The organism is Rhizobium leguminosarum, assembly GCF_019798305.1.
Taxonomy (GTDB): domain Bacteria; phylum Pseudomonadota; class Alphaproteobacteria; order Rhizobiales; family Rhizobiaceae; genus Rhizobium; species Rhizobium leguminosarum_U.
In genome coordinates, this window is the sequence record NZ_JAAXDD010000017.1 from 55,543 (window position 1) to 113,213 (window position 57,671).

50 protein-coding genes (2 of these 50 only partly in view) are annotated in these 57,671 nt (G+C 60.3%); 33 read left to right on the plus strand and 17 right to left on the minus strand.

Annotated elements, in window-relative coordinates:
• The 3 genes from HFO99_RS27090 to HFO99_RS27100 all read left to right on the plus strand — a co-directional run.
• Positions 1-375, plus strand: partial view of an NAD(P)-dependent alcohol dehydrogenase gene (locus HFO99_RS27090; protein WP_222364835.1) — the 3' end only. It extends 558 nt beyond the left edge of the window; the window shows 375 of its 933 coding nt (coding positions 559-933); its start codon lies off the left edge, out of view; it ends in the stop codon at positions 373-375.
• Positions 372-1,079 carry a helix-turn-helix transcriptional regulator gene (locus tag HFO99_RS27095; RefSeq protein WP_222252917.1) on the plus strand — a complete coding sequence of 236 codons (708 nt, stop codon included), beginning with the start codon at positions 372-374 and terminating at the stop codon, positions 1,077-1,079. The genes HFO99_RS27090 and HFO99_RS27095 overlap by 4 nt, the downstream gene beginning before the upstream one ends.
• Before the next feature lie 90 nt (positions 1,080-1,169).
• A complete protein-coding gene (locus HFO99_RS27100) occupies positions 1,170-1,796 on the plus strand; it encodes a methyltransferase family protein (protein ID WP_222364727.1) in 627 nt (208 codons plus the stop codon).
• 214 nt (positions 1,797-2,010) lie between these two features.
• Here HFO99_RS27100 and HFO99_RS27105 read toward each other — a convergent pair whose 3' ends face one another.
• Entirely contained in the window at positions 2,011-2,193 is a 183-nt protein-coding gene (locus HFO99_RS27105; RefSeq protein WP_222335247.1) for a hypothetical protein, read from the minus strand.
• A 377-nt stretch (positions 2,194-2,570) separates the two neighbouring features.
• Here HFO99_RS27105 and HFO99_RS27110 point away from each other — a divergent pair, with 377 nt between their 5' ends.
• From HFO99_RS27110 to HFO99_RS27130, 5 genes are all read left to right on the plus strand, one after another.
• Positions 2,571-2,780: a hypothetical protein gene (locus tag HFO99_RS27110; RefSeq protein ID WP_003539563.1), complete on the plus strand. Its 210-nt coding sequence runs from the start codon at positions 2,571-2,573 to the stop codon at positions 2,778-2,780.
• A gap of 9 nt (positions 2,781-2,789) precedes the next feature.
• Entirely contained in the window at positions 2,790-3,164 is a 375-nt protein-coding gene (locus HFO99_RS27115; protein ID WP_222364729.1) for a GFA family protein, read from the plus strand.
• Positions 3,165-3,347: 183 nt separating this feature from the next.
• Positions 3,348-4,640: an efflux RND transporter periplasmic adaptor subunit gene (locus tag HFO99_RS27120; protein ID WP_222364731.1), complete on the plus strand. Its 1,293-nt coding sequence runs from the start codon at positions 3,348-3,350 to the stop codon at positions 4,638-4,640.
• A gap of 12 nt (positions 4,641-4,652) precedes the next feature.
• Positions 4,653-5,369, plus strand: a complete 717-nt coding sequence (locus HFO99_RS27125) for an ABC transporter ATP-binding protein (RefSeq protein ID WP_170262556.1) — start codon at positions 4,653-4,655, stop codon at positions 5,367-5,369.
• On the plus strand, positions 5,359-6,561 hold the full coding sequence (locus HFO99_RS27130) for an ABC transporter permease (RefSeq protein WP_222364733.1): 1,203 nt from the start codon (positions 5,359-5,361) through the stop codon (positions 6,559-6,561). The genes HFO99_RS27125 and HFO99_RS27130 overlap by 11 nt, the downstream gene beginning before the upstream one ends.
• Positions 6,562-6,576: 15 nt before the next feature.
• Here HFO99_RS27130 and HFO99_RS27135 read toward each other — a convergent pair whose 3' ends face one another.
• From HFO99_RS27135 to HFO99_RS27155, 5 genes are all read right to left on the minus strand, one after another.
• Complete coding sequence (locus HFO99_RS27135; protein ID WP_222364742.1) at positions 6,577-7,803, minus strand: MalY/PatB family protein; 1,227 nt, start codon at positions 7,801-7,803, stop codon at positions 6,577-6,579.
• A 143-nt stretch (positions 7,804-7,946) separates the two neighbouring features.
• Positions 7,947-9,086 (minus strand): amino acid ABC transporter permease, encoded by a 1,140-nt coding sequence (locus HFO99_RS27140; protein ID WP_222364743.1) that lies wholly within the window; start codon positions 9,084-9,086, stop codon positions 7,947-7,949.
• Between the two features lies 1 nt (position 9,087).
• A complete protein-coding gene (locus HFO99_RS27145) occupies positions 9,088-10,275 on the minus strand; it encodes an amino acid ABC transporter permease (RefSeq protein WP_222364744.1) in 1,188 nt (395 codons plus the stop codon).
• 51 nt (positions 10,276-10,326) lie between these two features.
• Entirely contained in the window at positions 10,327-11,340 is a 1,014-nt protein-coding gene (locus tag HFO99_RS27150; protein WP_222364837.1) for an amino acid ABC transporter substrate-binding protein, read from the minus strand.
• A gap of 164 nt (positions 11,341-11,504) precedes the next feature.
• Positions 11,505-12,458, minus strand: a complete 954-nt coding sequence (locus HFO99_RS27155; RefSeq protein WP_026154144.1) for a LysR family transcriptional regulator — start codon at positions 12,456-12,458, stop codon at positions 11,505-11,507.
• 266 nt (positions 12,459-12,724) lie between these two features.
• Here HFO99_RS27155 and HFO99_RS27160 point away from each other — a divergent pair, with 266 nt between their 5' ends.
• Positions 12,725-13,339 carry a GntR family transcriptional regulator gene (locus tag HFO99_RS27160; RefSeq protein ID WP_222364747.1) on the plus strand — a complete coding sequence of 205 codons (615 nt, stop codon included), beginning with the start codon at positions 12,725-12,727 and terminating at the stop codon, positions 13,337-13,339.
• A 48-nt stretch (positions 13,340-13,387) separates the two neighbouring features.
• Here HFO99_RS27160 and HFO99_RS27165 read toward each other — a convergent pair whose 3' ends face one another.
• A complete protein-coding gene (locus tag HFO99_RS27165; protein WP_018069601.1) occupies positions 13,388-14,200 on the minus strand; it encodes a ferredoxin--NADP reductase in 813 nt (270 codons plus the stop codon).
• 356 nt (positions 14,201-14,556) lie between these two features.
• Here HFO99_RS27165 and pcsA point away from each other — a divergent pair, with 356 nt between their 5' ends.
• The 14 genes from pcsA to HFO99_RS27235 all read left to right on the plus strand — a co-directional run bounded on the left by pcsA (position 14,557) and on the right by HFO99_RS27235 (position 30,942).
• Positions 14,557-15,285: a phosphatidylcholine synthase gene (gene pcsA / locus HFO99_RS27170; protein ID WP_222253024.1), complete on the plus strand. Its 729-nt coding sequence runs from the start codon at positions 14,557-14,559 to the stop codon at positions 15,283-15,285.
• Between the two features lie 10 nt (positions 15,286-15,295).
• Positions 15,296-16,276: a quinone oxidoreductase family protein gene (locus HFO99_RS27175; protein WP_222364749.1), complete on the plus strand. Its 981-nt coding sequence runs from the start codon at positions 15,296-15,298 to the stop codon at positions 16,274-16,276.
• Between the two features lie 39 nt (positions 16,277-16,315).
• Positions 16,316-17,884, plus strand: coding sequence for an ABC transporter ATP-binding protein (locus HFO99_RS27180; protein WP_222364751.1), 1,569 nt, complete (start codon positions 16,316-16,318; stop codon positions 17,882-17,884).
• On the plus strand, positions 17,874-18,959 hold the full coding sequence (locus tag HFO99_RS27185) for an ABC transporter permease (protein ID WP_222364752.1): 1,086 nt from the start codon (positions 17,874-17,876) through the stop codon (positions 18,957-18,959). The genes HFO99_RS27180 and HFO99_RS27185 overlap by 11 nt, the downstream gene beginning before the upstream one ends.
• On the plus strand, positions 18,956-19,876 hold the full coding sequence (locus tag HFO99_RS27190; RefSeq protein WP_222253028.1) for an ABC transporter permease: 921 nt from the start codon (positions 18,956-18,958) through the stop codon (positions 19,874-19,876). The genes HFO99_RS27185 and HFO99_RS27190 overlap by 4 nt, the downstream gene beginning before the upstream one ends.
• A gap of 52 nt (positions 19,877-19,928) precedes the next feature.
• Positions 19,929-21,005, plus strand: a complete 1,077-nt coding sequence (locus HFO99_RS27195) for a BMP family ABC transporter substrate-binding protein (RefSeq protein ID WP_222364754.1) — start codon at positions 19,929-19,931, stop codon at positions 21,003-21,005.
• Between the two features lie 146 nt (positions 21,006-21,151).
• Positions 21,152-22,114, plus strand: a complete 963-nt coding sequence (gene ytfQ / locus HFO99_RS27200) for a galactofuranose ABC transporter, galactofuranose-binding protein YtfQ (protein WP_017964262.1) — start codon at positions 21,152-21,154, stop codon at positions 22,112-22,114.
• Between the two features lie 223 nt (positions 22,115-22,337).
• Positions 22,338-23,861, plus strand: a complete 1,524-nt coding sequence (gene ytfR, locus HFO99_RS27205; protein WP_222364756.1) for a galactofuranose ABC transporter, ATP-binding protein YtfR — start codon at positions 22,338-22,340, stop codon at positions 23,859-23,861.
• Positions 23,858-24,871, plus strand: coding sequence for an ABC transporter permease (locus HFO99_RS27210; protein ID WP_222364758.1), 1,014 nt, complete (start codon positions 23,858-23,860; stop codon positions 24,869-24,871). The genes ytfR and HFO99_RS27210 overlap by 4 nt, the downstream gene beginning before the upstream one ends.
• Positions 24,868-25,836 (plus strand): galactofuranose ABC transporter, permease protein YjfF, encoded by a 969-nt coding sequence (gene yjfF, locus HFO99_RS27215; protein WP_222335221.1) that lies wholly within the window; start codon positions 24,868-24,870, stop codon positions 25,834-25,836. The genes HFO99_RS27210 and yjfF overlap by 4 nt, the downstream gene beginning before the upstream one ends.
• Before the next feature lie 16 nt (positions 25,837-25,852).
• Entirely contained in the window at positions 25,853-26,638 is a 786-nt protein-coding gene (locus HFO99_RS27220; protein ID WP_222253034.1) for a FadR/GntR family transcriptional regulator, read from the plus strand.
• Between the two features lie 164 nt (positions 26,639-26,802).
• Positions 26,803-28,164, plus strand: a complete 1,362-nt coding sequence (gene glmU / locus HFO99_RS27225; RefSeq protein ID WP_222364760.1) for a bifunctional UDP-N-acetylglucosamine diphosphorylase/glucosamine-1-phosphate N-acetyltransferase GlmU — start codon at positions 26,803-26,805, stop codon at positions 28,162-28,164.
• Positions 28,165-28,272: 108 nt separating this feature from the next.
• Entirely contained in the window at positions 28,273-30,099 is a 1,827-nt protein-coding gene (glmS, locus tag HFO99_RS27230) for a glutamine--fructose-6-phosphate transaminase (isomerizing) (protein ID WP_222364762.1), read from the plus strand.
• Between the two features lie 135 nt (positions 30,100-30,234).
• Complete coding sequence (locus tag HFO99_RS27235; RefSeq protein ID WP_162118616.1) at positions 30,235-30,942, plus strand: DUF502 domain-containing protein; 708 nt, start codon at positions 30,235-30,237, stop codon at positions 30,940-30,942.
• 80 nt (positions 30,943-31,022) lie between these two features.
• Here HFO99_RS27235 and recG read toward each other — a convergent pair whose 3' ends face one another.
• Positions 31,023-33,128 carry an ATP-dependent DNA helicase RecG gene (gene recG / locus HFO99_RS27240; RefSeq protein WP_222364839.1) on the minus strand — a complete coding sequence of 702 codons (2,106 nt, stop codon included), beginning with the start codon at positions 33,126-33,128 and terminating at the stop codon, positions 31,023-31,025.
• A gap of 92 nt (positions 33,129-33,220) precedes the next feature.
• Between recG and HFO99_RS27245 the strand changes: the two genes are divergently transcribed.
• The 3 genes from HFO99_RS27245 (at position 33,221) to HFO99_RS27255 (ending at position 37,556) form a co-directional block, all read left to right on the plus strand.
• The gene (locus HFO99_RS27245; RefSeq protein ID WP_017960426.1) at positions 33,221-33,526 is read left to right on the plus strand and encodes a succinate dehydrogenase assembly factor 2; all 306 of its coding nucleotides are present in this window, start codon (positions 33,221-33,223) and stop codon (positions 33,524-33,526) included.
• Positions 33,523-37,023 (plus strand): transcription-repair coupling factor, encoded by a 3,501-nt coding sequence (mfd, locus tag HFO99_RS27250; protein WP_222364764.1) that lies wholly within the window; start codon positions 33,523-33,525, stop codon positions 37,021-37,023. The genes HFO99_RS27245 and mfd overlap by 4 nt, the downstream gene beginning before the upstream one ends.
• A gap of 65 nt (positions 37,024-37,088) precedes the next feature.
• Positions 37,089-37,556 (plus strand): OsmC family protein, encoded by a 468-nt coding sequence (locus tag HFO99_RS27255; RefSeq protein WP_222364766.1) that lies wholly within the window; start codon positions 37,089-37,091, stop codon positions 37,554-37,556.
• Between the two features lie 13 nt (positions 37,557-37,569).
• On the opposite strand, the gene HFO99_RS27260 is transcribed toward HFO99_RS27255, so the two are convergent.
• Both HFO99_RS27260 and HFO99_RS27265 read right to left on the minus strand, forming a co-directional pair.
• Positions 37,570-38,241 carry a DsbA family oxidoreductase gene (locus HFO99_RS27260; RefSeq protein WP_222364768.1) on the minus strand — a complete coding sequence of 224 codons (672 nt, stop codon included), beginning with the start codon at positions 38,239-38,241 and terminating at the stop codon, positions 37,570-37,572.
• Between the two features lie 65 nt (positions 38,242-38,306).
• Positions 38,307-40,109, minus strand: a complete 1,803-nt coding sequence (locus HFO99_RS27265) for an extracellular solute-binding protein (RefSeq protein ID WP_222364770.1) — start codon at positions 40,107-40,109, stop codon at positions 38,307-38,309.
• A 284-nt stretch (positions 40,110-40,393) separates the two neighbouring features.
• Between HFO99_RS27265 and HFO99_RS27270 the strand changes: the two genes are divergently transcribed.
• Complete coding sequence (locus HFO99_RS27270; RefSeq protein WP_222335214.1) at positions 40,394-41,056, plus strand: invasion associated locus B family protein; 663 nt, start codon at positions 40,394-40,396, stop codon at positions 41,054-41,056.
• A 114-nt stretch (positions 41,057-41,170) separates the two neighbouring features.
• On the opposite strand, the gene hspQ is transcribed toward HFO99_RS27270, so the two are convergent.
• The 3 genes from hspQ to HFO99_RS27285 all read right to left on the minus strand — a co-directional run bounded on the left by hspQ (position 41,171) and on the right by HFO99_RS27285 (position 43,587).
• Entirely contained in the window at positions 41,171-41,500 is a 330-nt protein-coding gene (gene hspQ / locus HFO99_RS27275) for a heat shock protein HspQ (protein ID WP_003559363.1), read from the minus strand.
• 260 nt (positions 41,501-41,760) lie between these two features.
• Positions 41,761-43,170: a type I glutamate--ammonia ligase gene (glnA, locus tag HFO99_RS27280; RefSeq protein ID WP_017964276.1), complete on the minus strand. Its 1,410-nt coding sequence runs from the start codon at positions 43,168-43,170 to the stop codon at positions 41,761-41,763.
• Positions 43,171-43,248: 78 nt separating this feature from the next.
• The gene (locus HFO99_RS27285; protein ID WP_015339877.1) at positions 43,249-43,587 is read right to left on the minus strand and encodes a P-II family nitrogen regulator; all 339 of its coding nucleotides are present in this window, start codon (positions 43,585-43,587) and stop codon (positions 43,249-43,251) included.
• Positions 43,588-43,930: 343 nt separating this feature from the next.
• Between HFO99_RS27285 and HFO99_RS27290 the strand changes: the two genes are divergently transcribed.
• Complete coding sequence (locus HFO99_RS27290) at positions 43,931-45,403, plus strand: NAD(P)H-hydrate dehydratase (protein WP_222364772.1); 1,473 nt, start codon at positions 43,931-43,933, stop codon at positions 45,401-45,403.
• Between the two features lie 292 nt (positions 45,404-45,695).
• Positions 45,696-46,718 carry a DUF808 domain-containing protein gene (locus HFO99_RS27295; protein WP_222364774.1) on the plus strand — a complete coding sequence of 341 codons (1,023 nt, stop codon included), beginning with the start codon at positions 45,696-45,698 and terminating at the stop codon, positions 46,716-46,718.
• 42 nt (positions 46,719-46,760) lie between these two features.
• Here the strand turns inward: HFO99_RS27295 and HFO99_RS27300 are convergent, their stop codons facing one another.
• From HFO99_RS27300 to uvrA, 3 genes are read right to left on the minus strand one after another with little or no spacing between them, the layout of a single operon-like run.
• Complete coding sequence (locus HFO99_RS27300; protein WP_222308454.1) at positions 46,761-47,567, minus strand: DUF72 domain-containing protein; 807 nt, start codon at positions 47,565-47,567, stop codon at positions 46,761-46,763.
• 24 nt (positions 47,568-47,591) lie between these two features.
• Positions 47,592-48,053 carry a GNAT family N-acetyltransferase gene (locus HFO99_RS27305; RefSeq protein WP_222335211.1) on the minus strand — a complete coding sequence of 154 codons (462 nt, stop codon included), beginning with the start codon at positions 48,051-48,053 and terminating at the stop codon, positions 47,592-47,594.
• Positions 48,050-50,971 (minus strand): excinuclease ABC subunit UvrA, encoded by a 2,922-nt coding sequence (gene uvrA, locus HFO99_RS27310; protein WP_222308456.1) that lies wholly within the window; start codon positions 50,969-50,971, stop codon positions 48,050-48,052. The genes HFO99_RS27305 and uvrA overlap by 4 nt, the downstream gene beginning before the upstream one ends.
• A 283-nt stretch (positions 50,972-51,254) precedes the next feature.
• On the opposite strand from uvrA, the gene HFO99_RS27315 reads away from it, so the two are divergent.
• From HFO99_RS27315 to HFO99_RS27330, 4 genes are all read left to right on the plus strand, one after another.
• A complete protein-coding gene (locus HFO99_RS27315; protein WP_222364776.1) occupies positions 51,255-51,758 on the plus strand; it encodes a single-stranded DNA-binding protein in 504 nt (167 codons plus the stop codon).
• A 369-nt stretch (positions 51,759-52,127) separates the two neighbouring features.
• Positions 52,128-54,101: a hypothetical protein gene (locus HFO99_RS27320; RefSeq protein ID WP_222364778.1), complete on the plus strand. Its 1,974-nt coding sequence runs from the start codon at positions 52,128-52,130 to the stop codon at positions 54,099-54,101.
• The gene (locus HFO99_RS27325) at positions 54,102-54,458 is read left to right on the plus strand and encodes a hypothetical protein (protein WP_222335207.1); all 357 of its coding nucleotides are present in this window, start codon (positions 54,102-54,104) and stop codon (positions 54,456-54,458) included.
• A 17-nt stretch (positions 54,459-54,475) separates the two neighbouring features.
• The gene (locus HFO99_RS27330) at positions 54,476-56,992 is read left to right on the plus strand and encodes an Hsp70 family protein (RefSeq protein WP_222364779.1); all 2,517 of its coding nucleotides are present in this window, start codon (positions 54,476-54,478) and stop codon (positions 56,990-56,992) included.
• Between the two features lie 134 nt (positions 56,993-57,126).
• Here the strand turns inward: HFO99_RS27330 and HFO99_RS27335 are convergent, their stop codons facing one another.
• Positions 57,127-57,671, minus strand: the 3' portion of a protein-coding gene (locus HFO99_RS27335) for a MarC family protein (RefSeq protein WP_222364780.1). Its footprint extends 103 nt past the window's final position; only the last 545 of its 648 coding nucleotides appear in the window; its start codon lies beyond the right edge, outside the window; its stop codon occupies positions 57,127-57,129.

The following is a 57,671-nucleotide window of genomic DNA, read 5'->3' on the forward strand; positions in this document are numbered from 1 at the left end:
CTCGGCGTTCAAACCGTATTTGACTATCGGACAACTGATTTGTCGACGGTTCGCGAGCGTTTCGATGTGGTCTACGACACGGCTGCGACGATGACGGACGCAGTGGGGCTTGGGCTATTGCGTCAGAATGGCCGGTTCGTCGACCTCAATCCCACGCCGGGAAAATTCATTCGGTCAATGTTCAACCGAAAACTGAAGGTTGTGGTGTGCACGCCGAGGGCCGAGATCCTCGATAGAATCGCTCGTGCCGCCAAGGACGAAAATCTTCGCCTTCCGATCGCCGAGATCGTGCCCCTCAGCGAAGCGATTCCACTCATCACGGCTCTTGAGTCCGGACGGAAGCTCGCCGGAAAAGCCGTCGTCATGATGGCGTGAGCGTGTCACGAAGCTATCGATTATTTGACCTGATTCAAGTTCTTCGTCGTCACCGCGGAACAGTGGCCGGCTTGACGCTTGCGCGCGAGCTCGGCGTTTCGTTGCGGACTATCCGTCGTGACATCGTGACGCTGCAGGCCATGGGCGCCGATATCGATGGAGAGCCCGGGGTCGGCTACATACTGCAGCCGGGTTTCCTTTTGCCGCCTCTGTCTTTCACGGAAGAAGAGATCCAGGCGCTTGTCGCTGGCGCACAGTGGGTCAGTCGGCACACGGACGATGCTTTGGCGCACGCTGTTCAAAACGCGCTCGCAAAAATCGGCGGTGTGCTTCCGCCCGACCTGCGACGGGGCTTGGACGACAACACGTTCTTTGTTGGTCGTTCTGAAAAAGGTTCATCGGTTGTTGATCTGGCGCAGGTCAGGCGAGCGATGCGCGAGCAGCGAAAGATAAGGATCACGCACAAAGATCGAAGCGGGGCCGTGTCCGAAAGGACCGTATGGCCAATCATGCTGGGATTTATTGATTCACAGCGGTTTATCGCGGGTTGGTGCGAACTGCAGGGCGACTTTCGCATCTTCCAAGCTGACCACGTCATGACCGTCAGTTTCCTGGACGATCATTATCCCGGAAACCGCCGCCAACTCGTCAAGGAGTGGCGCGCTCAGGAAAAGCATCCCTGCAAAAAGAGGGATTGCGGATAGCTGATTGTTGCCTCGACCCCCGAATTCAACCTCGCTCTGAGGCACAGCCTGCAGAGCGTTTCGAAGATTTTATAGAGATCGGAAATATTGATGGTTTATACGACTTCCTCCGACCGCCCCTTTAAGCAGAAGCGGCGAATTTTGGCTTTTTGGGTGCTGACCGTTGCTTTCGTCACCTTCCAGCTCATCGCGCATCCGGGCCTTGGATCTGAAAGCCTTTTTCTGACCCTGCTCGCTCAGTTCGGTACATTGTTGATCGCCTTTGGCGTAATCGGACGGATCTGGTCGACCATCTATATTGGAGGTCGAAAGAATTCCGCGCTTGTGACCGAGGGACCTTATTCGATCACGCGCAACCCTCTTTATCTCTTTTCGCTCTGCATGATCAGCGGTGTCTGCCTGGTGTTTGGTAGTCTGCTTTTCACGGGAATTTTCACGCTGCTCGCCTATCTTGTGTTCAGATATACGGCGAAGCGGGAGGCCATATATTTGTCTCGTCTCTTCGCCGAGCCATATGCGGAATACGCTGGGCGTACACCGTTGTTCTGGCCAAATTTCTCCAATTTTGAGTGGGGGCAGGCTCCGGTGATTTCCGGCCGGGCGCTGCTGGTGACATCAAGAGATTCTCTCTTCACCATAGCCATGATCCCATTTTCCGAACTGGTCGAATACCTTCGAGAAAGCGGCCTTCTAACGATGGCAATCGTTGTTCCTTGATCGCGAGCTCTTGGAGCAAGCCCGGCGCCGACGGGGACGCGCTCACGTTTGTCGCCGGCGTGCTCAGGCAGTCCCTTGTATCCGCACGTTAGAGTTTTTGTTCGGCACGCAGCACGGGCTGGATATTCGTTGAGGAAAGGGCTGCGGCGGCAAGAGCGCCGCAGAGAAAAGCCCGCGCCGAAGCGCGAGCCTAATTTCATATTAGAACAGAGCTTTAGTGGCTGTTCTTATGGCTTTGTTGGCCAGCCTTGACATGCTGTTCATGGCTGCCGCCGCGGGTTCCGGTGGACTGCGCGTCGCGGCCGCCTGAAGAGGCGCTGCGGGTATTGGAGTCGTTCTTGTGACTCTGTTGCCCAGCCTTGACGTGCTGTTCGTGGGTTCCACCTTGGTTTGCCATTTGGTTTCTCCTTGGTTTTGAACTGAGGCCACGTCGACCTCGTGTTGACAACCTCGCTCCGGCGCGTGCGTTCCGTATTTTAACATTTCGTGATCTGGCCGGAAAAAGGGGATGAGGCGGCGGGCCGGGCGGGCAGGGAGCTCGCCTGCCATTTCGTTGGCCATCGGGAGAAAGCGGAAAAATCCCGATGTTCTCCAGCACCGCCGCGTCCGCTTGGCGCGGCCCGCAACCTCGATTTGAAAATGCGCATATCGGCGAAAAGATTCCAGGAAAACAACCGCATCCACCCGAGCCGGAAGCTTCGATGCGGCTCGCCGGCTCTTTTCAAATCGACAGCTCGCTCTACCTTAAAAGGGACGTGACGAAAGGAGAAAACCATGACCGACGCACCGAATACGGCGACCCCGGCGCGAAGAGTGTTGCGTGGCCGCCCTTACAGCATCGGCGAATTTGCCAGGAAATACCGGTTGGATGATAAGGAGGCAAAGCGCCTCTACGACAAGTTCGGCCCGTCGGCTACCGAACTCGACCTGTTGATGGCAGCAAAGCGGCGCCCGCCGGGCCTGCCGACCAATCTCGACGCCTGAAGGCGCTCTATGAAGATCCGAACCGGAAGTTGCCTTTGCGGGGCGGTGGCCTACAGAGTGGAAGGCGAACCGCTTCGCATGGGCCTCTGCCACTGCGCCGATTGCCGCAAATCGAGCGGCTCCGCCTTCACCTTCTTCGCGGTCTGGCCACGCCAGGCTTTTTCCCACAGCGGCGAGGTCGCCACTTTCTCCGGCCGCAGCTTCTGCCCCGTCTGCGGCAGCAGGCTTTTCTGCCTTAGGGATGACGAGGCGGAAATCCGTCTGGGCTCGCTTGACAGCCCGCCGACGGATCTTGCGCCTGGCTATGAAGTCTGGATCAAGCGGCGCGAACTGTGGCTGCATCCCTTGCCCGGCGCGGGCCAATTTGCCGAGGATGCGAACTGACGGGCGCTAAACGCGTCGCCATCGAGATCAAACGCACCGAAACTTGACTTTCCTTACCAATATTTCATTTCACCCATCCGCAATTCCGTGCCAGTTCGGCGGCAACGCTAATCGCCGGTTCATCTGCGTTGTGATTATTTCGCCGCAGAGGCTGCAGGCGGCCACTGACGGATTGAGGACGACATGAACAAAATCGTAAGCGGCAGCGAGACCGGAGCAAAGACAGGCGCAGCATCCGATCTCGCAGCGGTCCTTGCCGCATCGGGACGGCAGGGCAAGCGTGGCCGCTGGCGCGGACGCCTGCTCATCCTGCTGATTCTCATCGTTGCCGCCGCAGCCGCCGCCTATGTCTACATGGGCCGTGGGCAAAGTGAAGTGAGCTATGCCACCCAGCCGGTAAAACGCGGCGACCTGACGGTGCTCGTCACCGCCACCGGCTCGGTACAGCCGACCGAGCAGGTGGATATATCGAGCGAGCTGTCCGGCACGGTCCGCGACGTCAACGTCGATTACAACAGCACGGTCAAGTCAGGCGAAGTGCTCGCTCTCCTCGATACCAACAAGCTCGAGGCGGATGTGAAAAGCTCGCGGGCCAAGCTCAACTCTGCCAAGGCGAACGTCGTCAAGGCCAATGCCGATATGCAATCGGCAAGCACCTCGCTCGAGCGGTTGAAGAGCCTGGTCAGGAGTAACGTCTCCACCCAGCAGAGCCTCGACGACGCCAGCTACAAATATGATTCTGCCGTTGCCGCCAAACAGATCAACGAAGCCGAGGTCCTGGCCGCGGAAGCCGACCTGCAGCTTGCCGAAGTCAATCTCGCCAAGGCGAAGATCATCTCGCCGATCAACGGCGTCATCCTCACCCGCTCTGTCAATCCCGGCGCCACGGTCGCGGCCTCGCTTTCGGCGCCGATCCTTTTCACCATCGCCGGCGACCTGAAGAAGATGGAGCTGCAGGTCGATGTCGACGAGGCCGATGTCGGCCAGATCGCCGTCGGCCAGAAGGCGAAGTTCACGGTCGACGCCTATCCCGACCGGACCTTTCCAGCCGAGATCGAGCAGATCCGCTTCGCCTCCGAAGTGGTCAACAATGTCGTGACCTATAAAGCGGTTCTATCCGTCGACAATGCCGACCTGCTGCTGCGCCCCGGCATGACGGCGACGGCCGACGTCACCGTCGAGGCCGTCAGGGACACGATGATGGTGCCGAATGCCGCGTTGCGCTACGCCCCGGCGCAGGCGGAAAGGCGCGGCCGCGGCATTTTCGGCATTTTCGGCCCGCCGCGCCAGCGCAACAACAATGCCGGTTCGGCGCTGAAGGGCGCTGAGCGCCGCGTCTGGGTGCTGCGCAACGGCCGCCCGGTGCCTGTTGTCATCCAGGTCGGCTCATCCGACGGCCAGTTCACCCAGGTCGTCTCCGGCGACATCAAGCAAGACGATGCACTGGTGATCGACGCCACGGCGCGTGCGAACTAGGCGGAGAGACGGATGGCAAGCCCGCCGCTCATCGAATTCAGACAGGTCTCGAAAGTCTATGGCGAGGGCGAGGCGGCGATCCGCGCGCTCGACCACGTCGATCTCGCGATCAACGCCCATGAATTCGTCGCGATCATGGGGCCGTCTGGCTCCGGCAAGTCGACGGCGATGAACATTCTCGGCTGTCTCGACGTGCCGAGCGCCGGCGACTACATCTTCGAGGGCATTCCGACCAGCGGCTTCGACCGCAGTCAGTTGACGCTGCTGCGCCGCCATATGCTCGGCTTCGTCTTCCAGGGCTTCAACCTCCTGTCGCGCACCTCGGCCGTCGAGAACGTCGAACTGCCGCTGATCTATCGCGGCATGGCGGTGCGCGAGCGGCGCGAAAGGGCCCGCGAAGCCCTGGCGCTGGTCGGGTTGTCCGGTCGCGAACATCACAAGACACAGGAACTGTCAGGCGGCCAGCAGCAGCGCGTCGCCATCGCCCGCGCCATCGTCACCGAGCCAGCACTACTCTTGGCCGATGAGCCCACCGGCAATCTCGACACGAAGACCAGCGTCGAGATCATGGATCTGATGACGCGGCTGAACCGCGAGCAAGGCATCACCATCGTCATGGTCACCCACGAGCCCGATATTGCCGCCTATGCGCAGCGGCTGTTGCGCTTCGTCGACGGCAAGCTGGAGACGGAAGTCGAGCATCGGAGGAGGGCGGATCATGTTCTTTGAGACGCTGAAGCTGGCGCTGCGGGCCATCAGCCGCAACATGCTGCGCTCGTTCCTGACCGTGCTCGGCGTCGTCATCGGCGTTGCCGCCGTCATCGCGCTGGTGACGATCGGCAACGGCACGACCGCGCAGGTCTCGACCGAGCTGTCGCGGCTCGGCACCAACATGCTGTTCGTCCGCCCCGGCCAGTTCGGCCCCGGCCGGGCGAGTTCCGAGGCCAAGCGCTTCAGCATCAAGGACGTCGCGGCCATCCGTGACCAGATCACCGGCCTCAGGGCGGTGGCGCCGCTCAACCAGTCCACCGCGACCGTGATTTTCGGCGGCCAGAATCATTCCACCAGCGTCTCCGGCACCACCAACGATTATTTCATCGCACAGGACTGGAACCTGGCGCTCGGCCGCAATTTCACCCCCGCCGAGGAACGCGGCCAGGCGCGCTGCATCATCGGCGAGACGGTGCGCTCGCAGCTCTTCGGCAGCGCCGACCCCACAGGCCAGCAGATCCGCGTCGGCAAGGTCTCATGCCCTGTCATCGGCGTGCTTGCCAAGCGCGGCCAGTCCGGCATGGGCAACGACCAGGACGATGTCGTCATCATGCCGGTCAAGGTGTTCCAGCGACGCATCAGCGGCAACAGCAACGTACCGCAGATCATTATTTCGGCGCGCGACGGCGTCTCCACAGCCAAGGTGCAGTCCGATGTCGAAAATCTCCTGCGCGAGCGCCGCAAGATCATGCCCGGCCGCCAGGACGATTTCAACGTCAACGACATGACCCAGATCGCCGCGGCGATGACCGGCACGACGACGCTGCTGACCGGCCTGCTCGGCGCCGTCGCTGCGATCAGCCTGCTCGTCGGCGGCATCGGCATCATGAACATCATGCTGGTCTCCGTCACCGAGCGCACCCGCGAAATCGGCATCCGTCTGGCGATCGGCGCGCTCGAAAACCAGGTGCTGACCCAGTTCCTGGTGGAAGCGGTGGCGCTATCACTCTTCGGCGGCATCACCGGCATCATACTGGGCCTGAGCCTCGGTTTCGGCGCTGTGACGCTGCTGAAGGTGCCCTTCGTCTTCAGCCCGCTGATGGTCGCCGTCGCTTTCCTCTTCTCCGCGGCGATCGGCATGATCTTCGGCTATTTCCCCGCGAGAAGGGCCGCGCAGCTGAATCCCATCGAGGCCCTGCGGCACGAGTGAGAGACGTCGCAAGCGCTATAGCGATCCGAGGGCGCGTGCCATGCGTCCGAGCGCTTCCTTGAGGATGGAGCGCGGACAACCGACGTTTAGGCGGATGAATCCTTCTCCACCCGGCCCATAGACGCGCCCGTCGTAAAGGTTGACGCCGGCCCGTTCGACGAAGAACCGATGGATCCCTTCCACCTTTGCGTCCAACTCTCGCGCGTCGAGCCAGACCAGATATGACGCGTCAGGTCGCATCGGTGTGATACCCGGAAGATTGCTGCCCGCTACGCTCAAGACGAGATCGACGTTCTCGCGAACATAAGATGTAAGGCTGTCTAGCCATTGATCGCCCGAGCTATATGCGACTTCAAGAGCGAGCCGCCCGAAATAATGAGCGTTCAGCATGAACGATGCTTGCATGACCTGGAACAGCTCCTCGCGACGTTTCCGGTCAGCGACGGAAACTGTAGCCGCAGGTACACCGGCCAAATTAAATGTCTTGGTCGGTGCTGTGCAGATGAAGGATTTTGCCGCCGCGGCGTCACCGAGAGAGGAGAATACGATATGAGGACGATCGCTTAGTCGAATGTCGCAGTGAATGTCGTCGGAGATGACCAGGATGCCGTAGTGCTCACATATGGCGTCAAGGCTCTTCAGCTCCTCACGTGTCCAGGCCTTTCCGGCAGGGTTGTGCGGATTGCACAATAAAAACGCGCGGGCGCCGTTCGCAGCTTGCCGTTCGAAATCCTCCAGATCAAGCTCGTAGGCGCCGTTCGCAAGTCTCAGGCGGTTGATCAGGAGCTTCCTGCCATTCTCGCGGACGACTTGGAAATATGGAGAATAGACTGGTGCCTGGACGATGACGCCGTCACCAGCTTGCGTAAAGGTCCGCAAGATAGCTGCGACGGAGGGCATGATTGCCGGAGCAGGAACCAGCGTCTCGACATCCACATTCCAGCCGTGGCGGCGCTCGAACCAGGACTTTATGATTTCGTAATGGTGCGGATCGCGCTTGGTATAGCCATAGATGCCGTGATCAACGGCCTCACGCAAGCGTGCAATCACCGGTTCCGGCGCACGAAAATCCATGTCGGCCGTCCAGAGCGATATCAATCCGTCGCCCTGGACGCGGGGAGAGAATTCGTCCCACTGATTGGCCCATTTCGCCGAACCGAATTTGCTGCGGTCATGAACAACGTCAAAATTCGTCTCCTCGGCGCCCAGTTTCCTGGTCGCCGGTGCATGGGACTGTGTCATCGTTTGAGTCCTAGTATTTGTGTGCGTAAGCCGCGCATTGAAAGAGGGGGACAATCACCTCAGGATTTGTCGCAGGAACTGCCCATTGGCGGCCGTGATGTCGCCAGCGGCGTTTACTTCAGATTGTTCAACATCCGCACTTCCTATGATTTGTGAGCGCGCGCGAGATGACTTTCCACGGACATGGAATAGCGAGACATCCCGAAACAGAAGATCCAGTAGATAACCGCCGCAAAAAGATAACCGGTTGACGAGATAGTCGGTCCCGCCCAGTTCGGATCGATACGGGCGGTTTCGACTGCTCGCAGAAAGTCTGCTATGCCGACGATTGCGACGAGCGTCGTGTCCTTGAAAAGTCCAATGAACGTCGAAACGATGCCGGGAATGACGATCGCGAGCGCTTGAGGCAGGATGACGAGCCTCATGCTCGTGAAGTACCCGACGCCCAGGGCCTGAGCCCCTTCATATTGGCCGTTGGGGATAGCCTGCAGCCCGGCACGAATTACTTCCGCCATGTAAGCCGCCGAGAAGAGGGCAGTGCCGATCATTGGGCGCAAAAGTCTATCGGGCGTTAGTGCCTCAGGCACAAACAGAGGCATCATGAAGTTCGCCATGAAGAGCACGGTGATAAAGGGTACGCCTCGGACAATCTCGATATAGAAGACACAGACGGCCTTGACGATTGGAAGCTCAGAACGTCTGCCGAGTGCGAGGATGATCCCAAGCGGCAGCGAAAACACGATCCCTACAACGGACATCAAGAGCGTGATCATTATTCCGCCCCATAGCGTTGTGTCTATGACCGGCAGACCAATCGTTTCCACACCACGAAGCAGCGCAAACGCCACAATGGGATAAATTCCGAAGAACAGCAGTGCTGCGATGTTGCGACATGGGGCGCTCCGCCATAGGAGCCACCCGACCAAGGCAGCACCAATCAGCTGCGTTACGTCGACTCGCCAGCGCTCGGTTGCCGGATATGCGCCGTACCGTAGATAGTTCAGTTTAGCGGCGACAAACGACCAGCATGCGCCGTCTGGATTGGCACGGCAGGCTTCGCTGTCACCGCTCCACACGGCATTTATCAAGGCAAAGCTCAGGAATTGCCAAACGAGCCAAACCGCCAGCCCGGTGAAACACACGGTTAAAAGGCATGAGAAGGGACTGGAGAACAGGTTCTTCTGCGCCCAAGTCATAGGGCCGGGCTGGATTCCGGGCGGCGGAGCGACAGCAGGAATGTATTCATGTCGATATGCAGCCGGCACATGAAGAGTTTCATTCATCTTATCGCTCCACGAGCGCAAAACGCTGGTTGAAGCCGTTCATGGCGGCCGATGTGCTCAAGGAGATGACGAGATAGACCCCGAGCGTTATGGCCATCACCTGCACCGCCGCCCCCGTTTGGTTGAGTACGGAGCCGGCAAAGACCTGAACGAGATCGGGATAACCAATGAAGACGGCAAGCGACGAGTTTTTGATCAAGTTCAGATATTGACTGGTCAAAGGCGGGATGATGATCCGCAAAGCCTGCGGGATGACAATCAGTCGCAATGTTTTGCCCTGTTGGAGACCGAGCGCGTGGGCCGCTTCTGTCTGCCCTTTGGAAACGGCTTGAATGCCACCGCGAACGATTTCCGCGATAAATGACGCCGTGTAGACAGAAAGGCCGATGAGTAGGGCCGCGAACTCAGGGTAGATCTGCTGGCCCCCACGGAAGTTGAAACCCCTCAGCTCCGGATAGGTGAAGGTCCAGGGGCTGCCCACGGCTACACAAGCAAGCAGTGGCGGCCCGACGAGAGCGAGTATCGTGACAAGGAGGACCGGAAGCTGCTTGCCTGTTCGCTTCTGGAGTGTCAGCGCGTAGGCTCCGAACGCAATAGCGACAGCCACCCCGGCGACGATTGCCACACCTACCCAGCCGGCGCCCGCCTGAAGCTCAACCGTGGGCATTATGATCCCGCGATTGTTGAGGTAGATTCCTCCGGGTAGGGAGATCGATGCCTTTGGCGCAGGCAGCGGCTTCAGGACTGCGTTGTACCAGAACAGAAGCTGAAGCAGCAGCGGGATATTTCGAATGACTTCGACATAGGAGGTCGCGACCTTGGCTGCTATCCAATTTCTGGAAAGGCGTGAAATGCCGATCAGGAAACCAATGACTGTGGCAAGTACGATTCCCACTACGCTGACCAGGAGTGTGTTTGCCACGCCAACCCAAAAGGCCTGTCCATAGGTGGACAGGGTGTCGTAGGGGATCAGCGTCTGATTGATCTGGAAGCCTGCAGTCTGTTTCCAGAAGTCGAAGCTAAGAGGAATGCCGCGCCGTTTCATGTTCGAAACAGTTTGGGTTGTAACCGCCGCGAGGACCACCGCCAGGCTAACAGCCAAAGCAGCTTGATAGACGATCCCGCGAACCTTTTTGTCATAGATCGAGAAGGTGCTACGCACATGCATAGGCAGAGAAATGTCAACCATTTGGTTCCTCCCAACTAGGAAGAGGCCGCCGATTCTCCTGGCGGCCTCGTATCAACGGATGGGAGGTGCGTATTGAAGGCCGCCGGCATTCCAGAGCGCATTCACACCACGTTCTATCTTCAAGGGAGATTCCTTGCCGATCGAACGCTCGAAAACGTCGGAATAATTGCCAACCTGCTTGATGATGTCCTGAGACCAGCTCTCTCCGAGCCCGACGTCTTTGCCGAAGCTACCTTCGACGCCCAGGAGGCGGCGAATATTCGGATCGGCGGAATTTTTCATCTCGTCGACGTTTTTCGAGGTGATGCCGAACTCTTCTGCGGCGAGCATGACATTGAGAGTCCACTTGGCGATGTTCAGCCACTGATCGTCACCTTGGCGGACGGCGGGGCCCAGCGGCTCCTTCGAAATGATTTCCGGGAGCACGACGTTCTTGTCGGGCTTCGCCATACGGATCCGCGCAGCGTTCAGGCTCGAAGTGTCTGCGGAGAAAACGTCACAACGTCCTTCCTCATAAGCCTTGATGACAGCCTCTTCATCAGCAAAACCGACGGCACTATAGGTCATGCCGTTGATGCGGAAATAGTCGGCCAGATTCAATTCGGCGGTAGTCCCCTGCGAAACGCAAATTGATGCGCCGTCCAGACCCTTGGCGGACTGAATATTCTCCGACTTGCGAACCATGAAGCCCTGGCCATCATAAAAATAAGTGCCAGCGAAGATGATGCCGAGGGAAGTGTCTCGCGAGGACGTCCACGTCGCATTATGAGCCAGGATGTCGATCTCGCCGGATTGGAGCGCGGTAAATCGATCCTTGGCGTTGAGCGGGATAAACTTGACCTTCGTTGCATCGCCGAGAACGCCAGCGGCCACGGCGCGGCAGTAGTCGACGACGAAGCCTGTCCACTTCCCATCGTTGTCAGGAACGCTGAAACCCGCCGTTGCCGGATTCGTTCCGCATGTGAGGAAGCCCTTTGCTTTGACATCGTCCAAGGTTCCCGCCCAAACGGGATATGCAGAGGCGGCAATTGCCGCGCCGAGAATACCGGCGATTAAATTTCGCATTGAAGGATCCCCTTTTTTGAATTCTACCAAAGAGAGTGGCCTGCTGAAGGCCAATCTGTCAAATTGATTGTCGACATCCAATTTATGAATGAAATTCATACAATATCAGAGCACTGGAACCCGGATGAATGCGTCAAAACTGACCGCCTAGTTGGCATTCCTCCTCACGCGATTACGTTGGTTGCCAATATGGCTTCATTTTTGCTGATTTGAGCCGCGTGATACAGTTCAGTTATAAGGCGACGCAACCAAAGGATTCCCTGATCGGCAGCCATCTGCCGGTGAACCACGAGACTTGCGCTGACGGAAGGAATGGGTATGGGCGGCGAGAGAAGTGTAATCTCGTTTGCTTCATCAAGAATCTGAAAAATGCCGTCGCCACAATGCGTGATCAGGTCCGTCCCCCTGAGCGCCAACGGCATCACTAAGTAGTTTGAAATGGTTGCGACGACCTTTCGCCTAAGCCCACGCTCTTTAAGTGCACCATCTGCCAAACCCTCAGACAGACCATCGGCGGAAATTTGAAGGTGAGATGCCGAAAGATACTGCTCCAAACCTAATGGAGACCTGGCGATCTGGCTGCCACTCCAAACAGCGCACAGGATTCTGTCCTGACCGAGCTCGGTTTTAGTCAGGTTGGGGTCGTCCTTCAGACTCGCGCCCGTCAAAGTGCAGTCGACCTGGCGGAAGTAGTCTGCGCTTTCAGCTTCAGCTCGGTTGGCGGGTATGACATTCAGGGTCGCATATGGCGCCTGTCTGGAGAATTCTCGAATAAGGCCCGGGATGAAGATCATCGCATGATAGTCAGTGAGCCCCACGCGAAACTTTCGTTCTGTCGTTGCAGGGTCGAAGACATTATACCGCCCAATCAAACCGCGAATTTTTCCGAGAGAGTCAGATAGGTCCCCGATAAGCTCTAATGCGCGAGGCGTGGGCCTCATCAATCCGCCGTCGCGTGTGAACAGCTCGTCCTTAAATATGATGCGCAACTTCGAGAGCGAGTGACTGACCGCTGATTGGGTCCGGCCCAATTGATCGGCAGCGCGCGTAACGCTCCTTTCCCGCATCAGCACATCTAAGACGCGCAGGAGATTAAGGTCAACGTTGTCGGGAGACATTGCGAGCTCCATGAAACCGGTTCATGAGGAGCATCGAAGCATTTCGCCAGGCGCATGACAACTGTAAGGTGACAAGGGGTCAAATACTGTTCGAGATTCATGGCGCGGACCGCCGGTCCGCGCTGCCACGAAGAACACCCTTCCTCGGAGCACTCAATCTTGAGACCCTCCATTCATTTTTCTCCGTGGGGATATACCAGTACGGCTTGCCGTGCGGTTTCCAGCATGCCAGGATTTGATATATCAGTGGGGAGCGGTTGTTTTGCATGCAGACGTCACAGAGCCGTCTTGCCTATCTGGCGCTGGAGCATCTGATCGTGACGCTGGCGTTGAAGCCCGGCGCGCTGGTCACTGAAAAGCAGCTGATCGGTATGGCGGGCCATGGGCGTACGCCGGTGCGCGAGGCGATCCAAAAGCTCGCTTGGCAGGGGCTGATCCTGGTCAAGCCGCGCGTCGGGCTGCAGGTGGCCGAGATCGCGCCTGAGGATCATCGCAATGTCATGCAGGTGCGCCGCGAGTTGGAGCCGATCGCGGCAAGACTCGTCGCCGAACATGCGAGCGACGAGCACCGCGCGCGCCTCATCAACTGCGCCCGCGCCATGGAGGAATGCGCCGTCACCGGCGATCTCGCCGGCTTCTTCGCTGCCGACAAGGCCTTCGACGAAATCCTTGAAGATGCCTGCCCGAACGGCTTCATCACGGCAGCACTCGGCCCGGTGCAGACGCATTCGCGCCGCCTCTGGTACTCCAAGGCAAGCCCGGAGCGCATGGACCGCGCCATTGCGCTGCACGTCGCCGTCATTCGTGCCATCCATCAGGGCAGGCCGGATGAAGCGCGCGCCGCCATGGCGCTGCTGATCGATTATCTCAGCCACGCATAGAAACGGCTCCTTTCCGGAGCCGTTCACTGATCGATTGTAAGAAATGCTTTAGCCGACGAAAGCGCGCTCGATGACGAATTCGGCAGGCTTGCTGTTGGCGCCTTCATCGAGGCCGGCCTTCTCGAGCAGTTCCTTGGTATCCTTCAGCATGGCCGAGGAACCGCAGATCATGCCGCGGTCGATTGCCGGATCGAGCGGCGGCACGCCGAGATCGGTGAACAGCTTGCCGGAGGAGATCAGGTCGGTGATGCGGCCGCGATATTCGAAATCCTCGCGCGTGACTGTCGGATAGTGGCGCAGCTTGTCGCCGACGACTTCCTTCAGCAGCTCGTCATTCTGGATCTCATGTACGAGGTCGAAGCCGTATTTCAGTTCGGCGACATCACGCGTCGTATGGGTGAGGATGACTTCCTCGAACTTCTCATATGTCTCGGGATCGCGGATCAGGCTGGCGAAGGGCGCAATGCCCGTTCCCGTCGAGAACATGTAGAGACGACGGCCGGGCGTCAGCGCATCGAGCACCAGCGTGCCCGTCGGCTTCTTGCGCATCAGCACCTGGTCGCCCGGCTTGATCGCCTGCAGATGCGAGGTGAGCGGACCGTCCGGCACCTTGATCGAAAAGAATTCAAGCTCTTCGGCCCAGGCGGGGCTGGCGATCGAATAGGCGCGGAACACCGGCTTGCCTTCGACCATCAGGCCGATCATCGCGAATTCGCCAGAACGGAAACGGAAGCCCTGCGGCCGGGTCATAGTAAATCGGAAGAGCCGGTCGGTATAGTGCGTGACATCGAGCACCGTCTCGGCATAGACGCCGGCGGGGATGGACAAGGCGAAGTCTTCGGTCTTTGCAGGCGCGTTCATTTCGGTAGCGGATCCCGTTTCGTCGGATGAACAGTCGGATGCGAGCGAGATATTACAAATCCGGCCGGAATTAAAGGCATTCCATTCCACGCGACGCTTCTAAAGGGAAATATGCATGTCATGGTCAGGATTCAATGGCCGACCGGAGGCGGGCGGAGAATGTCGTATTTCCCGCTGGCGAAGCCCGGCAAAGGATGCATATTAGAGCAGCACGCCGGAAACGGATGCCAGTTTTCGGCAAAAATGGTGCGACAACAAAGACCTACGACGTCGAACCCGATTCAGCAACAGGGTCCGGCGATGGTGGTGAAAAAAAGATGCTTGCCGGGGCGAGCGCGATAGGGCGGTCGGGGAATATGAAGATTTTCAACTACAAGCGTGTTCCTTATGCGGAGATGCGCGCCTTTTCCGTCCATATTCTGACGGCCTCCGGCTCCTTCCTTGCCTTTCTCGGCGTCGTTGCCGCCGCCGAGCACCGCTTCATCGACATGTTCTGGTGGCTGGGTCTCGCCCTTCTCGTCGACGGCATAGACGGGCCGATCGCCCGCAAGGTGCGTGTCAAGGAAGTGTTGCCCAACTGGTCGGGCGATACGCTCGACAATATCATCGATTACGTCACCTATGTGCTTCTGCCGGCCTTCGCGCTCTATCAGAGCGGCATGATCGGCGAGCCCTGGTCCTTCGTCGCCGCCGGCATGATCGTCGTCTCCAGCGCCATCTACTATGCCGATATGGGCATGAAGACGGACGAGTATTTCTTCTCCGGCTTCCCCGTCGTCTGGAACATGATCGTTTTCACGCTGTTCGTCATCGATGCCAGTGCCACAACGGCGCTCACTGTTGTCATCGTCTCGGTGGTGCTGACCTTCCTGCCGATCAATTTCCTCCACCCGGTTCGGGTCAAAAGGCTGCGCCCGCTCAACCTCGGCGTCTTTTTCCTGTGGTCGTCGCTCGGCATTTTTTCACTGCTGATGCATTTCGACACGCCCGAATGGGCGCTCATTCTCTTCATCGTGACCGGAATCTATCTTTACGTCATCGGCGCGGTGCTGCAATTCTTCCCCGCCCTTGGACGCGAAGCATAGGACAGGCAAGATGATCAAAACGCAGGCTGTTTCATTTTCGAAGACGGGCGGGCCGGAGGTTTTCGACTATGTCGAGATCGATCTTCCGCCGCCGTCGACGGGCGAAGTGCAGATCAGGCAGGCGGCGGTCGGGCTTAATTTCATCGACGTCTATTTCCGCAACGGCACCTACAAGACCCCGCATCTGCCCTTCGTCACCGGCAAGGAGGGCGCCGGCACCGTGACATCGGTCGGCCGCGGCGTCGAGGATTTCAAGGTCGGCGACCGTGTTGCCTATGCCAGCTCCGACGGTGCCTATAGCGCTGAACGCAATATCGAGGCGCGGCATCTGGTGCATGTGCCTGACGGCATAGCAATCGAAACGGCGGCGGCGATGATGCTGAAGGGCATGACTGCCGAATATCTCTTGAACCGCACCTTCAAGGTCGGCCCTGAGACCGTCCTGCTGTTCCACGCCGCTGCCGGCGGCGTCGGCCTGATCGCCGGCCAATGGGCAAAGGCGCTCGGCGCCACCGTCATCGGCACGGCGGGCTCTGAAGACAAGATCGAGCTGGCGCTCGCCCATGGCTACGACCATGTGATCAACTACAAGAGCGACAGCTTCGTCGACCGTGTTCGTGAGATCACCGGCGGCAAGGGCGTCGATGTCGTCTACGATTCGATCGGACGGGATACTTTTCCACAATCGCTCGATTGTCTGAAGCCGCGCGGCCTTTTTGCCTCCTTCGGCCAGTCTTCCGGTCCGATCGAGAATTTCACCCTGGCGACGCTGGCGCAGAGGGGTTCGCTCTTTGCGACGCGGCCGACGCTCTTCACCTACATCGCCGCGCGCCAGGAACTGATCGACAGTGCGAAAGCGCTATTTGATATTGTGCAAAGCAACAAAGTGCGTATCAATATCAATCAAACCTATCCGCTGCGTGAGGTTGGGCAGGCTCACACGGATCTGGAAACAAGAAAAACAACAGGAACGACGCTGCTGATTCCATGAGATCCAAACGGACCGGTTGGCAGAAGAAATGAGGGGAACGTGTCGCCATTGAATGTGCCGGATTCCGGTGCGTTATTATCGGTTCAGAAGCTGACGAAGTTCTTCGGTGGCTTTGCTGCCTGCAATGAAATCGATCTCGATATAGCGCCGGGTGAAATTCACGCGCTTCTCGGCGAAAATGGTGCGGGCAAATCCACCCTGGTGAAGATGGTGTTCGGCGTTCTCGAGCCGACGGACGGGCATATCCTCTGGCAGGGCCAGCCGGTTGCGATCACGTCGCCTGGGGAAGCCCGCAAGCTCGGCATCGGCATGGTCTTCCAGCATTTCTCGCTGTTTGAGGCGCTGACGGTTGCCGAAAACATCGCCCTGTCGCTCGATGACGCCATCCCGATCGACAAAATCGCCGAGGAGGCGAGGGCGCTGTCGGTCGCCTACGGCCTGCCGCTCGATCCGCATGCCCATGTCGCCGATCTCTCGGTCGGCGAGCGCCAGCGTATCGAGATCGTCCGTGCGCTGCTGCAGAACCCGAAGCTCATCATTCTCGACGAGCCGACCTCGGTGCTGACGCCGCAGGAGGCCGACAAGCTGTTCGAGACGTTGTTCAAGCTGCGCGCCGAGGGACGCTCGGTTCTTTATATCAGCCACCGCCTGGAGGAAGTACAGCGCATCTGCGATCGCGCCACCGTGCTGCGCCATGGCCGTGTGACCGGCGCCTGTGATCCGAAGCGGGAAACGCCGGCCTCGCTCGCTCGCATGATGGTCGGCAGCGAAGTGGCGACCGTGACGCATCCGGAGCGCAGCGACAAGGGCGAGGTGCAGCTTGCCGTTGCGAACCTTTCCGTCGCGGCGCGCACCCCCTTCGCCATGCCGTTGCGTGATGTCTCGATGGCGGTGCGCTCCGGCGAAATCCTCGCCATCGCCGGTGTCGCGGGCAACGGGCAAAGCGAGCTTTTCGACGCATTGTCCGGCGAATATCCGGTCGCCTCGGCCGAGTCGATCGTGGTCCGCAAGAAGCACGTGGGCAATCAGGGTATTACTGCCCGCCGTCTGCTCGGAGCCGGCTTCGTGCCGGAGGAGCGCCACGGGCATGCCGCCGTCTCCGCCATGAAACTGTCGGACAATCTCGTCCTTGCCCGCAACCAGTCGGACCGCAAGGCGTTTCTGGGCCTGCTCGGCATCATCCGCCACGCTGCGGTGAAGTCCGCCGCAAGGCGCATTTCCGAGGCGATGGATGTCCGCAAGAGCGGCGATGATCCGGCCGCCGGCTCCCTGTCCGGCGGGAATCTGCAGAAGTTCATCGTCGGCCGCGAGCTCGACCGCCAGCCGGCGGTGCTCGTCGTCAACCAGCCGACCTGGGGCGTCGATGCCGGGGCCGCGAGCCGCATCCGCCAGGCGCTCGTCGATCTCGCAAGAGCTGGTTCGGCCGTCGTCGTCATCAGCCAGGATCTCGACGAGATCTTCGAAGTGGCGACCGATATTGCCGTCATCTGCGAAGGCCGTCTTTCCCGCCCGTTCCCAGCGGGCGAACTGACGCGGGAAAGGATCGGCTTGCTGATGGGCGGACTGCACGAGAGCAGCTCTCCCCCGGAGGCGCCCCATGCGCATTGAACTCGAAAAACGGCCCGACGTCTCGAAGCTCTTCGCCTTCGTCTCGCCGCTCTTGGCCCTTGTCCTGACGCTGGTATTCGGCGCCATCATGTTCGCCATGCTCGGCAAGGACCCAGTGGAGGCACTCGACGCCTTCTTCATCGAGCCGCTGCTCGAGGTCTGGTCGCTGCACGAGCTGGCGATCAAGGCCGCGCCGCTGATCCTGATCGCCGTCGGCCTGGCTGTCTGTTATCGCTCGAACAACTGGAATATCGGCGCCGAAGGCCAGTTCACCATCGGCGCCATCACCGGCTCCTATCTGCCGATCGTCTTCTACGACTGGCATTCGCCGCTCGTGCTGCCGCTGATGCTGATCCTGGGCGCGCTTGGCGGTGCACTTTTCGCCGCCATTCCGGCGCTGCTGAAGGCGCATTTCAACACCAACGAGATACTCACGTCGCTGATGCTGGTCTATATCGCCCAGCTCTTCCTCGATTGGCTGATCCGCGGCGCCTGGCGCGATCCGAAGGGCTTCAACTTTCCGGTTTCCCGTGATTTCGCACCGGAGGCCGTGCTGCCGGCGATCTGGGAAGAGTCCGGCCGCGCCCATTGGGCCTTCATCTTCTCCATTGTCGCCGCATTCGGCGTCTGGTTCATGCTGCGCTATACGCTGAAAGGCTTCGAGATCGTCGTGCTCGGCCAATCGGAGCGGGCAGGGCGCTTTGCCGGTTTCTCCTCGAAGAAGATGATCTGGTTCAGCTTTCTCTTCTCGGGCGCTCTTGCCGGCCTCGCCGGGATAGCCGAGGTCTCCGGCTCGATTGGCCATTTGCAGCCGGCGATCTCGCCGGGCTACGGCTTCACCGCCATCATCGTCGCCTTCCTCGGCCGCCTCAATCCGCTCGGCATCATCGCATCAGGCCTGGTGCTGGCGCTGACCTATCTCGGTGGTGAGGCAGCGCAGCTTTCGATCGGCGTTTCCGACAAGGTCACCCGCGTCTTCCAGGGCCTGCTGCTCTTCTTCGTGCTCTCCTGCGATACGCTGATCTATTACAAAATCCGCATTGTCTGGTCGCGGGTCAGGGGCAGGGCGGCATGAGCATCTTCGAAGCCATTCTGCTAACGGTCATCACCGCCTCGACGCCGCTCGTCATCGCCGCACTCGGTGAACTGGTTACCGAGCGCTCGGGCGTTCTCAATCTCGGTGTCGAAGGTATGATGATCATGGGCGCGGTTGCCGCCTTTGCCGGCGCGCAGATGTCGGGCTCGCCCTATGTCGGCATTGTCTGCGGCATTGCGGCAGGCGCGCTTTTCTCTCTTCTGTTTGCCTTCCTGACGCTGACCCTGGTGGCGAACCAGGTGGCGACCGGTCTGGCGCTCACCCTTCTCGGCCTCGGCGCCTCAGGCATGCTTGGCGAAGCCTATGTCGGCATGCCCGGCATCCGGCTGGGAGAGATCGTCATTCCGATCCTGTCGGATCTTCCGGTCGTTGGCCATGTTCTCTTCAGGCAGGACCTGATCTTCTACCTGTCGATCGCGCTCGTGGTCGGCGTCAGCCGGTTTCTGTTTCGCAGCCGGACCGGGCTGAAGCTCAGGGCGATCGGCGACAATCACGGTTCGGCCCACGCACTCGGCATTCATGTCATCCGCACGCGCTATCTCGCCGTCATGTTCGGCGGTGCCTGCGCCGGTCTTGCCGGCGCGCAGCTTTCGCTCGTCTACACGCCGCAATGGGCCGAGAACATGTCGGCCGGCCGCGGCTGGATCACGCTGGCGCTGGTGGTCTTCGCCTCCTGGCGGCCGTGGCGGGTCTTTGCCGGCGGCTATCTCTTCGGCGCAGTCACCATCCTGCAGCTTCACGCGCAGGCCTTCGGTCTCGGCATTCCCTCGCAGTTTCTTTCGATGCTGCCCTACGCCGCGACTATTGTGGTTCTCATCATCATTTCCCATAATCGGCGCACGACGTTGATCAACACGCCCGCGTCGCTCGGAAAAGCATTCGTGCCGGAGCGATAAAGCAACAACAAAGACGGGTTTCCGCAATAACTTCAAACCAATAGGGGTCCCCATGAAGAAGTTAGCATTCACACTTGCCGCCTCGGCTGCCGCCATGATCGGCATCTCTTCCGCTGCTCACGCCGCGGACAAGACGAAGGTCTGCTTCGTCTACGTCGGTTCGCATACTGACGGCGGTTATTCGCAGGCCCACGATCTCGGCCGCCAGCAGGTCCAGGCCGAGTTCGGCGACAAGATCGACACGCCTTACCTCGAAAACGTGCCGGAAGGCCCGGATGCCGAGCGCGCCATCGTGCGCCTTGCCCGTTCCGGCTGCAAGCTGATCTTCACGACGTCCTTCGGCTTCATGGATGCGACGGTCAAGGTCGCCGCCAAGTTCCCGAAGGTCAAGTTCGAGCATGGCACCGGTTACAAGATCGGCCCCAACCTCGCGACCTACAATTCCCGCTTCTATGAAGGCCGCTACATCCTCGGCCAGATCGCCGCGAAAACCTCGAAGAATCACGGGGCAGCCTATATCGCCTCCTTCCCGATTCCCGAAGTCGTCATGGGCATCAACTCCTTTGAGCAGGGCGCCAAGTCGGTCGATCCGAGCTTCAAGCTGAAGGTCATCTGGGTCAACACCTGGTTCGACCCCGGCAAGGAAGCCGACGCCGCCAAGGCGATGGTCGACCAGGGCGTCGACGTCTTGACGCAGCACACCGACACGACCGCGCCGATGCAGGTTGCCGAAGAACGCGGCATCCACGCCTTCGGGCAGGCCTCCGACATGATCGCAGCAGGCCCGAAGGCTCAGCTGACGGCAGTCATCGACACCTGGGGGACCTACTACTCCAAACGCGTTCACGCTCTTCTGGACGGCACCTGGAAGTCCGAGCAGAGCTGGGACGGCCTGAAGGACGGCATCCTGAAGATGGCGCCCTATACCAACATGCCCGATGACGTGAAGAAGATGGCCGAGGAAACCGAAGCCAAGATCAAGTCAGGCGAACTGCATCCCTTCACCGGACCGATCAACAAGCAGGACGGAACGCCCTGGCTGAAGGCCGGCGAGAAGGCCGATGACGGCACCCTGCTCGGCATGAACTTCTATGTTGAAGGCGTCGACGATAAGCTGCCGGGTAAATAATCCCGTAGCCATCTCGCAGATGCGAAGAGCGCCCCTAATGGGCGCTCTTTTTTTTGCTGCAGTGCATCCCAAGATTCCGATTTACAAAAGTAATACTATATGATTTTTTGACCCTGCGCCGCGAGATGCGGCATTGGGAGGAAATCATGAAATTGAAGACTGCACTTTTGAGTGCCACGATTCTGGCTGCCTGCATGTTCGGTTCGGCTTCAGCCGCCGGCCTCACCGTCGGCTTCTCGCAGATCGGCTCGGAATCGGGCTGGCGTGCGGCTGAAACGACCGTGACCAAGGAGCAGGCCAAGAAGCGCGGCATCGATCTGAAGTTTGCCGATGCGCAGCAGAAGCAGGAAAACCAGATCAAGGCTTTGCGCTCCTTCATTGCTCAGGGCGTCGATGCCATTCTCATTGCTCCGGTCGTCGAAACCGGCTGGGACGACGTTCTCAAGGAAGCCAAGGAAGCCAAGATTCCGGTGATCCTTCTCGACCGCACCATCAAGGCTCCCGACGATCTCTACCTGACGGCTGTTACCTCAGATCTGGTCCATGAAGGCAAGGTCGCTGGCGACTTCCTGGTCAAGACCGTCGGCGACAAGAAGTGCAATGTCGTTGAACTTCAGGGCACCACCGGTTCGTCGCCGGCCATCGCCCGCAAGAAGGGCTTCGAAGAGGCCCTTGCCGGCCATGACAACCTCAAGATCGTTCGCAGCCAGACCGGTGACTTCACCCGCACCAAGGGCAAGGAAGTCATGGAAAGCTTCCTGAAGGCCGAGAATGGCGGCAAGGATATCTGCGCTCTCTACGCCCATAACGACGACATGGCCGTCGGCGCCATCCAGGCGATCAAGGAAGCTGGCCTGAAGCCCGGCAAGGATATCCTCGTCGTCTCCATCGACGCCGTGCCCGATATCTTCAAGGCCATGTCCGAAGGCGAATCCAATGCCACGGTCGAGCTGACGCCGAATATGGCAGGTCCGGCCTTCGATGCGCTCGAAGCCTACCTGAAGGACAAGAAGGCGCCGGCCAAGTGGATCCAGACTGAGTCCAAGCTCTACACGCCTGCCGACGACCCGATGAAGGTCTACGAAGAGAAGAAGGGCCAGGGCTACTGATCTGATTTGACACTGCATAATTCCTGAGGTCTGAATCGATTTCGGGATAAATCATGCAGCAATTCAAAGCGCTACAGCGTCGATTGTGCGTCTGAAAAGACGAGGGGCGCTGTAGAACCGCACCGGCCTGTCATGGACCGGTGCGGAACTGCCTCGCCGCCTTGGGACATCATGTCCGGCCGCGGCGCGGCTTTTGCCGTCAATATCAGGAAAACAGACCCTTATGACTCACGATTTCGAGAACGTTCTCGCGGCCTCCGGAATATCGAAATTCTTTCCTGGCGCGGTGGCGCTGGATAAGGTCGATTTCACGCTCCGCAGAGGCGAGGTGCACGCATTGCTGGGCGAGAACGGCGCCGGCAAGTCGACGCTGATCAAGTGCATCACCGGCGCCTATCATCGTGACGAAGGCAGCCTGGCGCTCGACGGCCAGGAAATCAATCCGGCCAATACGCTCGCCGCCCAGAAGCTCGGCATCGGCACGGTCTACCAGGAGGTCAACCTGCTGGCCAATCTAAGCGTCGCCGAAAACCTCTTTCTCGGACGCCAGCCAAGACGGTTCGGCATGACCGACGTGCGCGCGATGAACCGCGAGGCGCGCGATCTGCTCACCGGCTACGGCATCGATATCGACGTTACCGCCGAACTTGGCCGTTTTTCCGTCGCCGTCCAGCAGGTGGTTGCCATCGCCCGCGCCGTCGATCTCTCAGGCAAGGTGCTGATCCTCGACGAGCCCACGGCAAGTCTCGACAACCAGGAGGTCGCGCTGCTCTTCCGCATCATCGAAGACCTGAAGAAGCGCGGCCTGGGCATCGTCTTCATCACCCATTTTCTCGAGCAGGTCTATGCGATCAGCGACCGCATCACCGTGCTGCGCAACGGCAAGCTCGTCGGCACCCGCGACGCCGCCGATCTGCCGCGCCAAGGGCTTATCGCCATGATGCTCGGCCGGGAACTTGCGCATGTCGAGGAGACTGTGCGCGAACATAGCCTTGCCGCCGGTGAGGTCCGGTACCGCTTCGCAGGCTACGGTAAGCGTGGCAAGGTCAAGCCCTTCGATCTCGATGTACGCGCCGGCGAGGTAGTCGGCATTGCCGGACTGCTCGGCTCCGGCCGTACCGAAACCGCCGAACTGCTCTTCGGTGTTGAACACGCCGACAGCGGCAGCGCCACGATCAACGGCCAGCCGGTGACGCTCTCCAGCCCGCGCGCCGCAATCGAAAAGGGTTTCGGCTTCTGCCCCGAAGATCGCAAGACCGACGGCATCGTCGGTGATCTGTCGATCAGGGAAAACATCGCGCTTGCGCTGCAGGCGCGCCGCGGCTGGACCCGGCCGCTGTCGCGCGCCGAGCAGAATGCGCTCGCCGACCGCTACATCAAGGCGCTCGATATCCGCACCACCGACCGGGAAAAGCCGATCCGGCTGCTCTCCGGCGGCAACCAGCAGAAGGCGATCCTTGCCCGCTGGCTGGCGACCAATCCCAAGTTTCTCATCCTCGACGAGCCGACCCGTGGCATCGATGTCGGCGCCCATGCCGAGATCATCCGGCTCATCGAACAGCTCTGCGCCGAAGGCATGTCATTGATCGTAATTTCATCGGAACTTGAAGAGCTTGTCGCCTATAGCTCACGTGTCATCGTGCTTCGCGACCGGCAGCATATCGCCGAATTGACGGGCGAACGTATCACCGCCGCCGGCATCGTCGATGCCATCGCTGCCGCCGAGCACAAGACGGAGGAAGCATGAAGTCCTCCCGAAATGCGTTGGCCTATCGCCTGGCGCCGCAATTGATCGCGCTCGTTGTCATTCTTTTGTTAAATTTCATAACGTCGCCGCAGTTTTTTAATGTCGTTGTTCAAAACGGGCGCCTCTATGGCAGCCTCATCGACGTGCTGAATCGTGGCGCGCCGGTGGCGCTGCTAGCGATCGGCATGACGCTGGTCATTGCCACAAAGGGCATCGACCTGTCTGTCGGGGCGGTCGTGGCTATCTGCGGCGCCGTCGCTGCTTCGTCGATTGTTTCAGGAAATTCAGTGGTCTACACTATTTTCCTGACATTGGTGATCGGCATCGCCTGCGGCGTCTGGAACGGTTTCCTGGTGGCTGTGCTCAATATCCAGCCGATCATCGCCACGCTGGTGCTGATGGTCGCCGGTCGCGGTATCGCCCAGCTGATCACCGAGGGCGCCATCCTGACCTTCAACGATGATGGGTTGACCTTCTTCGGCAGCGGTTCCATGGCCCTGCTGCCGATGCCTGTCGTCATCTGGTTTCTCGTCGGCCTGCTCGTCATCCTGCTCGTCCGCCGCACCGCACTCGGCATGCTGATCGAGGCCGTCGGCATCAATCGCCGCGCCAGCACACTATCCGGCATTCAAACACCGGTGCTGTTGATGGCCGTCTACATGCTGAGCGGTCTCTGCGCCTCGATCGCGGGCATCATCGTCGCCGCCGACATCAAGGGCGCCGATGCCAACAATGCCGGTCTCTGGCTGGAACTCGACGCCATCCTCGCCGTCGTCGTCGGCGGCAATTCGCTGCTCGGCGGCCGCTTCAGCATTCTCGGATCGCTGATCGGCGCAATGATCATCCAGGCTGTGAATACCGGCATCCTGTCTTCCGGCTTCCCGCCTGAATTCAACCTGATCATCAAGGCTGTCATCATTATCGTCATCCTCGTCATCCAGTCGCCGGCGGTGCAATCGCTCGCCATCTTCGCCAGCCGCCGGCAGAGCGGAAGGGAGCAGCCGAAATGAACTCCAAATACCTGCCGCTGCTGGCGACCGTCGTCATCTTCGTGCTCGCCTATGCCGGCTGCACGCTGCAATATCCGAACATGCTGTCGACCCGCGTCATCGGCAATCTTCTGACCGACAATGCCTTTCTCGGCATCGCCGCCGTCGGCATGACCTTCGTCATCATCTCCGGCGGTATCGATCTGTCGATCGGATCGGTCATTGCCTTCACCGGCGTCTTCCTGGCGATCATCCTGCAGAACACCTCGATCCATCCGCTGCTTGCCTTTACAATCGTGCTCGTCATCACCACCGCCTTCGGCGCCATCATGGGCGCAATCATTCACTATCTCGAAATGCCGGCCTTCATCGTCACGCTCGCCGGCATGTTCCTGGCGCGCGGCATGGCTTTCGTGCTCTCGATCGACAGCATCCCGATCGATCACGAATACTATTCGACGTTGACGAGCCTCTATTGGCGTCTGCCCGGCGGCGGGCGGCTGACGCTGATCGGCGGTGTCATGCTTCTGGTCTTTGCTGTCGGCATCTTCATCGCCCAGCGCACCCGCTTCGGCACCAACGTCTATGCACTCGGCGGCGGCGCGCAGACCGCGCGGCTGATGGGCGTGCCGGTTGGCCGCACGACAATCCAGATCTATGCGCTGTCCGGATTTCTTGCAGGCCTATCCGGGATCGTTTTTTCGCTGTACACCTCTGCCGGATATTCTCTTGCAGCAGTCGGCGTCGAACTCGATGCTATCGCGGCGGTCGTCATCGGAGGGACGCTGCTGACCGGAGGAGCGGGATTCGTGGCGGGAACCTTGATCGGTATCCTGATCCAGGGGCTCATTCAGACCTACATCACCTTTGACGGCACGCTGTCGAGCTGGTGGACCAAGATCCTGATTGGCCTTCTGCTGTTTGCATTCATCCTGATGCAGAAAGCCATCCTGTTCGTTTCCAGTCTGAACAAGAGGTACGCCTGAGGGGGAGACGGATCGCTTGCGCTACAAATTGGACGAGACACGCAAGACGGGGCGCAGAACCCGGACGAGCCACGCCCAGGTCGTCGACGAGCTTGGCAAGGCGATCGTCGCCGGCACCTATCCCGTTGGATCGATCCTGCCGGGCGATACGGAACTGGCGCAGCGTTTCAAAGTGTCCCGCACCGTCTTGCGTGAGACGATGAAGACGCTTGCCGCCAAGGGCATGGTCGTCGCCAAGGCGCGGGTCGGCACGCGTGTGACCGAGAAGAATCTCTGGAACATGTTCGACAGCGAGATCATCGCCTGGCACTTCGACAACGGCGTGACGGAAGAGTTTCTGCTGCAGCTCTACGATATTCGTCTCGCCTTCGAACCCTTCGCCGCTGGTCTCGTCGCCGAGCGGGCGAATGCCGAGGATATCGAGATGCTGCGCGGGCTGGCGCTGGAGATGGCGGCGCCTGGTCATACGGCCGACAGCCTGGCACTCGCCGACCTTCGTTTTCACTTGGCGATCGCCGAAGCCTCGCATAATCCCTTCATGCGGACACTGGGCAGCCTCATCGAAGCAGCCCTCGTCGGCATGTTCCGGATGAGCACGCCGCCAACCGAAAACGGCTTCGCCAATATCGCCGACACCCATATGCGCATCGTCGATGCGATCGTGTCCGGCGATAGCAGTGCTGCGCGCCGCGCGATGGAGGACGTCATCCTGGACGGCCGCCATCATGTGCACGAAGCCTTCGTGGCCCGCGGTTCCGACGCCGTCACAGGGCCGATTTCGGCTGCAATTTCACCTTCGTGAAGGCTTTGCCTATCTGCAGCGCCGCGCGTCTTTTCGGGAGCCGCGAAGGACGCTGCAGCACTTTGAATGGCAGCATAATTTATCCTCAAATCGATTCCGATTTAGGGAATTATGCAGTATGAGGCGATAAAGCCGCCTCGTGGCGCGGATTCGCGGAGCAAATCATGGAACGCACTTGTCTTGCCGTCATCCTTGCCGCCGGTGACAGCACGCGGATGAAATCCTCGAAATCAAAGGTGCTGCATCCGGTCGCCGGACGGCCGATGATCGCCCACGTGGTCGAGGCGGTCGCCTCCGCCGGCATCTCGTCCGTCGCCCTGGTTGTCGGCCGTGACGCCGAGGACGTGGCAAAGGCGGCAAGCGTCGCCGGCGTCGGCATCGAGTCCTGCCTGCAGAAGGAACGCCGCGGCACCGGCCATGCGGTGCTGGCAGCGCGCGAAGCGATCGCCAAGGGTTACGACGATATCCTCATCACCTATGGCGATGTGCCGCTGCAGACCGACGCACCGCTCAAGGCCGCCCGCCAGGGCCTTGCCGATGGCAGCGATGTCGTCGTCATCGGCTTCCACACCGACCGCCCGACCGGCTACGGCCGCCTGCTCGTCAAGGATGGCGAACTCATCGCCATCCGCGAGGAGAAGGATGCGACCGATGCCGAGCGCACCGTCACCTGGTGCAACAGCGGGCTGATGGCGATCAATGGCAGCAAGGCGCTCGATCTGCTCACGCGTATCGGCAATGCCAATGCCAAGGGAGAATTCTATCTGACCGATCTCGTCGAGATCGCCCGTTCGCTCGGCGGACGCGTCACCGCTGTCGATGCGCCCGAGATCGAGATGACCGGCTGCAACACCCGTGCCGAACTCGCCGTCATCGAGCGCTTCTGGCAGGAGCGCCGCCGCCACCAGATGATGCTTTCAGGCGTCACCATGATCGCGCCGGAAACGGTCTTTCTCTCCTACGATACCGTCATCGGTCAGGATGCGCTGATCGAGCCGAACGTCGTCTTCGGTCCAGGTGCTGTGATCGACAGCGGCGCCGTCATTCATGCTTTCTCACATATCGAAGGCGCCCATGTCAGCCAGGGCGCGACCGTCGGTCCCTTCGCGCGGCTGCGGCCGGGTGCCGATCTCGCCAGCGGCGCCAAAGTCGGCAATTTCTGCGAAGTCAAGAACGGCCGGCTGGGCGAGGGCGCCAAGGTCAACCACCTCACCTATATCGGCGATGCCGTCATCGGTGCCGGCAGCAATATCGGCGCCGGCACGATCACCTGCAACTATGACGGCGTCAACAAGAGCGAGACGGTGATCGGCAAAAACGCCTTCATCGGTTCCAATTCCTCGCTGGTCGCGCCGGTGACGATCGGCGACGGCGCCTATATCGCCTCCGGCAGCGTCATCACCATCAATGTGCCGGCCGACGCGCTGGCGCTCGGCCGCGCCCGGCAGGAGATCAAGCCCGGCCGTGCGACGCTGCTGCGTGAGCGTGCGCTCGCCATCAAGGCGGCGAAGAAGGCGAAAGCCTGACCGGCCTTGCGTAACCGGCGGAAATTGAAAGTGACCGCCGAGGTGATTGAGAAATAAGCAGGAATCGTTAGGACTGGCCTCATTGTTGAGGTCTAGTGGGGATGTTGCATGTGTGGGATTGTGGGGATCGTCGGAACTGCGCCTGTTGCCGGGCGCCTGGTCGATGCGCTGAAGCGTCTCGAATATCGCGGTTACGATTCCGCCGGTGTCGCCACCATTCATGACGGCGTGATGGATCGCCGCCGCGCCGAGGGCAAGCTGTTCAATCTGGAAAAGTGCCTCGACAGCGAACCGCTGCCCGGCACCGTCGGCATCGCCCACACGCGCTGGGCGACCCACGGCGTTCCGAACGAAACCAATGCCCATCCGCATTTCGTCGAAGGCGTCGCCGTCGTCCATAACGGCATCATCGAGAATTTCTCCGAGCTTCGCGACGAACTGACTGAAGAGGGGTCGGCTTTCCAAACCCAGACCGACACCGAGGTGGTCGCCCATCTGATGGCGAAATACCTGCGCGAAGGCCTGGAGCCGCGCGCCGCCATGCTGAAGATGCTGAACCGGGTAACCGGCGCCTATGCGTTGGCCATCATGCTCAAGGCCGATCCCGGCACGATCATGGCCGCCCGTTCCGGCCCGCCGCTTGCCGTCGGCTACGGCCGCGGCGAGATGTTCCTCGGCTCGGATGCGATCGCGCTCTCGCCCTTCACCAACGAGATCACCTATCTGGTCGACGGTGATTGCGCTGTCCTCACCCGCGACGGTGTCTCGGTGCTGGATTTCGCCGGCAAGCCGGTCAACCGCGCCCGGCAGATCTCGCAGGCGACCGCCTATGTTGTCGACAAGGGCAACCACCGCCACTTCATGGAGAAGGAAATCTACGAGCAGCCGGAGGTGATCTCTCACGCGCTCAGCCACTATGTCGATTTCGCCGAGAACACGATTGGCGCCAACGCCGCCGCGATCGACTTCAAGGCGGCGACCGGCCTTGCCATCTCTGCCTGCGGCACTGCCTATCTCGCCGGCCTCGTCGGCAAATACTGGTTTGAGCGTTATGCCCGCCTGCCGGTCGAGATCGACGTCGCTTCCGAATTCCGCTACCGCGAAATGCCGCTGTCGCCGTCGCAGGCTGCGCTCTTCATCTCGCAGTCCGGCGAGACCGCCGATACGCTGGCATGCTTGCGCTATTGCCGCGACAACGGCTTGAAGATCGGCGCAGTCGTCAATGTCCGCGAATCGACGATCGCGCGTGAATCCGACGCTGTCTTCCCGATCATGGCCGGCCCCGAAATCGGCGTTGCCTCGACCAAGGCCTTCACCTGCCAGCTTGCCGTGCTGGCGGCGCTGGCGATCGGCGCCGGCAAGGCGCGCGGCACGGTGAGTGCCGACGAGGAGAGGGCACTGGTGCGCCATCTCGCCGAAATGCCGCGCATCATGAGCCGCGTGCTGAACCTCATCCAGCCGCAGATGGAAAGCTTGTCGCGCGAATTGTCGAAGTGCAAGGACGTGCTCTATCTCGGCCGCGGCACCAGCTTCCCGCTCGCCATGGAAGGCGCGCTGAAGCTCAAGGAAATTTCCTATATCCACGCCGAAGGTTACGCCGCCGGTGAATTGAAGCATGGGCCGATCGCGCTAATCGACGAGAACATGCCTGTCATCGTCATCGCCCCCTACGACCGCTTCTTCGAAAAAACCGTCTCGAACATGCAGGAGGTTGCAGCCCGCGGCGGCCGCATCATCTTCATCACCGACGAGGCCGGTGCGGCTGCCTCGAAACTGCCGACCATGGCGACAATCACCCTGCCTGTCGTCGACGAAATCATCGCTCCGATGATCTTCTCGCTGCCGATCCAATTGCTCGCCTATCACACCGCCGTCTTCATGGGCACCGATGTCGACCAGCCGCGCAACCTGGCGAAATCCGTGACCGTGGAATAAGCCTGTAACACCGGGACCGTGCCGCCGAAACATATTGTGCGACGCCCCGAATTCTGGCAGTTTTGGTCTGCGGACAAGGGGGAAGGACCGGCGTACCGGCCCGTCCAGGACTGAGATGGAGTTCATCAGAAAACGATGGCCGACAACGCCCCCAGAATGCCGGTCGCGACCCGGCTGAGGAATAATTTTCTCGCAGGTTTGATCATCTGCGCTCCGATCGCGATCACCATCTGGCTGACCTGGACCTTCATCCACTGGTCGGACAGCTGGGTCAGGCCCTATATTCCGGCGCGCTGGAATCCGGAAAGCTATCTCAATTTTGCCATTCCCGGTTTCGGCCTGCTGACCGCCGTTATCCTGATCACCGTCGTCGGCTTCCTCGGCAAGAACCTCATCGGCCAGAGCATCGTCGGTTTCGGCGAATCCGTCGTCCAGCGCATGCCGCTGGTACGGACGATCTACAGAAGCGTGAAGCAGATTTTCGAAACCGTGCTGAAGGAGCAGTCGAACTCCTTCAAGAAAGTCGGACTCATCGAATATCCAAGTCCCGGACTCTGGGCCCTGGTTTTCGTCGCCACCGACGCCAAGGGCGAAATCGCTTCGAAGTTCAATGCGATGGGCCAGGATATGGTCGCGGTCTTCCTGCCGCCAACGCCGGTGCCGACGGCTGGTTTCCTCGTCTTCGTTCCGCGTGAGAAGATCGTCGTGCTCGACATGTCGCCGGAGGATGCCGCCAAGTTCCTGATTTCGGGCGGTCTCGTGGCTCCCGAAATCCCCCAGCCGGAGCCGAAGCAGAAGCACTTGCCGCGGCCGAAGCCGGTGGCAGTTTCCAAGGCCGAATGATGCATGTCGCCCAAAAGTCTTCAGCGGTTTTGGGATAACGATATGCATGGAGGGAAACTTAAAGCGCGCCGCGGCGCGCTTTATCCCGCTCTAAGAAAACGGATCGCCTCGTCGCGGCGGAAAAGATAGAGCAGGGTGCGGATCGCCGTGCCTCTCTCGGTGGTCAATTCCGGATCGCGCTCGATGAGGTAAGCCGCATCCTTGCGGGCGATCTCCAGCAGGTCGGCATGCGCCTCGAGGCTGGCGATGCGGAAACCCGGCGTGCCGGATTGCCGTGTGCCGAGCAATTCGCCTTCACCGCGCAGCTTCAGGTCCTCCTCGGCGATGCGGAAGCCGTCCTCCGTCTCTCGCATGATCGAAAGCCTGGCATGGCCGGTTTCGCCGAGCGGTCCTTTATAGAGCAGGATGCAGGTCGAAGCCTCGTCGCCGCGCCCGACGCGGCCGCGCAGCTGATGCAATTGCGCCAGGCCGAAGCGTTCGGCATGTTCGATCACCATGATCGTCGCATCCGGCACGTCGACACCGACCTCGACGACGGTGGTGGCGACGAGCAGCCGGGTCTCGCCGTTCTTGAACGCGATCATCGCCGCGTCCTTCTCCGGTCCGCTCATGCGGCCGTGGATGAGGCCGACATCAGGGCCAAGCGCTGAGACCAGCGTCGCATGCCGCTCCTCGGCCGACATCAGGTCGAGCTCTTCGGACTCCTCGACCAGCGGGCAGATCCAGTAGGCCTTCTTGCCCTCCGCAATCGCGCTTTGCAGCCGGCCGACGATTTCGCCGGTCCGCTCCATCGGCACGGTGATCGTCTGGATCGGCTTGCGGCCGGCCGGTTTTTCGGTCAGCTTGGAGACGTCCATGTCGCCGAAGGCGGCGAGCACCAGCGTGCGCGGGATCGGCGTCGCCGTCATGACCAGCATGTGCGGCGAGAGGCCCTTGGCGGTCAGCCGCAGGCGCTGATGCACGCCGAAACGGTGCTGCTCGTCGACGACGGCAAGCATCAGATTGGCGTAGGCGACGCTGTCCTGGAACAGCGCATGCGTGCCGATGATGATCTGGGCAGCACCCGAGGCGATGCGCTCCAGGATCTCCTCCCTCTCGCGTCCCTTGGTGCGCCCGGTCAACACCTCGATGCCGAGCCCGGCAGAGGCGGCGAATTTCGAGATCGTTGCGTGGTGCTGGCGCGCCAGAATTTCGGTCGGCGCCATCAGCACGGCCTGGCCGCCGCTCTCGATCACCGCCGCCATCGCCATCAGCGCCACCAGCGTCTTGCCGGAACCGACATCGCCCTGCAACAGCCGCAGCATGCGTTCGCTGCCGGCCATATCCTTCAAAACTTCGGCGATCGCCTCGTTCTGGCTTGATGTGAGCGAGAAGGGCAAGGTCTTCAGGATCTTGCTGCTGATGGCGCCGGTGGCATGCACCGGCTGGCCCGCCACCTTGCGCAGTCTCTGCCGCACCAGGCTCAGCGACAGCTGGCCGGCGAGGAACTCGTCATAGGCAAGCCGCCGCCGGGCAGGGGCCTGCGGGTCGATATCCCCAGGATCACGCGGCTCGTGCAGCATGTGGAAGCTGTCGCGGATCGACGGCAGGGCCTGTTTCTCAGTCAGCGCCAGGTCGATCCATTCCGGCAGCTCGGGAAAACGCGGCAGGCCGGCGTCGATGATCTTGCGCAGCGTCTTCGGTGAAAGTCCTGCCGTCAGCGGGTAGATCGGCTCGACGAGCGGCAGGCTCTCCGTCTCGTCGGCCCTGACGATATAGTCGGGATGCACCATCGAGGCGCGGCCGTTGAACCAGTCGATCTTGCCGCTGACGGTCACCTCCGCGTCAACGGGCAGCTGCTTTTCCAACCACGCCGCCTGTCCGCGGAAGAAGACCAGCGTCAGCTCGCCGGTCTCGTCATGCAGGAAAACGCGGTAGGGGATATTGCTTTTGCCGCGCGGCGGCACCTGGTGCCGGTCGACGCGCGCCGTGATCGTTACGATCGCACCCTGCGGCGCGCGGGCGATGCCCGGCTGGTTGCGCCGGTCGATCAGCGAGAACGGCGCGTGGAAGAGCAGATCGATGACCCGGCAATCGTCCAGCGTCTCGCGCCCGAGCAGCTTGACCAGCAGGTCGGCGATCTTCGGTCCGACGCCCGGAAGGCCCGAAATAGGGGAAAACAGAGGATCGAGAATGGCGGGGCGCATGCGGGCAAAATGCGATGAACAATGCGGCCTTGGCAAGGCTGACAAGCCGCTTTCCAGGGTCTATAGAGGCGCATCAACAGGAAGGTAATGCCATGACAGGTGTCACGCTCACCAGTGCCGGTCTCGACCCGCGCCGCCGCCGGATCCTTTTCCGCTGCTGGCACCGCGGCATCCGCGAGATGGATCTGGTCTTCGGCCAGTTCGCCGAAGCCGAAGTCGCGACACTGTCGGAAGCCGAGCTCGACGAGTTCGAGACGATCATGGCGGAAGAGGACAATGATCTCGTCCGCTGGATCATGGGAACATGGCCCGTGCCAGAGCGTTTCCAGACACCGATGTTTGCCCGCATCGCCGCCTACAAGCCCGATTTTGACAAGCCCCTCAGGACGCCGGAATGATCCCTGGTTTCGATGCGAAGAAGCTTGCGGCCATTGCCGAGCCGCTGACGATCGGCAATGTGCCGGCAGGTCTTGAAACGCTGCTGCTCGCCGAGCTCGCCCGAACGGGAGAGCCGGTCGCCTATGTCATGTCCGACGGCCATCGCATGGCCGATCTCGAACAGATGCTGGGCTTCGTCGCCCCCGACATTCCGGTCCTCACCCTGCCCGCCTGGGACTGTCTGCCCTATGACCGCGTCTCGCCGAGCGCCGATACCTCGGCGCGCCGGCTGGCTGCGCTCGGCGGCCTCATCGCCCATCGCAAGAAGCCGCATGCGGCAATCGTGCTCGTCACCGCCAATGCCATGCTGCAGAAGGTAGCGCCGCAGGATGTCATCGAAAGCCTGAGCTTTTCGGCCCGTCCAGGCAACCAGCTGCGCATGGACGATCTCGCCGGTCGTCTGGAACGCAATGGCTTCGAGCGGGTCGCCACCGTTCGCGAAGTCGGCGAATTTGCCGTGCGCGGCGGTATTCTCGACGTCTTCGTGCCGGGTTCCGAAGAGCCGGTCCGCCTGGATTTCTTCGGTGATACGCTGGAGAGCATCCGCAGCTTCGATCCGGCCAGCCAGCGCACGATCGGGCAGGTGCGCTCCCTCGATCTCAATCCGATGAGCGAAGTGACGCTGACGCCCGATACGATCAGCCGCTTCCGCAAGAATTACCTCTCCGCATTCGGCGCGACCACACGCGACGACGCGCTCTATCTCGCCGTCTCCGAAGGCCGCCGTTATCCCGGCATGGAGCACTGGCTGCCGCTCTTCTACGAGAAGCTCGATACCGTGTTTGATTATCTCAGCGGCTTCCGGATCGTCATCGACCATACGGTGCGTGAAGCAGCCGAAGAGCGCTCCAAGCTCGTTTTGGACTATTACGACGCCCGCCTGAACTCCGGCCAGCCAGCCAAGGGGATGACGCAGGGCACGCCTTACAAGCCGGTGACGCCGGGCCAGCTCTATCTCGACAGCAAGCTTTTCGTCAAAACCCTCGACGCGCTGGGCGCGATCCGCATCAGCCCCTTCAACGAGCATGAGGGCGAGGCGCGGCGGGTCGTCAATGTCGACGCCCGCCAGGGCCAGCGCTGGGCCCGTTCAAATGCTGAGGGCGGCGGCGATGCCGAACGCATCAACATCTTCGACGTCGTCGTCAAGCATATTGCCGACCGCCGCGCTGCCGGCGCGAAAGTGCTGGTCACCGCCTGGACCGAAGGCTCGCTGGAACGCCTGCTGCAGGTGCTGAACGAGCATGGCCTGGAAAAGGTCAAGCCGGTCGAGGCGCTGAAGGATGTCGGCTCGATGGCGAGAGGTGAGGCGGCCGCTGCCGTGCTCAGTCTCGAAGCCGGCTTTGAGGCCGGCGACCTCGTCGTCATCGGTGAGCAGGATATATTAGGCGACCGCATGGTGCGCCGCTCCAAGCGCCGCAAGCGCGCCGCCGATTTCATCTCGGAAGTCGCGGGCCTCGACGAAGGCTCGATCGTCGTCCACGCCGAACACGGTATCGGCCGCTTCATCGGGCTGAGGACCATCGAGGCCGCTGGCGCTCCGCATGCCTGCCTTGAACTGCAATATGCCGACGAGGCCAAGCTCTTCCTGCCAGTCGAAAACATCGATCTTCTCTCGCGTTACGGCGGCGAGGGCACCGAAGCCCAGCTCGACAAGCTCGGCGGCGGCGCCTGGCAGATGCGCAAGGCCAAGCTCAAGAAGCGCCTGCTCGATATGGCCGATGCGCTGATCCGCATCGCCGCCGAGCGCCTGACGCGCCATGCGCCGATGCTGACGACGCCGGAAGGCCTTTACGACGAATTCGCCGCCCGCTTCCCCTATGACGAGACCGAGGACCAGGAAAACGCCATCGAGGCGGTGCGCTCCGATCTCGGCGCCGGCCGGCCGATGGATCGCCTGGTCTGCGGCGACGTCGGTTTCGGCAAGACCGAAGTAGCGCTGCGCGCCGCCTTCGTCGCAGCGATGAACGGTGCCCAGGTCGCCATCGTCGTGCCGACGACGCTGCTGTCCCGCCAGCATTTCAAGACCTTTTCCGAGCGTTTCCGCGGTCTGCCGGTGCGTATCCAGCAGGCCTCGCGCCTGGTCGGCGCCAAGGAGCTGGCGCTGACCAAGAAGGAAGTGGCGGAAGGCAAGACCGATATCGTTGTCGGCACTCATGCGCTGCTCGGCGCCGGCATCAAATTCGCCAATCTCGGCCTGCTCGTCATCGACGAGGAGCAGCATTTCGGCGTCAAGCACAAGGAGCGGCTGAAGGAGCTGAAAAGCGACGTGCACGTGCTGACGCTGTCGGCAACGCCGATCCCGCGCACCCTGCAGCTTGCCATGACCGGCGTGCGCGAACTGTCGCTGATCACCACCCCGCCGGTCGACCGCATGGCAGTGCGCACCTTCATCTCGCCCTTCGACAGCCTGGTTATCCGCGAGACGCTGATGCGCGAGCATTATCGCGGCGGCCAGAGCTTCTATGTCTGCCCCAGGCTTGCCGACCTCGAGGACGTGCATGCCTTCCTGCAATCGGATGTGCCGGAGCTGAAGGTCGCCATCGCCCATGGCCAGATGCCGGCCGGCGAACTCGAAGACATCATGAACGCCTTTTATGAAGGCCGATACGACGTGCTGTTGTCCACAACTATCGTCGAATCCGGTCTCGATGTGCCCACAGCCAACACGCTGATCGTTCATCGCGCCGATATGTTCGGCCTCGCCCAGCTCTATCAGCTGCGCGGCCGCGTCGGTCGCTCGAAGGTTCGCGCTTTCGCGCTCTTCACTCTGCCGGTCAACAAGGTGCTGACGGCCACCGCCGAACGCCGTCTCAAGGTGCTGCAGTCGCTGGATACGCTCGGCGCCGGCTTCCAGCTGGCAAGCCACGACCTCGATATCCGCGGCGCCGGCAATCTGCTCGGCGAGGAGCAGTCCGGCCACATCAAGGAGGTCGGTTTCGAGCTCTACCAGCAGATGCTGGAAGAGGCGGTCGCCGAGGTCAAGGGCGTCGACGAGATCCACGATACCGGCTGGTCGCCGCAGATATCGGTCGGCACGACCGTAATGATCCCGGAAGGCTACGTGCCCGACCTGCATCTGCGCATGGCGCTCTACCGACGTCTCGGCGAAATCACTGAACTCAAGGAGATCGACGGCTTCGGCGCTGAGATGATCGACCGCTTCGGGCCAATGCCGATCGAAGTCCAGCATCTCTTGAAGATCGTCTACATCAAGTCGCTCTGCCGCACCGCCAACGTCGAAAAGCTCGATGCCGGCCCGAAGGGCGTCGTCGTGCAGTTCCGCAACAAGGAATTCCCCAACCCGGCCAACCTCGTCGGTTATATCGGTAAGCAGGGCACGATGGCGAAGATCCGCCCCGATCACAGCCTGTTCCTCACCCGCGACCTGCCCACCCCGGAAAAACGCCTGCAGGGCGCTGCTGTTATCATGACGCAACTGGCCGAGCTTGCGAAATAGAGCAATTCCAGCAAAAGTGTGCCGCGGTTTTGCGTCCGGAATTGCGCGGAAAAGGGAGATTGAGAATGGGAACATACGGCGCAACGATCGCCTGGCAGCGCAACGGCGAGACCTTCAACGACAACCGCTACAGCCGTGTCCACCGCTGGAGCTTCGACGGCGGCATCGAGGTGAGGGCGTCCTCTTCCGCGCTTGTCGTCCCGCTGCCCTATTCCGCCGAAGACGCCGTCGATCCGGAAGAGGCTTTCGTCGCTTCGCTCTCCAGCTGCCACATGCTCTGGTTCCTTTCGATCGCAGCAAAACAGCGCTTTTGCGTCGACAGCTACACCGATGCCGCTGAGGGCGTCATGGAAAAGAATGCCGAGGGCCGCCTTGCCATGACCGTCGTGACGCTCCGTCCGCATGTCGTCTTCAGCGGCGAAAAGCAGCCTTCATTGAGCGAGCTCGAAGCCCTGCACCATCGCGCGCACGATGAGTGCTTCATCGCCAATTCGGTGAAGACCGACGTGCGCTGCGTTCCGGTTCTGGGATGAGCGGGCGTCGACGTCAGTTGAGCCCCGACCGCGCCTCGGCCTTCGCCTTGGCAATGTCGCGCAGCGCGTTCGCCAACACGTCGGGCGTTTGCGCTCCGCTGACGGCATATTGCTGATCAAAGATGAAGAAGGGCACGCCGTTGACGCCCATCTCCTGGGCCGCCTTGATCTCGGCGACGATCAGATCGCGGTCGGCATCGGAGGCAAGCAGCGAGGCGATGACCGAGCGGTCGAGGCCTGATTTTTCGGCGATATCGAGCAGCACAGCATGGTCGCCGACATTGCGGCCTTCCTCGAAATTCGCCTTGAACAGCGCAGCAACGACCTTGTCCTGCTTCTCGCGGCCTTCGATCATCGCCCAGTGGATCAGCCGATGTGCGTCGAGCGTGTTCGGGCCGATCTTGATCGCCTCGAAATCGAAGGCAATGCCGACCTCGCGGCCATAATCGGTGAGCATCTTGTGCGCCTGCGCCACGCGCTCCTCGCCGCCGAGCTTCTCCGCCAGCGCCTTCTTCTGGTCGACGCCTTCCTTGGGATAGTCGGGATTGAGCCGGTACGGCCGCCAGTTGATGTCGACGCCGATTTGGTCCTGCACCTCGGCGATGGCGAGTTCCAGCCGCGCCTTGCCGAGATAGCACCAAGGGCAGACGACATCGGAGACGACGTCGATGGTGATACGCTCCATGATGATTTTCCTTATTTTCATGCGTCTCCAAGGGAGACATTCAAGCCGGGCGGTTCGGCTGCTTTTTATTGGGCGCTCGTATCCCACCATAGCGGTAGCTGGTAGCCGTAGAGCGGTACCGTGTCGGGATGGCCGATGCGTTTGCTGCGCGCCACCCATTGCTGGCCCATATGATAGAGCGGCAGCACGTAATGGCTAGACAGGAGCAGCCGATCGTAGGAGCGGACCGCCGCAGTGAAATCCTCGGCCGAGCGCGCCCGGAGCAGGTGATCGATCAAGGCATCAAGATCCGGGTCGGCGGCGCCTGCAAAGCTGTCGCTGCCCTCGCGGGTCTTCGCGGCTGAAGACCAGCGGCCGAGCTGTTCGTTTCCAGGCGATAGCGACGACGTGTAGGACTTCATGATCATGTCGTAGTCGAAGCTGTTCGTCCGGCTCTGATACTGCGAATCGTCGACCGTGCGAATCGAAGCGGCGATGCCGATCGTCTGCAGCGAACGCTGGTAGGCGACGGCGAGCTTCTCCTGGTCGGCATTCTGCGTCATGATCTCGAAGGCGAGCTGGCGCCCGGAGGCATCGAGCATCTTGCCGCCCTGGATCGTATAGCCGCCCTGTTTCAGCAGCTCGACGGCCTGTTTCAGCACATTGCGGTCGCGGCCGGAACCATCGGTGACTGGCAGCTTGTAGGTGCCGTTGAGAATCTCCGGGGCAATTTTGTCCTTGATCGGCCCGAGCAGGGCAAGCTCGGCTGCATTGGCGGGGACGCCAAAACTCGACAGCTCGGAATTCTGCCAGAAGCTCTGCGTGCGCTTGTAGGCGCCGGAATAGAGGTTCTTGTTCGCCCATTCGAAATCGAACACCATCGACAGGCCTTCGCGGACCTTGAGATCGGCAAAGATCGGCCGGCGCGTGTTGAACACGAAGCCAAGCATGCCGCTTGGCAGCTTCGGTGTGAACACATCCTTGACCACGGCCCCCGAGGTGGCGGCGGGGAAATTATAGGCATTGGCCCAATGACCGGGATTGCCGTCCGGATAGATGTCGACATCGCCCTTCTTGAAGGCCTCGAACAGCGTCGTATCCTGCAGGAAATACTGGACGGTGATCTGGTCATAATTGTCGGTGCCGACCTTGGCGGGAATGTCCTTGCCCCAGTAGTTGGGGTCGCGCTCATAGGTGATGCTCTCGCCGGGCTTCACCGTCTTGACCTTGTAGGGACCGGAGCCTACCGGCGGCGTCAGCGATGAACGGTCGAAGGTTGCCGGATCGATCGCATGTTTCGGCAGCACCGGAAACAGACCGAAAATCAGCGGCGTCTCGCGGTCGGCCTTGTCGTTGAAGGTGAAGCGCACGCTGTGCTCGCCGACCTTCTCCATCTTGGCGACGACGTTGAGGCGGTTCGCGAAGGGCACGCGACCCTTGTCGCGCATCAGCTCGAAGGTGAACATCACATCCTCAGGCGTCACCGGCTGGCCATCGGCCCATTTCGCCTTCGGATTGAGATTGAACTGGATGAAGCTCCTGTCGTCGTCCCATTCGACCGTCTCGGCAAGCAGGCCGTAGAGGGTGAAAGGCTCGTCCCTGGAACGCTGCATCAGCGATTCGTAGACGAGATTGCCATAATCCGGATCCCACATGCCGCGCGCCGTCGTGCGCATGCTCTTCAGGATGAACGGGTTGAGGCTGTCGAAGGTGCCGACTACGCCATAGGTGATCTTGCCACCCTTTTTCACGTCGGGATTGACGTAAGGGAAGTGCTTGTAATCAGCCGGCAGGGCAGGCTCCCCGTGCATCGCGATGCCGTGCAGCGGCTCGGCGGCGACAGTGCCGCACAGCAGCGAGAGGACGAGAGGGACGACGATACGGAGCATTCGGCAATCCTTGATCCGTGAAAACGGGGCATGATTCACGCCAAGATTATCATGGGGTCGACCGATTCCAACACGGAGCGGCGATTTCTTTGGCATCGCGACGAAATGCGCGTCAAATTGCCAAAGAAGTGCTGGATATCTTGCACGCTGCGATGTAACAGGTGAACCCGAAGTTTAGGGGTCATGCATTTGCCTTATTTTTTTAAGAGGTGGAGTGCCGAACGACCCGATGGTTGGGGCGGCAAGACGTTGCCCCGAACGGATGTCAGGAGACGGAATTCGTTATGATGTTCAAGTCTGAAAAGAAAATGCGGGCAGCGCTGTCCGTTCTGGCAGTGGTGTTCGGCGCTTCGGCTCCGGTCTCCTCCTTCGCGCAGGAGGCGGCGGCACAGGCTCCGGCCGATGCCCCGGCACAGGCCGCAGGAGCGCCGAAGCTCGGCTGGTACAAGACCTGCAGCAAGCAGGAAGACAACGACATCTGTGTTGTCCAGAACCTGATTCTCGCCAATGGCGGCCAGCTCGTCACGGCCGTCGGCCTGATCTCGGTTTCCGGCAAAATCAACCGCAAGCTCCTGCAGGTCTCGGTTCCCACGGCACGCCTCGTCCCTCCCGGTGTCCTCATGCAGATCGACGGCGGTAAGGGCCAGAAGCTCGACTACGCCGTCTGCCTGCCGGACAAGTGCACGGCTGAAATCCCGCTGACCGACGCGATGATCGCCAGCCTCAAGAAGGGCAGCGACGTGATCTTCACCTCGATCAATTTCCGCCGCGCTCCGAACCCGATCAAGATTTCGCTTGAAGGCTTCACCGGTGCTTATGACGGCGAACCGGTTTCCGAATCCAAGCTCGTTGAAAGCCAGCGCAGCCTGCAGGAAGGCATGCAGAAAAAGGCCGAAGAAGCCCGCAAGAAGCTGGAAGACGCCCAGAAGGCAGCCAAGGCGCAGTAATCCTGTTACCTTCTTTGAAACAGAAACCCGGCTTCATGCCGGGTTTTTTGTTGCGCAAAGAAAAGGCCTCGCCGGGAGAAGCGAGGCCTTGATTCAACGATCGGCACGAGTGAGTTAGTGGGCGAAGCTCATCTTGGGTTTGAACTGCCCTGACGGGGCCTGATCGAAAATCTGGTAGATCTGTGGGTTGCGAAGCGGCGTGCCGCTTTCGTCGTTCATCAGATTCTGCTCGGAGACATAAGCGACATATTCGCTTTCGTCGTTTTCAGCGAGCAGGTGATAGAAGGGCTGGTCCCTGCTCGGGCGCACCTCGGCGGGAATGGAATTCCACCATTCCTCCGTATTCGCGAATTCCGGATCAACGTCGAAGATGACACCGCGAAACGGAAATACCTTGTGCCGAACCACTTCGCCGATACTGAACTTTGCTATTCTTTCTTTCATGGTACGACTTCCTTTCATCACCAAATTTGGTGATTGGTGTCGCGCAAATCAAGATTTTTGCACGAGTTCGTCACATGAACGTCATATCCTCCTTCTGCATAATTCCTTAAATCGAAATCGATTTAAGGATAAAATTATGCAGCACTCCAAGTTCTACAGCGTCCTTTGCGCGTCTGAAAGACGCGCGACGCTGTAGTGGCGTCCATGACCTGGGAGGCGAAAGCCCCGGCGGGCCGGGACCTTCTGTGTTCAGGGCCTGATCAGGCCGAATAGTACATGTCGTATTCGACCGGATGCGGCGTCATTTCGAAACGCATCACCTCAGCCATCTTCAGCTCGATGAAGGCATCGATCTGATCGTCGTCGAAGACGCCGCCGGCCGTCAGGAACTTGCGGTCCTTGTCGAGGCTTTCGAGGGCTTCGCGCAGGCTGCCGCAGACGGTCGGGATCTTCTTCAATTCCTTCGGCGGCAGGTCGTAAAGATCCTTGTCCATGGCCTTGCCGGGATGGATCTTGTTCTTGATGCCGTCGAGGCCGGCCATCAGCATGGCGGCGAAGGCAAGATAGGGGTTGGCGGTCGGATCCGGGAAGCGGACTTCGACTCGCTTGGCCTTCGGGTTGGAGCCGAACGGAATGCGGCAGGAGGCCGAGCGGTTGCGGGCCGAATAGGCGAGCAGCACAGGCGCTTCATAACCCGGGACGAGACGCTTGTAGGAGTTCGTCGACGGATTGGTGAAGGCATTGATCGCCTTGGCGTGCTTGATGATGCCGCCGATGTAGAACAGGCAGCTCTCGGAAAGGCCGGCATATTCGTCGCCGGCAAAGGTCGGCTTGCCGCCCTTCCAGATCGACTGGTGCACGTGCATGCCCGAGCCGTTGTCGCCGAAGATCGGCTTCGGCATGAAGGTCGCCGTCTTGCCGTAGGCATTGGCCACCTGGTGCACGACATATTTGTAGATCTGCATCTTGTCGGCGTTGCGCACCAGCGTATCGAACTTGATTCCGAGTTCGTGCTGGGCGGCGGCGACTTCATGGTGATGCTTTTCGACGACGACGCCCATCTCGGAGAGCACCGTCAGCATTTCCGAACGCATGTCCTGGGCGCTGTCGACCGGGGGAACCGGGAAATAACCGCCCTTGATGCGCGGGCGATGGCCGAGGTTGCCGGTCTCGTAATCGGTGTCGTCGTTCGACGGCAGTTCGGTCGAATCGAGCTTGAAGCCGGTATTATAAGGATCGGCCTTGTATTTGACGTCGTCGAAGACGAAGAATTCGGCTTCCGGGCCGACGAAAACCGTATCGCCGATGCCGGATGCCTTGAGGTAGGCCTCGGCCTTCTTGGCGGTGCCGCGCGGATCGCGATTATAGGCCTCGCCGGAGACCGGATCGAGGATATCGCAGACGATGACCATGGTCGACTGGGCGAAGAACGGGTCCATATGCACCGTTTCGGTGTCGGGCATCAGCACCATGTCGGACTCGTTGATGGCCTTCCAGCCACCGATCGAGGAGCCGTCGAACATCACGCCGTCAGCGAACATGTCCTCATCGACGCAGACGACGTCCATCGTCACATGCTGCAGCTTGCCCTTCGGGTCGGTGAAACGCAGATCGACGAACTTTACGTCGTTCTCCTTGATCTGCTTCAGAATTTCGCTCGCGGTCGCCATTAAGTAGTTTCCTCCGATTTGCGATGACGGTGTGGGTCGGCGATGACGGTAACGGACTTTGCGTGATTGGCAAAGTGGTCAGATGGCATCGATGCCGGTCTCGCCGGTGCGGATGCGGATAACCTCTTCGACGTTGGAGACGAAGATCTTTCCGTCCCCGATGCGGCCGGTCTGCGCCGCCTTGCGGATCGCTTCGATGACGGCTTCAGCGTTCTCGTCGGCAAGTACAACCTCGACTTTTACCTTTGGCAGGAAATCGACGACATACTCGGCTCCGCGGTAGAGTTCCGTGTGGCCCTTCTGACGGCCGAAACCCTTGGCTTCCGTGACCGTGATACCCTGCAGACCGACTTCCTGAAGGGCTTCCTTCACTTCGTCCAGCTTGAAAGGCTTAATGATCGCTTCGATCTTTTTCATGAGAAAATGTCTCTCCGCTTCTCCTGTTATGGCAGGAATTTTCCCGCTCGCCGAATATGATGCAGATATCGTGCCAGTTTGAAATCCATCTTATCGAAAAAAGACGTCGATTCTGTCAAAACCGGCGCGTTTGCGGGGAATTCTGTGTGGTTTTTGTAGCGGAACAGGTGGAAAAACATTGTCTCCGATCAAAATCACATCCGAAACGGAAAAAGTCAGGTATTTTCGCAACTGCGAATACACGTCTCGAGATGATGAAAAGATAGGCAAATGCTTAAATGTCGTTCTTCTCTTTGGTATTCCAGGCGGTTGTTTTTTGGGCGTTTTTTGATTGAATAGGGTGATGATCAAACACCTGTCCGACCTTCTTCTCACGCCGGCCGAAATGGCCGCCGTCGATACCGCCGCTGCCGCATCCGGCATCGATTCCTTCGCCCTGATGGAAAGGGCAGGCGCCGCGGTTGCGGCCGCGGCTCTGCGCCTTCATCCCGGAGCGCTGCGCTTCGTCGCGCTTTGCGGACCCGGCAACAATGGCGGCGACGCCTATGTCGCAGCACGTCATCTGCAGCAGAGCGGGGCGAGGGTGGCGCTCTTCCACTTCGGCGATCCCGTGAGGCTGAAGGGCGATGCCGCCCGCGCCCGCATCGGCTGCGCATTGGAGGGACAGGAACTCGACCTCTATCGCCCTGAAACCGGCGACGTCGTCATCGATGGCCTGTTCGGGGCGGGGCTTGGTCGCGCGGTGTCGGCCGATGTGCGCGCGCTGATCGGCCGCGTCACCCACGCCGAGATTCCCGTGCTCGCCATCGATCTGCCCTCCGGCCTCGATGGCCGCACCGGCAAGGTGCTGGGTGCCGCCTTCCGGGCCTGCAACACCATCACCTTCATGACCCGCAAGCCCGGGCATTTGCTGATGCCGGGCAGGCAGCTTTGCGGTGAATTGGAGGTCTTCGACATCGGTATCCCCGCTCGTATCGTCAGGGCTGAGGCGGGGGGTGTCATCGCCGAGAACACGCCGGATGCCTGGAAGTGCGTGTTGCCGGCCGAGCAGTTGGAAACCCACAAATACAAGCGCGGTCATCTGGTCGTCTTCTCAGGCGATGCCGACAAGACGGGTGCCGCGCGCATGTCGGCGATCTCGGGCCTGAAGGCCGGCGCCGGCCTGGTGACGATCGCAGCCCCTCGCGCGGCGATGGCCGCCAATGCTGCGCATCTCACCGCCGTCATGCTGCATGCCATCGACGACGAGGCCGACCTCGGCGACTGGCTCTCCGACAAGCGGCTGCAGACCTTCGTCCTCGGCCCCGGTTTCGGCATCGGCGCCAGGGCACGGGGCTTCGTCTCGGCCCTTGCCGATCGCCATCTGGTGCTTGATGCCGACGGCATCTCTTCGTTCAAGGACGATCCGCAACAGCTGTTTGATCTTTTCGAGGGTGAGCCGCGGCTGGTGCTGACGCCGCACGAAGGCGAATTCGCGCGGCTCTTTCCCGATATCGGCGGCGACGAAGCGCTCGGCAAGGTGGACAAGGCCTTGGCCGCCGCCCGCCGCGCCAATGCCGCGATTATCTACAAAGGCTCCGATACCGTCATCGCCGCGCCAGACGGCCGTGCGCTCATCAATACCAACGCTCCCGTCTGGCTTGCCACCGCCGGTTCCGGCGACGTGCTTGCCGGCATCATCGGCGGATTGCTCGCCCAGGGCCTGCCGGCCTTCGAGGCCGCGGCTGCCGGCGTCTGGCTGCATGGCGAGGCAGGCCAACGCGCCGGCAAGGGGTTGACGGCAGAGGAGCTTGCAGCCGAAGTATTGCCGCTATAGAGCGCCTGCCCGCTGCTCGCCTCCTGCACCTTGAACGCAAGATCTGGACCGTGACCCGACATGTCTGACTGTGGCGCAGTCCGGGATTGTTTTACAATTGTAAATGCCGGGTCTCGCAGAAGCGGGAACGGCAGATCCGTCCGTTGGACGAGGCGGGTTGAACCCGATGCCGGCTGAACAACGGCCATTGTCGTTGCGATCCTTGCGTGGCATCTTCCCGGCGGAGGGTTCCGCGTCTCGTTGACGGGCTTTCCGTTTTTTTGCGCAAGTCTGTCTTTCGACGGAGGCTCGAATGAGTATTGGCCTGATCGCCCTTCTTGATGATATCGCGGCATTGGCCAAGGTGGCTGCGGCGTCGCTCGACGGTATCGCCGGCCAGGCTGCCAAGGCAGGCGCGAAAGCGGCTGGCGTCGTCATCGATGATGCGGCAGTCACACCCCGCTACGTCACCGGATTTTCGGCAGCACGCGAATTGCCGATCATCGGCAAGATCACGCTCGGCTCGCTGAAGAACAAGCTTCTGATCCTGCTTCCGGCAGCACTGATCCTGAGCCTTGTCGCACCGCAGGCGATCACGCCGCTGCTGATGATCGGCGGGATTTATCTCTGCTACGAGGGTGTGGAAAAAGTCTACGAACTGGTGATGCCGCATGCAGCCCAAGCCCATGAATCGGCACTCGAGACGACAAGCCTCGATGCCAAATCGCTAGAAGACGAGAAGGTTGCCGGCGCAATCAAGACGGATTTCATCCTGTCGGCCGAAATCATGGCGATTACGCTCGCGGCGGTGCCGTCAGGCAGCATGTTCACGCAGGCCCTCATCCTTGCCGTCGTTGGACTGGGCATCACGATCATGGTCTATGGCGGTGTGGCGCTTATCGTGAAGGCCGATGATCTGGGTCTGATGCTCGCGCGTGTGCGGACGGCATCTCCGATGGGCGCCGTCTTGCGTTCGATCGGGAAGGGGCTTGTCACAGGTATGCCTTACTTTCTGAAAGTGCTCGGCATCGTCGGAACGGCCGCCATGATCTGGGTCGGCGGCGGCATCATCGTTCATGGCCTCGAAGCCTATGGCATCAGCGGTCTTGCGCATCTGATCCATGATGCCGGCGAGGCGACTGCGCATGCAGTTCCCGTTCTGGCATCGGTGCTGCGCTGGATCGTCGAGGCCGCAGGCGCGGGCATCGTCGGTATCGTCGCCGGCTTGATCGCAATTCCGATCACAGGCTACGCCGTCTCGCCGATATGGCGGTACCTCAAATCGCTCCTGCCGCGCCGCCGGCGGAAAGAGGCGCTGGCGAACGGGAAAAAATAAAGCCAGAGTCCATCGACGAGCAAAGCGTCATACCAGCCTCGCCTATTTCGCCAGCGCCTGCTGCAGGGCGATTGCCCCATGCGGCGCATTGACCTTGCCCTCATGGATCATGAAGGCGAAGACGTCGCGCGGCTCGACCTTCACCTTGCGATCTCCATCGATCAGCGGCAGGTCATCAGGAACCTTGCCCTCGGCCCAGGTCTCCAGCCGGTCTGCCCAGGCCTTCAGCTCCTTTTCCGGATAGCAGGTCGGGATATCGTCTGAGCCCTTCTGCAGCCGCGCATAGACGAAATCGGCCGTGACGTCGGCGATCATCGGATATTCGAAATGTTCGGCGCAAACAGGCGCCACGCCGTATTTCGCCAATAGCGCGACGAACTCCGGCACCTTGAAGGAATCGTGCCGCACCTCGACCACGTGGCGGAGCCTCAGCCCGTCCTGCTTTGCCGGCAGCAGCTTCAGGAAGGCTTCGAAATCGTCTGCATCGAACCTCTTCGTCGGCGCGAACTGCCAGAGCAGCGGCCCGAGATGGTCGCCGAGTTCGCTGATGCCCGACGACAGAAACCGCTCCATCGATTCACCGGCTTCGGCAAGCACCCGCCGATTGGTGACGAAACGTGTCGCCTTCAGCGAGAAGATGAAACCGTCGGGCACATCTGCCGCCCATTTGGCAAAGACCGCGGGCTTCTGCGTGCTGTAATAGGTGCCGTTGACCTCGATAACCTTCAGCTGACGGCTGGCATAATTCAGCTCGTCCTTCTGCTTCAGGCTCTCGGGAAAGAAATGCCCGCGCCAGGGCTCGAAGGTCCAGCCGCCGATGCCGGTGCGGATAGTGCCGGATTTCGTCATGTCGTCCTCCCCATTCGCAGCCGCTCAGGCCGCATTGATCTCTTTCGTCATGTCGACGAGCGTCCACCCTGGCCGATAAGGGTTCTCTCGGCGACCCGTTTCCTGAAATCCGAAGGCGCTATAGAGCGCGATATTCGGCTCCATCCGAGCATTCGTATAGAGCCGGATCTCCGGCATGGCCCATTCCCGCGCCTTGCCCTCCAGCCAGCGCAGCATCGCCAGCCCATGTCCGGCACCCTGAAAGGCCGGCGAAACGGCGATGCTGAACAGCATGAGGTGATCGGAATGCCGTTCGACGACCGCCAGGCCGGCCGTTTGCCCGCCGATCTCGCGCAGCCAGACCTCGCCGTGTTCGATCCTCGGCGCGTAATCCTCCGTCACCGGGATCGGCGGAGCACCGAAGAGTTCGGTATAGGACCGATAGGCGGCTGCGGTCAGCGTCACGATCGTTTCCAGATCATCGGGCGACGCTGGCCTCATCGTCATTCCGCCGCAACCGCCTTCTTCACCGGGCGCCGTTCCAGCAATTCCTTCAGGAACTGTCCGGTATAGGACCGCTCTTCCTTGACGATTGCTTCCGGCGTGCCGGTCGCGACGATCTCGCCGCCACCATCGCCGCCTTCGGGGCCGAAATCGAGCACCCAGTCGGCCGTCTTGATGACTTCGAGATTGTGTTCGATCACCACCACCGAATTGCCCTGGTTGACCAGTTCGTGCAGCATTTCGAGCAGCTTCGCGACGTCGTGGAAATGCAGGCCGGTTGTCGGTTCGTCGAGAATGTAGAGCGTGCGTCCCGTCGAGCGTTTCGACAGTTCCTTGGCAAGCTTGACGCGCTGCGCCTCGCCGCCCGAAAGCGTATTCGCCTGCTGGCCGACCTTGATATAACCGAGGCCGACATCCTTCAGCGATTGCAGCTTGTCGCGCACGGCAGGCACCGCCGCAAAGAAATCGACGCCTTCCTCCACCGTCATGTCGAGCACGTCGGCGATCGACCTCTGTTTGAAGGTGACGTCGAGCGTCTCTCTGTTATAGCGCTTGCCGTGGCAGACGTCGCAGGTGACGTAGACATCGGGCAGGAAGTGCATCTCGATCTTGATGACGCCGTCTCCCTGGCAGGCCTCGCAGCGTCCGCCCTTGACGTTGAAGGAGAAGCGGCCCGGCTGGTAGCCGCGGGCCTTCGCCTCCGGCAGACCGGCGAACCAATCTCGGATCGGCGTGAAGGCGCCGGTATAGGTCGCCGGGTTCGAGCGCGGGGTGCGGCCGATCGGCGATTGGTCGATATCGATCACCTTGTCGATATGCTCGAAGCCGTCGATGCGGTCGTGATCGGCTGGGTTTTCACGCGCGCCCATGACGCGCCTTGCCGCCGATTTATAGAGCGTCTCGACGAGGAAGGTGGATTTGCCGCCGCCGGAAACGCCGGTCACCGCCGTGAACACCCCGAGCGGGATCGACGCCGTGACATTCTTGAGATTGTTGCCGCGTGCGCCGACCACCTTGATCTCGCGGCCCTTCTTCGGCTTACGGCGCTCGTCGGGAACGGGAACGCCGAGTTCGCCGGAGAGATATTTGCCGGTCAGCGAGTTCGGATTGTCCATGATGTCTTGCGGCGTACCATGGGCGATGACCTGGCCGCCGTGAATGCCGGCTGCCGGGCCGATATCGACCACGTCGTCGGCCGACAGGATCGCATCCTCGTCATGTTCGACGACGATGACGGTGTTGCCGATGTCGCGCAGGTGCTTCAGCGTGTCGAGCAGCCGGGCATTGTCGCGCTGATGCAGGCCGATCGACGGCTCGTCGAGCACGTAAAGCACGCCCGTCAGCCCCGAGCCGATCTGCGAGGCAAGCCGGATGCGCTGGCTTTCGCCGCCCGACAGCGTGCCGGAATTGCGCGACAGGCTGAGATATTCCAGGCCAACATCATTGAGGAAGCGCAGCCGGTCGCGGATTTCCTTGAGGATGCGCACGGCGATCTCGTTCTGCTTGGCGTTGAAGCTTGCCGGCAGCGTCTCGAACCAATCACGGGCGACGCGGATCGACATCGCGGTCACTTCGCCGATATGCAGCGTGTCGATCTTCACCGCCAAGGCCTCCGGCTTCAGGCGGAAGCCGTTGCAGGAAGGGCAGGGGGCGGCCGACATGAAGCGCTCGATATCCTCGCGCGCCCAGGCCGAATCGGTCTCCTTCCAGCGGCGCTCGAGGTTGGTGATGATGCCTTCGAAATTCTTCTGCGTCGTATAGGAGCGGGCGCCATCGGCATAATGGAATTCGATCTTGTCGTTGGTGCCGTTGAGGATGACGTCCTTGGCCTCGTCGGAGAGATCGTTCCAGCGGGTGCCGAGCTTGAAGCCGTAATGTTTGCCGAGCGCTTCCAGCGTCTGGTTGTAATAGGGCGAGGTCGACTTGGCCCAGGGCGCGATCGCCCCGTCGCGCAACGTCCGCTCGGGCTCGGGCACGATCAGATCCGCATCGATCTTCTGCTGGGCGCCGAGGCCGTCGCAGGTCGGGCAGGCGCCGAACGGGTTGTTGAAGGAGAAGAGCCTGGGTTCGATCTCGGGAATGGTAAAGCCCGAGACCGGGCAGGCGAATTTCTCCGAAAACAGCACGCGTTCATGCGTCTCGTTCAGCGACTTGTTGGCCGAGCCGCCGGCCGATGTCTCTTCCGGCGGCAGCGGCTTGTCGGCGAATTCGGCAACCGCCAGCCCGTCGGCGAGTTTTAAGCAGGTCTCCAGACTGTCGGCCAGGCGTGCCGAGACATCCGAGCGCACGACGATGCGGTCGACCACCACGTCGATATCGTGCTTATATTTCTTGTCGAGCACCGGCGCTTCAGCGATCTCATAGAACTGGCCGTCGACCTTGACGCGCTGAAAACCCTTCTTCATCAGCTCGGCCAGTTCTTTTTTGTATTCGCCTTTGCGCCCGCGCACGAGCGGCGCAAGAATATAAAGACGGGTGCCCTCGCCGAAATCGAGAATGCGGTCGACCATCTGGCTGACGGTCTGGCTCTCGATCGGCAGGCCGGTGGCAGGCGAATAGGGAACGCCGACGCGGGCAAAGAGCAGGCGCATGTAGTCGTAGATCTCGGTGACGGTGCCGACCGTCGAGCGCGGGTTGCGCGAGGTGGTCTTCTGCTCGATCGAGATCGCCGGCGACAGCCCGTCGATCTGGTCGACGTCGGGCTTCTGCATCATCTCGAGGAACTGCCGGGCATAGGCCGACAGGCTCTCGACATAGCGCCTCTGGCCCTCGGCATAGATCGTGTCGAACGCGAGCGAGGATTTGCCGGAACCCGAAAGCCCCGTCATGACAATCAGCTTGTTACGCGGCAGATCGAGATCGATGCTCTTGAGATTATGCTCGCGCGCGCCGCGGATGGAGATCGTCTTCAGTTCGCTCATCGTCTCTGCTTTGGTTTTCTGGATAACAGCCCTTATTTAGTGATGCCGACGGGCGAGTCGAGGCCGAATATCCGCAAGGGCTCAAGGTTTTCGATTCTGTTGACAGGATCATACGGATAAACTAGAACAAATAAAGAACAAAATTCCTGATGAATGCATGCGGCTTTCTGATGGATAAACATGTGGATTAAATGCCGCCCATGCGCATCGGCGGTCCGTGATGGTTTAAGGTGCGCCGATCGATTAAACGCCGCCGGGCAGGGCGGCAGGCAGGGTGAGAAGCATGGCTGGTAGCGTGAATAAGGTAATTCTGATTGGAAACGTCGGTGCAGACCCGGAAATCCGCCGCACTCAGGATGGCCGGCCGATCGCCAATCTTCGTATCGCGACCTCGGAGACCTGGCGCGATCGCAATTCCGGCGAGCGCCGCGAAAAGACCGAATGGCACACTGTCGTCGTCTTCAACGAGGGCCTCTGCAAGGTCGTCGAGCAATATGTGAAGAAGGGCGCCAAGCTCTATATCGAAGGCCAGCTGCAGACCCGTAAATGGCAGGACCAGCAGGGCCAGGACCGTTACAGCACGGAAGTGGTGCTGCAGGGTTTCGGTTCGACGCTGACGATGCTCGACGGCCGCGGCGAAGGCGGCGGTGCGAGCGGCGGCCGTGGCAGCGGCGCTGGCGGCAACGATTATGGCGACGATTACGGCGCCCCGGCTCCCGCTTCATCGCCGAGCCGCGGCGGTGGCGGCAACTTCTCGCGGGATCTCGACGACGACATCCCGTTCTGATCGGCCGCTTTTTCTGGCTTGGTGAAAGATCCGGGAGTGTGATGTCATTGACGGCGTAATACTCTTTTTCGTTGATCTCGTGGCGGAATTCAAGCCGAATCGATCTCAATTCTCTACAGCCGTTTCAGTGCAGCGTTGCTCTGATTAGGTTGAGCGCCGACTCCATGCGGCGCTAGCCATTGCTACTGCCTGTAGTGTTTCTGGCCACGCACCAGCTAGCTGCTTCAAAGGTTTCAACGACAAGAAGAAAACGTTGTGGTTCCTTTCGTTGGTTGTAGCCAACCACAAGTGATATTCGAATAGTCTTGAGTTCATGCGAGGCTGTTACTGGCGCTATTGATTCGGGCGACGCGGAGGGCAAAAAGCAAAATGGAGGCTGAAGTATTTCTGCTGACATCGAACGCTTTCCACGTGGTTGGAGCGAGCTATCATTCGACAGCGGCAGAAATTTTCGATCTCGTGGAAGAAGCCGGATTTTCGGCTTTGGTTTCAGAGGCCGAACTGCACAAGGCCCAGCAGACGCTTCTGACGCCTCGCCTGCGGCTTGCCGCGGAAATCTCCTGGCTGCCTGAGCTCAGTGATGCTGAGATCTCGACGGTGATGTCCGCCCAAGGCAAGTTTGCTGAGACGCCTCTTCTGGATTTCGTCGGCAACTTTGCTGAGCTTGCCAAGGCTAACATTCTCGCGGACTTCTGCGTTAGACAGTCCGTGTCGGAGGAGATCGTTTCCGCACTCCTCAAAGCCTGGGAGTGGATCGAGCCTGACACAGTTCTTGCGTTTCTGAGATCGACGAGACGCGCGGCGGGAATGCCTGACCCCGACGCCAAGCTTCTAAATTCGTGCCTCCATGACCTCAGAGGCGCACATGCGGTCATAGTCGTCGCCAGCGTCCTTGGTGGAAAGGATCCAGGTTCGGTGATGCGGATGCTCGTGGATGATGAAGTCCTTAAAAGTTCTCCTTCGTCTCTGCTCCCCGCCATGGTCAAGGAGTACGAGAAAAGAAACGAACGCATTCTTTCGACCGCTGCCGCCGATATTTCAGACACCATATCGAAAGCGAAGACTGGCAGCATGGAATTGTCCGCTGGGCTGATCCGGATCGTCGAACTGCTTCAGGAATGGAGTAAATTCGCCCGCCCGATCGCTGGGTTCTATCGCTGGCGGGGGCATTCGGAGCCACGTACCAAGGGGCTTTTCTTCGAGATTCGAAGCTATCTTCTCGATCTGGTCAATAACGAGAACAAGCTGGATGAAGCGAAAAAGCTGATCCTATGGTCAGGCGCATTTCTGGCCGAGACGGAGGATCTCAAGAAGGTCTCGGACAAGGATCTTGCCGATATCGAGGCCGTCATGGCGGATCATCAGGCTGTTGAGCTGTTCGCGCCTCTTGCCGCGGCATGCGAAACAGCCAAGTCGACACACAAGGAATTTTCCAAGGTTGTCAGAAGATCCGGTGTCGTCACGAGCGCCCCCAACCCGGTCGGACTGTTCGTGTCCACTTTGGAAGGCTATCTCGCAAAAGGCGGCGATGCCAACTTGGCAGCAGTCGCCTCGCTAGATCTCTCCCTATCCTTCAACAACGACTACGATGACCCCGAAGTCGCCTACAAACTCCTACAGGCAGTAATGCATCGTCTCAAGGATTGCGCTGTTTCGCAGGCAACTATGGATCGCCTTGGCGACGACGCGGAAACCCTGTTCGGAAACTGGAAAATACCGGAGATCGAGAAGCAGAAGGGCAATCGGTCGCGCATGATGACCCTGGTGGAAGAGTCCATACTCATCGCACCGCCTGGTCTCAAGACGGAATTCTCGACCTTGCACTCGGCTCTCACGAAGCAGCGCCGTGACAGCAGAATGAAGCTTGTCGGCTGGGGAGTCATCATCGCAATTATCGCAGTGCCCATTGTTCTGTCGAATTCCAAGAAGACGTCATCCTATTCCAGCTCGACAGCATCTGACACATATCGCTCTTCGACGACTTCGGCCAACAAACCCTTCACGCCGGACGATTCGACGACCTCGAACAACAGTATCCACGTGGTACCACCGACGCCGGTCGATACCCGTTCTGAGGTAAAACCTTTGCCCGGTGTGGGCCAATCTCTGAACCGCTCGGAATTGCGCTATTGCATTTTCCAGGGCAAGCGGCTCGACCTTCTGCGGAGCCTAGCGTTTACCGACGCGGCGGTGTCGAGCTTCAACGCGCTGGTCTCCGACTTCAATTGGCGTTGCGCAAATTTCCGATACAGGCAGAACGACATGGATCAGGTGAAATCGGAAGCGGCCAGCAAAACTTCGCAATTCATGACCGAAGCGTCGACGATCGCAAAGGGATGGTAGATGATTGAACAGACAGATGATTCCGCCATTGTTGCCAGATTGTGCGTCGAGCAATGGAAGCTTTTGCAGCGATTTTCGAAAGCGATCGAACTTGTGCCCGATGGCGACCGTAACCGTCTTGCATCGCAGATTAGATATTCGGAACTTCAGCTCCAGTCGCTTGCGGCCGAAGCGGGTCTGAAACTGATCACGTTTGATGGCGAACTTTTCGGGCCCGGATGCCCGGCAACGGCCGACAACCTTGAAGACTTCTCCGACGAAGAGGGACTGGTCGTAGAGAAGACGGTAGAGCCCGCCGTTGTTAGGGATATGCGCATTCTCCAATCTGGCCGCGTCTTGCTGGCTATCCAGAACTAATAGCAACGGATCCGATTATGTATCTTGGAATTGATCTCGGCACTTCGAATTCGGCAGTCGTAGGATACGTCGATGGACAGCTTCGCCTATTCAAGACCGCCGACGGCAGCGACGTCCTCCCGAGCGTCATCTACATCGACAGACGTGGGCACAGGTTCGTAGGCAAGAGCGCCTATGATCGTACCGTCACTTCTCCGCAGAGCGTCGCTGCGGGCTTCAAACGGCTGATGGGAACCCGCAGTCCGGTTCGCATCAACGAGGAAGAGTGGACGCCGGAGGATTGCAGCGCCGAAGTGATCCGGACGCTCGTCTCGCAGGCAAATACAGAATCCGGCGGCCAAAATATCCAGGGTGTCGTCATCACGATCCCAGCGGCATTCAACCAGATGCAAAGCGAGGCGACCGTAAAAGCCGCCAAAGCTGCCGGACTCGATAAGGTCAGCCTGATCCAAGAGCCTGTCGCGGCGGCCATCGCAGCCATTGCAAAGACACCCGTCAAAGATGGCGTGTTTTTGATCTACGATCTCGGCGGAGGCACCTTTGACGTGGCGTTGGTGATCAGCACGGGCGGCTCCGTGAATGTCATCGCGCACGAAGGCATCAACATGCTCGGTGGTCGCGATTTCGACAGGCGTATCTTTGACAGCATCGTCAGGCCGTGGCTGGTGTCGAACTTCAGGTTGCCGGAGAATTTCCAGAAAGATCCGGCCTACCGCCATCTCAAGACGATCTCCCATCACGCGATAGAGCGAGCGAAAATCCAGCTTTCGGCTTCTGGCTCTGCATCGATCTTCGCTAGCGAGGACGATATCAGGATGAAGGATCTCGACGGTGCTGAGATCTATCTCGGTGTGGACACAACGCGTGACGCCGTCGCCAACATCATTCGCGACCGGGTGGACGACACGATCGATCTCTGCCGCAAGATTATTTCCGACAACGGATATCAGGCCGAAGACATCAGCAAGATCGTTCCGATCGGCGGCCCGTCGAAGATGCCTCTTATCCGCGAACTGCTGCAGAACGAACTTGCCATCGAAGTGGAACAGACTCTGGATCCGATGACCGCGGTCGCCATGGGTGCTGCGATCTTCGCAGAAAGCCGGGTGTGGGAAGACACTCATTCGACGAGAAAGACCTCCCGCGCTCGCGAAGAGGTGCGAGGCAACATCAACCTCGTTTTCGACTACCCGGCCCGCGTCACCGCTGCGACCGCTCGCCTCAGCGTCAAGCCGGATGGCAGCAATACTGAGCGCTACTGGATCGAAGTTGTAGATGAGACGGGTGCCACAAGTGGAAGATCGCCTATCGACGGGGCGCTACGCATGCCTCTGACGCTGAGGCAGGACGGAGACAACCGGTTCAAGATATCGGTGTCGGGTGACGACGGCGTCGCCATTCCCGATCTCTCTCGCGAAATCGTCATCTCGCGTGCTCCAGCCAGTGCGGCTAGCATTCCGATGACGTATACGCTGGCGGTCAAGACACAGGTCGGCACTGTAGGCTATGAGCGAAACCGCCTCATGCCGCTTGTGGTCAAAGGAACGGCCCTTCCGGCGGAGGGCCGCGAGACGTTCCGATCCGGCAAGACGTTGCGCGGCGGCACGCCCGACACGCTGAATTTCGAGTTCTTCGATATGGCAACGGGCGTCGATGATCCAGAAAAGAACCTGCATATCGGCGACTTCAGGCTCGATGCCGAGAACGATTTAGCCCGCGGCGAACGCATCTCCCGTGGTTCGGATCTGATCGTTCACTGGCGCATGAGTGACAACGGAACCTTGAGTTTCGCGGTGGAAATTCCCGAAATAGGTCGAGTTATCGACGCACCGGCTCTTTATTTCGTGGAAGGCGGCCACATCAACTTCGAGGGAGAACAGGGGTCGCAGATCGCGATATCGTTACTCGCACGCGCCGAGGAGGAACTGCAGGAACTGCAGGAAGTTCTTCCGCATCTATCGACGGATATTGATCCGCTGAGAAACAAGATCGAGGATCAGCATGCGGCGCTCGCGACCTCCATCGATGCCGACACACACAGGTCCGTGACCGAGGAAGCGCGCAAGATCCGTCAGGAAGTAGCGCTTCGGAAGATCAGCCCCGGAAACGTCAAACAGGTCGTCACCCGCGAGGTCGAAAGCTCAGAAGTTGATTTCGATGAACTGAGGGATATAGCGGAGGATGCTGATATTGAACGGCACGACCGTCTGGTTTCGACGGCGCGGCGAACGGTCAGGGAAGGGGACTTCGATTCCGCCAGATACGCCTTGGACGAAATGCGATCCATCCGGTTCAAGATCGTTTCGAGCCAGCCCGCGTTTCTCGTCGGTCTCTTCAAGGAGATCGCAAGCGAGGATTATCTTGCGATCGACCGCGAACTTCACGAACGTCTTGTCGGCGAAGGGATCGCCCGCATCGATGCTGACGATGTCGAGGGTCTTAAGACGGCCATCCGGGGAATCCTAAACAACAGGGTGTCGATGGAGGTCAGCGGATCGAAGATTGTAGAATTGGCCCATCTCTTGGGTTCGTGACCCCGTATATCGCTGCAAACACGCGCCCGGAGGCTGATGCCGAAAAGGTTCCGTGGTTCGGACGACATCATGTTTTGTTTCCGTGATCTCGATCCGGATGCTGGATCGGCGTAATTCCGGATCTCGCGCCGGTTTCAGTGCGGTGTCGCGCTGATCAGATTGAACGCCGACTTCGCCCCATCGACGACGAATTGTGCGGCAAGGGCGGCGAGGATGACGCCGAGGAGCCGTGTCAGGATGGCCCGGCCGGTGACGCCGAGGAAACGGTCCAGCCTTTCGGCGATGAGCAGCATGACGAAGGTCAGCAGCAGATTGGCGGCAATGACGCCGATCAGCTGCGCTTTCCCGATCGAGGTCGCCAGCGTGCCGGCCAGCAGGATCGTTGCCGAAATCGCACCCGGGCCGGCAATCAGCGGCAAGGCGAGGGGGAAGACGGCGATATTCTCGATATGATCCTTGGTTATCGCTGCCTCGGTCGCCTTCTCCTTGCGCTCCTGCCGCCTCTCGAACACCATCTCGAAGGCGATCCAGAACAGCAGCAGCCCGCCGGCGATGCGGAAGGCGCCGATCGAAATCCCGAGCACGCCGAGCACGCCCGCGCCGAACAACGCGAAGACGGCGAGGATGATGAAGGCGATGGTCGAACCGCGCAGCGCCACCTGCGTACGCTCGCTGCGGC

Excerpts from the sequence above, each read along its gene's own strand:
- HFO99_RS27100 (WP_222364727.1), top strand. The coding sequence starts at position 1,170 with ATGGTTTATACGACTTCCTCCGACCGCCCCTTTAAGCAGAAGCGGCGA.
- HFO99_RS27105 (WP_222335247.1), bottom strand. The coding sequence starts at position 2,193 with ATGGCAAACCAAGGTGGAACCCACGAACAGCACGTCAAGGCTGGGCAA.
- HFO99_RS27110 (WP_003539563.1), top strand. The coding sequence starts at position 2,571 with ATGACCGACGCACCGAATACGGCGACCCCGGCGCGAAGAGTGTTGCGT.
- HFO99_RS27115 (WP_222364729.1), top strand. The coding sequence starts at position 2,790 with ATGAAGATCCGAACCGGAAGTTGCCTTTGCGGGGCGGTGGCCTACAGA.
- HFO99_RS27120 (WP_222364731.1), top strand. The coding sequence starts at position 3,348 with ATGAACAAAATCGTAAGCGGCAGCGAGACCGGAGCAAAGACAGGCGCA.
- HFO99_RS27125 (WP_170262556.1), top strand. The coding sequence starts at position 4,653 with ATGGCAAGCCCGCCGCTCATCGAATTCAGACAGGTCTCGAAAGTCTAT.
- HFO99_RS27130 (WP_222364733.1), top strand. The coding sequence starts at position 5,359 with ATGTTCTTTGAGACGCTGAAGCTGGCGCTGCGGGCCATCAGCCGCAAC.
- HFO99_RS27135 (WP_222364742.1), bottom strand. The coding sequence starts at position 7,803 with ATGACACAGTCCCATGCACCGGCGACCAGGAAACTGGGCGCCGAGGAG.
- HFO99_RS27140 (WP_222364743.1), bottom strand. The coding sequence starts at position 9,086 with ATGAATGAAACTCTTCATGTGCCGGCTGCATATCGACATGAATACATT.
- HFO99_RS27145 (WP_222364744.1), bottom strand. The coding sequence starts at position 10,275 with ATGGTTGACATTTCTCTGCCTATGCATGTGCGTAGCACCTTCTCGATC.
- HFO99_RS27150 (WP_222364837.1), bottom strand. The coding sequence starts at position 11,340 with ATGCGAAATTTAATCGCCGGTATTCTCGGCGCGGCAATTGCCGCCTCT.
- HFO99_RS27155 (WP_026154144.1), bottom strand. The coding sequence starts at position 12,458 with ATGTCTCCCGACAACGTTGACCTTAATCTCCTGCGCGTCTTAGATGTG.
- HFO99_RS27160 (WP_222364747.1), top strand. The coding sequence starts at position 12,725 with ATGCAGACGTCACAGAGCCGTCTTGCCTATCTGGCGCTGGAGCATCTG.
- HFO99_RS27165 (WP_018069601.1), bottom strand. The coding sequence starts at position 14,200 with ATGAACGCGCCTGCAAAGACCGAAGACTTCGCCTTGTCCATCCCCGCC.
- pcsA (WP_222253024.1), top strand. The coding sequence starts at position 14,557 with ATGAAGATTTTCAACTACAAGCGTGTTCCTTATGCGGAGATGCGCGCC.
- HFO99_RS27175 (WP_222364749.1), top strand. The coding sequence starts at position 15,296 with ATGATCAAAACGCAGGCTGTTTCATTTTCGAAGACGGGCGGGCCGGAG.
- HFO99_RS27185 (WP_222364752.1), top strand. The coding sequence starts at position 17,874 with ATGCGCATTGAACTCGAAAAACGGCCCGACGTCTCGAAGCTCTTCGCC.
- HFO99_RS27190 (WP_222253028.1), top strand. The coding sequence starts at position 18,956 with ATGAGCATCTTCGAAGCCATTCTGCTAACGGTCATCACCGCCTCGACG.
- HFO99_RS27195 (WP_222364754.1), top strand. The coding sequence starts at position 19,929 with ATGAAGAAGTTAGCATTCACACTTGCCGCCTCGGCTGCCGCCATGATC.
- ytfQ (WP_017964262.1), top strand. The coding sequence starts at position 21,152 with ATGAAATTGAAGACTGCACTTTTGAGTGCCACGATTCTGGCTGCCTGC.
- ytfR (WP_222364756.1), top strand. The coding sequence starts at position 22,338 with ATGACTCACGATTTCGAGAACGTTCTCGCGGCCTCCGGAATATCGAAA.
- HFO99_RS27210 (WP_222364758.1), top strand. The coding sequence starts at position 23,858 with ATGAAGTCCTCCCGAAATGCGTTGGCCTATCGCCTGGCGCCGCAATTG.
- yjfF (WP_222335221.1), top strand. The coding sequence starts at position 24,868 with ATGAACTCCAAATACCTGCCGCTGCTGGCGACCGTCGTCATCTTCGTG.
- glmU (WP_222364760.1), top strand. The coding sequence starts at position 26,803 with ATGGAACGCACTTGTCTTGCCGTCATCCTTGCCGCCGGTGACAGCACG.
- glmS (WP_222364762.1), top strand. The coding sequence starts at position 28,273 with ATGTGTGGGATTGTGGGGATCGTCGGAACTGCGCCTGTTGCCGGGCGC.
- HFO99_RS27235 (WP_162118616.1), top strand. The coding sequence starts at position 30,235 with ATGGCCGACAACGCCCCCAGAATGCCGGTCGCGACCCGGCTGAGGAAT.
- recG (WP_222364839.1), bottom strand. The coding sequence starts at position 33,128 with ATGCGCCCCGCCATTCTCGATCCTCTGTTTTCCCCTATTTCGGGCCTT.
- HFO99_RS27245 (WP_017960426.1), top strand. The coding sequence starts at position 33,221 with ATGACAGGTGTCACGCTCACCAGTGCCGGTCTCGACCCGCGCCGCCGC.
- mfd (WP_222364764.1), top strand. The coding sequence starts at position 33,523 with ATGATCCCTGGTTTCGATGCGAAGAAGCTTGCGGCCATTGCCGAGCCG.
- HFO99_RS27255 (WP_222364766.1), top strand. The coding sequence starts at position 37,089 with ATGGGAACATACGGCGCAACGATCGCCTGGCAGCGCAACGGCGAGACC.
- HFO99_RS27260 (WP_222364768.1), bottom strand. The coding sequence starts at position 38,241 with ATGGAGCGTATCACCATCGACGTCGTCTCCGATGTCGTCTGCCCTTGG.
- HFO99_RS27265 (WP_222364770.1), bottom strand. The coding sequence starts at position 40,109 with ATGCTCCGTATCGTCGTCCCTCTCGTCCTCTCGCTGCTGTGCGGCACT.
- HFO99_RS27270 (WP_222335214.1), top strand. The coding sequence starts at position 40,394 with ATGATGTTCAAGTCTGAAAAGAAAATGCGGGCAGCGCTGTCCGTTCTG.
- hspQ (WP_003559363.1), bottom strand. The coding sequence starts at position 41,500 with ATGAAAGAAAGAATAGCAAAGTTCAGTATCGGCGAAGTGGTTCGGCAC.
- glnA (WP_017964276.1), bottom strand. The coding sequence starts at position 43,170 with ATGGCGACCGCGAGCGAAATTCTGAAGCAGATCAAGGAGAACGACGTA.
- HFO99_RS27285 (WP_015339877.1), bottom strand. The coding sequence starts at position 43,587 with ATGAAAAAGATCGAAGCGATCATTAAGCCTTTCAAGCTGGACGAAGTG.
- HFO99_RS27290 (WP_222364772.1), top strand. The coding sequence starts at position 43,931 with ATGATCAAACACCTGTCCGACCTTCTTCTCACGCCGGCCGAAATGGCC.
- HFO99_RS27295 (WP_222364774.1), top strand. The coding sequence starts at position 45,696 with ATGAGTATTGGCCTGATCGCCCTTCTTGATGATATCGCGGCATTGGCC.
- HFO99_RS27300 (WP_222308454.1), bottom strand. The coding sequence starts at position 47,567 with ATGACGAAATCCGGCACTATCCGCACCGGCATCGGCGGCTGGACCTTC.
- HFO99_RS27305 (WP_222335211.1), bottom strand. The coding sequence starts at position 48,053 with ATGACGATGAGGCCAGCGTCGCCCGATGATCTGGAAACGATCGTGACG.
- uvrA (WP_222308456.1), bottom strand. The coding sequence starts at position 50,971 with ATGAGCGAACTGAAGACGATCTCCATCCGCGGCGCGCGCGAGCATAAT.
- HFO99_RS27315 (WP_222364776.1), top strand. The coding sequence starts at position 51,255 with ATGGCTGGTAGCGTGAATAAGGTAATTCTGATTGGAAACGTCGGTGCA.
- HFO99_RS27320 (WP_222364778.1), top strand. The coding sequence starts at position 52,128 with ATGGAGGCTGAAGTATTTCTGCTGACATCGAACGCTTTCCACGTGGTT.
- HFO99_RS27325 (WP_222335207.1), top strand. The coding sequence starts at position 54,102 with ATGATTGAACAGACAGATGATTCCGCCATTGTTGCCAGATTGTGCGTC.
- HFO99_RS27330 (WP_222364779.1), top strand. The coding sequence starts at position 54,476 with ATGTATCTTGGAATTGATCTCGGCACTTCGAATTCGGCAGTCGTAGGA.